The sequence below is a fragment of the Aquicoccus sp. genome (assembly GCF_041686535.1).
Taxonomy (GTDB): Bacteria; Pseudomonadota; Alphaproteobacteria; order Rhodobacterales; family Rhodobacteraceae; genus Aquicoccus.
This window is the reverse complement of record NZ_JAWLDS010000017.1, coordinates 1-53,083: the sequence shown is the minus strand read 5'-3', so window position 1 is coordinate 53,083 and position 53,083 is coordinate 1. Positions and strand designations below refer to the sequence as shown.

Annotated in this window: 44 protein-coding genes and 1 pseudogene; 18 read left to right on the top strand and 27 right to left on the bottom strand. The window is 65.2% G+C overall.

Annotated elements, in window-relative coordinates:
• From ACESL9_RS06310 to ACESL9_RS06300, 3 genes are all read right to left on the bottom strand, one after another.
• A partial coding sequence (locus ACESL9_RS06310) for a phytanoyl-CoA dioxygenase family protein (RefSeq protein WP_372674617.1) occupies nucleotides 1-565 on the bottom strand: 565 nt, incomplete at its 3' end.
• A 25-nt stretch (nucleotides 566-590) separates the two neighbouring features.
• Nucleotides 591-1,289 carry a GntR family transcriptional regulator gene (locus tag ACESL9_RS06305; protein ID WP_372674616.1) on the bottom strand — a complete coding sequence of 233 codons (699 nt, stop codon included), beginning with the start codon at nucleotides 1,287-1,289 and terminating at the stop codon, nucleotides 591-593.
• Nucleotides 1,286-2,632, bottom strand: a complete 1,347-nt coding sequence (locus tag ACESL9_RS06300) for a formimidoylglutamate deiminase (RefSeq protein WP_372674615.1) — start codon at nucleotides 2,630-2,632, stop codon at nucleotides 1,286-1,288. Before ACESL9_RS06300 ends, ACESL9_RS06305 begins: the two co-directional genes overlap by 4 nt.
• 75 nt (nucleotides 2,633-2,707) lie before the next feature.
• Here ACESL9_RS06300 and hutI point away from each other — a divergent pair, with 75 nt between their 5' ends.
• From hutI to hutG, 3 genes are read left to right on the top strand one after another with little or no spacing between them, the layout of a single operon-like run.
• Nucleotides 2,708-3,895 carry an imidazolonepropionase gene (gene hutI / locus ACESL9_RS06295; RefSeq protein ID WP_372613174.1) on the top strand — a complete coding sequence of 396 codons (1,188 nt, stop codon included), beginning with the start codon at nucleotides 2,708-2,710 and terminating at the stop codon, nucleotides 3,893-3,895.
• Nucleotides 3,892-5,406 (top strand): histidine ammonia-lyase, encoded by a 1,515-nt coding sequence (gene hutH, locus ACESL9_RS06290; RefSeq protein WP_372674614.1) that lies wholly within the window; start codon nucleotides 3,892-3,894, stop codon nucleotides 5,404-5,406. The genes hutI and hutH overlap by 4 nt, the downstream gene beginning before the upstream one ends.
• Complete coding sequence (hutG, locus tag ACESL9_RS06285) at nucleotides 5,403-6,197, top strand: N-formylglutamate deformylase (RefSeq protein WP_372613170.1); 795 nt, start codon at nucleotides 5,403-5,405, stop codon at nucleotides 6,195-6,197. Before hutH ends, hutG begins: the two co-directional genes overlap by 4 nt.
• A gap of 211 nt (nucleotides 6,198-6,408) precedes the next feature.
• On the opposite strand, the gene uvrB is transcribed toward hutG, so the two are convergent.
• From uvrB to ACESL9_RS06265, 4 genes are all read right to left on the bottom strand, one after another.
• Entirely contained in the window at nucleotides 6,409-8,607 is a 2,199-nt protein-coding gene (gene uvrB, locus ACESL9_RS06280; RefSeq protein WP_372674613.1) for an excinuclease ABC subunit UvrB, read from the bottom strand.
• 155 nt (nucleotides 8,608-8,762) lie between these two features.
• Complete coding sequence (gene murJ, locus ACESL9_RS06275) at nucleotides 8,763-10,307, bottom strand: murein biosynthesis integral membrane protein MurJ (protein WP_372613166.1); 1,545 nt, start codon at nucleotides 10,305-10,307, stop codon at nucleotides 8,763-8,765.
• A 203-nt stretch (nucleotides 10,308-10,510) separates the two neighbouring features.
• On the bottom strand, nucleotides 10,511-13,345 hold the full coding sequence (locus tag ACESL9_RS06270) for a [protein-PII] uridylyltransferase (RefSeq protein WP_372674612.1): 2,835 nt from the start codon (nucleotides 13,343-13,345) through the stop codon (nucleotides 10,511-10,513).
• Nucleotides 13,305-14,489 (bottom strand): penicillin-binding protein activator, encoded by a 1,185-nt coding sequence (locus tag ACESL9_RS06265; protein WP_372613162.1) that lies wholly within the window; start codon nucleotides 14,487-14,489, stop codon nucleotides 13,305-13,307. The genes ACESL9_RS06270 and ACESL9_RS06265 overlap by 41 nt, the downstream gene beginning before the upstream one ends.
• 85 nt (nucleotides 14,490-14,574) lie before the next feature.
• Between ACESL9_RS06265 and rsmI the strand changes: the two genes are divergently transcribed.
• The 4 genes from rsmI (at nucleotide 14,575) to ACESL9_RS06245 (ending at nucleotide 17,861) form a co-directional block, all read left to right on the top strand.
• Nucleotides 14,575-15,528 carry a 16S rRNA (cytidine(1402)-2'-O)-methyltransferase gene (gene rsmI / locus ACESL9_RS06260; RefSeq protein WP_372613160.1) on the top strand — a complete coding sequence of 318 codons (954 nt, stop codon included), beginning with the start codon at nucleotides 14,575-14,577 and terminating at the stop codon, nucleotides 15,526-15,528.
• A complete protein-coding gene (locus tag ACESL9_RS06255; RefSeq protein WP_372613158.1) occupies nucleotides 15,525-15,941 on the top strand; it encodes a YraN family protein in 417 nt (138 codons plus the stop codon). Before rsmI ends, ACESL9_RS06255 begins: the two co-directional genes overlap by 4 nt.
• 88 nt (nucleotides 15,942-16,029) lie before the next feature.
• Nucleotides 16,030-16,965 carry a glutathione synthase gene (gshB, locus tag ACESL9_RS06250; protein WP_372613156.1) on the top strand — a complete coding sequence of 312 codons (936 nt, stop codon included), beginning with the start codon at nucleotides 16,030-16,032 and terminating at the stop codon, nucleotides 16,963-16,965.
• On the top strand, nucleotides 16,962-17,861 hold the full coding sequence (locus tag ACESL9_RS06245; RefSeq protein ID WP_372613154.1) for an alpha/beta hydrolase: 900 nt from the start codon (nucleotides 16,962-16,964) through the stop codon (nucleotides 17,859-17,861). Before gshB ends, ACESL9_RS06245 begins: the two co-directional genes overlap by 4 nt.
• Here ACESL9_RS06245 and ACESL9_RS06240 read toward each other — a convergent pair.
• The 3 genes from ACESL9_RS06240 to cobU form a co-directional block, all read right to left on the bottom strand.
• Nucleotides 17,839-19,353 (bottom strand): YifB family Mg chelatase-like AAA ATPase, encoded by a 1,515-nt coding sequence (locus ACESL9_RS06240; protein WP_372613152.1) that lies wholly within the window; start codon nucleotides 19,351-19,353, stop codon nucleotides 17,839-17,841. The genes ACESL9_RS06245 and ACESL9_RS06240 overlap by 23 nt on opposite strands.
• Nucleotides 19,354-19,471: 118 nt before the next feature.
• The gene (locus ACESL9_RS06235; protein ID WP_372613150.1) at nucleotides 19,472-20,044 is read right to left on the bottom strand and encodes a histidine phosphatase family protein; all 573 of its coding nucleotides are present in this window, start codon (nucleotides 20,042-20,044) and stop codon (nucleotides 19,472-19,474) included.
• Nucleotides 20,041-20,562, bottom strand: a complete 522-nt coding sequence (cobU, locus tag ACESL9_RS06230; RefSeq protein WP_372613148.1) for a bifunctional adenosylcobinamide kinase/adenosylcobinamide-phosphate guanylyltransferase — start codon at nucleotides 20,560-20,562, stop codon at nucleotides 20,041-20,043. The genes ACESL9_RS06235 and cobU overlap by 4 nt, the downstream gene beginning before the upstream one ends.
• A gap of 53 nt (nucleotides 20,563-20,615) precedes the next feature.
• Here cobU and ACESL9_RS06225 point away from each other — a divergent pair, with 53 nt between their 5' ends.
• The 5 genes from ACESL9_RS06225 (at nucleotide 20,616) to ACESL9_RS06205 (ending at nucleotide 26,421) form a co-directional block, all read left to right on the top strand.
• On the top strand, nucleotides 20,616-21,410 hold the full coding sequence (locus ACESL9_RS06225; RefSeq protein WP_372613146.1) for a ChaN family lipoprotein: 795 nt from the start codon (nucleotides 20,616-20,618) through the stop codon (nucleotides 21,408-21,410).
• Nucleotides 21,411-21,471: 61 nt separating this feature from the next.
• A complete protein-coding gene (gene coaBC / locus ACESL9_RS06220; RefSeq protein WP_372613214.1) occupies nucleotides 21,472-22,674 on the top strand; it encodes a bifunctional phosphopantothenoylcysteine decarboxylase/phosphopantothenate--cysteine ligase CoaBC in 1,203 nt (400 codons plus the stop codon).
• Between the two features lie 42 nt (nucleotides 22,675-22,716).
• Nucleotides 22,717-23,172, top strand: a complete 456-nt coding sequence (gene dut, locus ACESL9_RS06215; protein WP_372613144.1) for a dUTP diphosphatase — start codon at nucleotides 22,717-22,719, stop codon at nucleotides 23,170-23,172.
• The gene (locus ACESL9_RS06210) at nucleotides 23,172-24,224 is read left to right on the top strand and encodes a HesA/MoeB/ThiF family protein (RefSeq protein ID WP_372674611.1); all 1,053 of its coding nucleotides are present in this window, start codon (nucleotides 23,172-23,174) and stop codon (nucleotides 24,222-24,224) included. The genes dut and ACESL9_RS06210 overlap by 1 nt, the downstream gene beginning before the upstream one ends.
• Nucleotides 24,225-24,402: 178 nt before the next feature.
• Complete coding sequence (locus tag ACESL9_RS06205; protein ID WP_372613140.1) at nucleotides 24,403-26,421, top strand: M3 family metallopeptidase; 2,019 nt, start codon at nucleotides 24,403-24,405, stop codon at nucleotides 26,419-26,421.
• Between the two features lie 157 nt (nucleotides 26,422-26,578).
• On the opposite strand, the gene ACESL9_RS06200 is transcribed toward ACESL9_RS06205, so the two are convergent.
• The 6 genes from ACESL9_RS06200 to ACESL9_RS06175 form a co-directional block, all read right to left on the bottom strand.
• A complete protein-coding gene (locus ACESL9_RS06200; RefSeq protein ID WP_372613138.1) occupies nucleotides 26,579-28,075 on the bottom strand; it encodes a phosphomannomutase/phosphoglucomutase in 1,497 nt (498 codons plus the stop codon).
• Nucleotides 28,076-28,095: 20 nt separating this feature from the next.
• On the bottom strand, nucleotides 28,096-28,929 hold the full coding sequence (kdsA, locus tag ACESL9_RS06195) for a 3-deoxy-8-phosphooctulonate synthase (RefSeq protein WP_372674610.1): 834 nt from the start codon (nucleotides 28,927-28,929) through the stop codon (nucleotides 28,096-28,098).
• Between the two features lies 1 nt (nucleotide 28,930).
• Nucleotides 28,931-30,673, bottom strand: coding sequence for a capsule biosynthesis protein (locus ACESL9_RS06190; RefSeq protein WP_372613134.1), 1,743 nt, complete (start codon nucleotides 30,671-30,673; stop codon nucleotides 28,931-28,933).
• Nucleotides 30,651-31,310, bottom strand: a complete 660-nt coding sequence (locus ACESL9_RS06185) for an ABC transporter ATP-binding protein (protein WP_372613132.1) — start codon at nucleotides 31,308-31,310, stop codon at nucleotides 30,651-30,653. The genes ACESL9_RS06190 and ACESL9_RS06185 overlap by 23 nt, the downstream gene beginning before the upstream one ends.
• Nucleotides 31,311-31,526: 216 nt before the next feature.
• Nucleotides 31,527-32,555, bottom strand: coding sequence for a permease (locus ACESL9_RS06180; protein WP_372613130.1), 1,029 nt, complete (start codon nucleotides 32,553-32,555; stop codon nucleotides 31,527-31,529).
• A gap of 3 nt (nucleotides 32,556-32,558) precedes the next feature.
• Nucleotides 32,559-32,921 carry an ArsR/SmtB family transcription factor gene (locus ACESL9_RS06175; protein ID WP_372613128.1) on the bottom strand — a complete coding sequence of 121 codons (363 nt, stop codon included), beginning with the start codon at nucleotides 32,919-32,921 and terminating at the stop codon, nucleotides 32,559-32,561.
• A 96-nt stretch (nucleotides 32,922-33,017) separates the two neighbouring features.
• On the opposite strand from ACESL9_RS06175, the gene ACESL9_RS06170 reads away from it, so the two are divergent.
• Both ACESL9_RS06170 and ACESL9_RS06165 read left to right on the top strand, forming a co-directional pair.
• Nucleotides 33,018-33,605, top strand: a complete 588-nt coding sequence (locus ACESL9_RS06170; RefSeq protein WP_372613126.1) for a uracil-DNA glycosylase family protein — start codon at nucleotides 33,018-33,020, stop codon at nucleotides 33,603-33,605.
• On the top strand, nucleotides 33,602-34,384 hold the full coding sequence (locus ACESL9_RS06165) for an SseB family protein (protein WP_372613124.1): 783 nt from the start codon (nucleotides 33,602-33,604) through the stop codon (nucleotides 34,382-34,384). The genes ACESL9_RS06170 and ACESL9_RS06165 overlap by 4 nt, the downstream gene beginning before the upstream one ends.
• A 140-nt stretch (nucleotides 34,385-34,524) precedes the next feature.
• Here the strand turns inward: ACESL9_RS06165 and ACESL9_RS06160 are convergent, their stop codons facing one another.
• The 3 genes from ACESL9_RS06160 to pepN all read right to left on the bottom strand — a co-directional run bounded on the left by ACESL9_RS06160 (nucleotide 34,525) and on the right by pepN (nucleotide 38,735).
• Entirely contained in the window at nucleotides 34,525-35,457 is a 933-nt protein-coding gene (locus tag ACESL9_RS06160; RefSeq protein ID WP_372613122.1) for a 2-hydroxyacid dehydrogenase, read from the bottom strand.
• A gap of 256 nt (nucleotides 35,458-35,713) precedes the next feature.
• A complete protein-coding gene (locus tag ACESL9_RS06155; RefSeq protein WP_372613120.1) occupies nucleotides 35,714-36,178 on the bottom strand; it encodes a hypothetical protein in 465 nt (154 codons plus the stop codon).
• Nucleotides 36,179-36,185: 7 nt separating this feature from the next.
• Nucleotides 36,186-38,735 carry an aminopeptidase N gene (gene pepN, locus ACESL9_RS06150; RefSeq protein WP_372674609.1) on the bottom strand — a complete coding sequence of 850 codons (2,550 nt, stop codon included), beginning with the start codon at nucleotides 38,733-38,735 and terminating at the stop codon, nucleotides 36,186-36,188.
• Between the two features lie 115 nt (nucleotides 38,736-38,850).
• Here pepN and ACESL9_RS06145 point away from each other — a divergent pair, with 115 nt between their 5' ends.
• The 4 genes from ACESL9_RS06145 to ACESL9_RS06130 all read left to right on the top strand — a co-directional run bounded on the left by ACESL9_RS06145 (nucleotide 38,851) and on the right by ACESL9_RS06130 (nucleotide 43,595).
• The gene (locus tag ACESL9_RS06145; protein ID WP_372674608.1) at nucleotides 38,851-40,323 is read left to right on the top strand and encodes an FAD-binding domain-containing protein; all 1,473 of its coding nucleotides are present in this window, start codon (nucleotides 38,851-38,853) and stop codon (nucleotides 40,321-40,323) included.
• A 5-nt stretch (nucleotides 40,324-40,328) separates the two neighbouring features.
• Complete coding sequence (locus tag ACESL9_RS06140; protein WP_372613114.1) at nucleotides 40,329-40,469, top strand: DUF2256 domain-containing protein; 141 nt, start codon at nucleotides 40,329-40,331, stop codon at nucleotides 40,467-40,469.
• A 124-nt stretch (nucleotides 40,470-40,593) separates the two neighbouring features.
• Nucleotides 40,594-41,286, top strand: coding sequence for a YrbL family protein (locus ACESL9_RS06135; RefSeq protein ID WP_372613112.1), 693 nt, complete (start codon nucleotides 40,594-40,596; stop codon nucleotides 41,284-41,286).
• 185 nt (nucleotides 41,287-41,471) lie between these two features.
• On the top strand, nucleotides 41,472-43,595 hold the full coding sequence (locus tag ACESL9_RS06130; protein ID WP_372674607.1) for a malate synthase G: 2,124 nt from the start codon (nucleotides 41,472-41,474) through the stop codon (nucleotides 43,593-43,595).
• A gap of 17 nt (nucleotides 43,596-43,612) precedes the next feature.
• Here ACESL9_RS06130 and ACESL9_RS06125 read toward each other — a convergent pair whose 3' ends face one another.
• The 8 genes and pseudogenes from ACESL9_RS06125 to ACESL9_RS06090 form a co-directional block, all read right to left on the bottom strand.
• A complete protein-coding gene (locus ACESL9_RS06125) occupies nucleotides 43,613-44,143 on the bottom strand; it encodes a glutathione peroxidase (RefSeq protein WP_372674606.1) in 531 nt (176 codons plus the stop codon).
• Between the two features lie 208 nt (nucleotides 44,144-44,351).
• The gene (locus ACESL9_RS06120) at nucleotides 44,352-46,526 is read right to left on the bottom strand and encodes an RNA degradosome polyphosphate kinase (RefSeq protein ID WP_372613106.1); all 2,175 of its coding nucleotides are present in this window, start codon (nucleotides 46,524-46,526) and stop codon (nucleotides 44,352-44,354) included.
• A gap of 100 nt (nucleotides 46,527-46,626) precedes the next feature.
• Complete coding sequence (locus ACESL9_RS06115) at nucleotides 46,627-47,184, bottom strand: CIA30 family protein (RefSeq protein WP_372613104.1); 558 nt, start codon at nucleotides 47,182-47,184, stop codon at nucleotides 46,627-46,629.
• A gap of 91 nt (nucleotides 47,185-47,275) precedes the next feature.
• A pseudogene (locus tag ACESL9_RS06110) lies at nucleotides 47,276-47,975 on the bottom strand (DnaA ATPase domain-containing protein).
• A complete protein-coding gene (locus tag ACESL9_RS06105; RefSeq protein ID WP_372613100.1) occupies nucleotides 47,975-49,042 on the bottom strand; it encodes an AI-2E family transporter in 1,068 nt (355 codons plus the stop codon). Before ACESL9_RS06105 ends, ACESL9_RS06110 begins: the two are co-directional and overlap by 1 nt.
• Nucleotides 49,043-49,205: 163 nt before the next feature.
• A complete protein-coding gene (cysG, locus tag ACESL9_RS06100; RefSeq protein WP_372674605.1) occupies nucleotides 49,206-50,642 on the bottom strand; it encodes a siroheme synthase CysG in 1,437 nt (478 codons plus the stop codon).
• A gap of 195 nt (nucleotides 50,643-50,837) precedes the next feature.
• The gene (locus tag ACESL9_RS06095) at nucleotides 50,838-51,374 is read right to left on the bottom strand and encodes a fasciclin domain-containing protein (RefSeq protein ID WP_372674604.1); all 537 of its coding nucleotides are present in this window, start codon (nucleotides 51,372-51,374) and stop codon (nucleotides 50,838-50,840) included.
• 113 nt (nucleotides 51,375-51,487) lie between these two features.
• On the bottom strand, nucleotides 51,488-52,981 hold the full coding sequence (locus tag ACESL9_RS06090) for a pentapeptide repeat-containing protein (RefSeq protein WP_372615318.1): 1,494 nt from the start codon (nucleotides 52,979-52,981) through the stop codon (nucleotides 51,488-51,490).
• Nucleotides 52,982-53,083 lie beyond the last annotated feature (102 nt).

The window sequence follows — 53,083 nt, the reverse complement described above, 5'->3', positions numbered from 1 at the left end:
CGGCGATCTCCATGCCTTCGGCCTCGGGGTCGGGGACGGGCATGTAATCCTCGATATTGGGAAAGTACGCCTCTTCCTTGACCCAGCGCATCGGCAGGACCGGCTTTTCCCATTTATGCGAGCCGGGCACCATCCGGAGCGTGGCCTCTGTCACCGGATCGAGCGGCGCCCAGAAGCTGACATTCTGCTGGCCTTCGACGAAATAATAGGGCCCGTCCGTGTGCCACGGGGTGGCGAGCGACGTGCCCGGTTCCTTGACCAGCACGTGATCGTGGAAAAGCTGCACCGTTTGCGAGCGCATCAGTTCCGCCGCGACCTCGGCGGCGGGGCTTTCGCGGATCACCGCCTCGAATTCGGGGATGCGCTGCCAGTTGCAGTAATCGTCGAAGAAGCGGCCGCTCTCGCCCTCTTTCTCGTTTTCCGAGGCATAGGGGCCGGGGGCGGCCATGTTCGCCTCGACACCGGCGCGGAGTTTCGCGACGTGATCGGCGAAAAGCCCGCGGATGACGGTCACGCCACGTGTCTGATAATCGTCGATCTGTTGCTGGGTCAAAAGCGGGTGCATGGGGGGCTCCTCTGTCGGGGTTGGGTCAGATCTTCATATGCAGGTGAAAGCCCGGCGCATAGGTGAGCCGGACCCATGTGATGGGATGGTCGGGGCCGAAGGTGGCACGGTCGAGCACCATCACCGGGGTTTGGGTGTCACAGCCCAGATGGGCCGCGGCGTCGCCCGCGGTGGCGGCGGAATAATCGAGCGTGCCATGCGAGAAGGGTGCGTGGCGCAAGAGCCATTCATTGGCGCTCATCACGGTGAAATCGGCGTTGGCGGCGCCGGGCATGGCGACAAGGCTGATCCAGCGGTCCTCATGCACGTAAGGCGCCCCGTCGGCGAGGTGGAGCGCCTCGACATGGCGGGTGGGCGTGTCGGGGCCGAGCCCGAGCGCGTGGCGGCGGGCGGGGGGCATCGGTGCGTCATCGGCGGCGATGAGCGCGTAACCGGGGCGCGCGCCGCGGGTTTCGATCTCCTCGGCGATGCGCGAAATGGACATCTGCGCGCGGCGGTTGGGGGTCTCGGCGACCCGCGTTCCGGCCTTCCGGCGGCGTTCGAGCAGCCCGGCCTCGGCCAGCTCGCGCAGGGCGCGGTTCACCGTGGCGCGCGCGCACCCGAGTTCGGCCGCCAGATCCTCCTCTCCGGGGATGCGCGCGCCGGGGGGCCATTCGCGGGTCTGGATGCGGCGCAGGGCCTCGTCATGGACGGCCTGCCAGCCGGTGGGGGTGGCACGGGTCATGGCGTATTCTCCAACTGGCGCAGGGTGTCGGCGTAGCGGGCGGCCATGGTCTCGCGGGCGATGTGGTGCCCATCGCGCACGACATGGCGGCCGGCCGACCAGAGATCGCGCACCCCGCCCACACCCGCGAAGATCCACGCATCGAGCATGGTATCGCCCGGGCGGTGGGCCATGTCGGGGCTGCGGTCGTCGAGCATGACGAGATCAGCCAGCATGCCCGGCGCGATCCCGCCCGCGTCGCGGCCAAGGGCACGGGCCGCGCCCTTGGTCGCGTCCTCGAAGAGCACGCGGCCGGTGGAGCGGTCATCCTCGGCCAGAACGGCGCGGGCGCGGTCGCGCAGGCGTTGGGAGTATTCGAGCTGGCGCAGTTCCTGCGCGAGCGAAATCAGAACGTTGGAATCGCTGCCGATGCCGAAGGTGCCGCCATGGGCCTGCCAGCCGGTGGCGTTGAAGATGCCGTCGCCCAGGTTGGCCTCGGTGATCGGGCAGAGCCCGGCCACGGCGCCGGTGGGGGCGAGGCGGGCGGTTTCATCGTCGGTCATCCGGGTGAGGTGGATGAGGCACCAGCGGCCGTCAAGTGGCAGGTTGTCGAGCGCCCATTCCACGGGCCGCGCGCCATAGGCGGTTCGAACCTCCTCGACCTCGGCCTGTTGTTCGGCGAGATGCATGTGCAGCGGGCCGTCGGTCATCTGTGGCACGAGCGTCAGTACGTCGCGCGGGATGGCGCGCAGCGAATGCGGCGCCATGCCAAGCCGCGCGTCGGGCAGGGGGGCGAGGGCGGTCGCGGCGTGACCCATCAGCGTGGCGAAATCATCCGTTCCGGTGCCGAAGCGGCGCTGGCCGTCGCCAAGGGCGCGCCCGTCGCAGCCGCCCTGTTGATAGAGCACGGGCAGGAGGGTGAGGCCGATGCCGGTCTCATACGCGGCTGCGGCGATGCGGGCGGACATCTCGGCGGGGTTGTCATAGGCGGTGCCATCGGGGCGGTGGTGGAGATAGTGGAACTCGGCCACCGCGGCATAGCCCGCTTCGAGCATTTCCATCTGGACCTGCGCGGCGATCGCCTCGACATGATCGGGGGTGAGCCGGTCGAGGAAGTGGAACATCAGCCTGCGCCATGTCCAGAAACTGTCGCGCCCGCCGGGGCCGCGCGCCTCGGTCAGGCCGGCCATGGCGCGTTGAAAGGCGTGGCTGTGCAGGTTGCCGGGCGCGGGCAGCAAAAGGCCCGCGCCGCCCGCAACGCCTGTTTCCACCTTGGCGATGCGGCCATCCGCGCCCAGCGTCACGGCCACGTTCTCGGCCCATCCTTGGGGCAAAAGCGCGCGGCGTGCGGTGATCGTGGTCATGGTCGGGCCTCTTGACGGGGGTATTATGTCTATACATAAAGCCATCAAGCGAGGCAAGAACGGGAATCAACAGATATGTCAGGCTGGGTGCTGAGCGATGCGCGGATTGCCACGATGGAGGGCGGATATGGCCTGATCGAGGGTGGTTCGGTGGTGATCGAGGACGGGCGGATCGCCTGGGCCGGTGCGGGGACGGTGCCGCGCGACTATGACCGCTGGGAACGGGTGAGCGCCGAGGGGCGGCTGGTCACGCCGGGGCTGATCGACTGTCACACCCATATCGTGTTCGGCGGCCACCGGGCGCGGGAGTTCGAGCTGCGCCTTGAAGGCGCGAGTTACGAGCAGATCGCGCGCGAGGGGGGCGGGATCGTCTCGACCGTGACGGCGACGCGGGCGGCGAGCGACGCCGCGCTGATCGACGGCGCGCTCGGGCGGCTCGATGCACTGATCGGAGAGGGTGTGACCACGATCGAGGTGAAGTCGGGCTATGGGCTGGATCACGAGACCGAGTTGAGGATGCTGCGCGCGGCGCGGGAATTGGGGCGGCGGCGCGCGGTCGAGGTGTGCACCTCGTTCCTCGGCGCCCATGCGGTGCCTGCGGGAGCGAAGGCGGATGCATATATCGACGGGGTCTGCATCCCGGCGCTGCGCGCGGTGCAGGCCGAGGGGCTGGTCGATGCGGTGGATGGATTCTGTGAAGGAATAGCCTTTGATACCAGTCAGATCGCGCGCGTTTTCGATGCAGCGCGTGAACTTGGCTTACCGGTGAAACTCCATGCCGAACAGCTTTCCAACATGGGCGGAACGCAGCTTGCCGCGCGTTACGGGGCGCTCTCGGCGGATCACGTCGAATATGCCACGGACGAGGACGCCGCGGCGCTGGCGAAATCCGGCACGGTGGCGGTTCTGCTGCCCGGGGCGTTCTATACCATCCGCGAGACGCAGGTGCCGCCGGTCGCGGCGTTCCGCGCCCGTCGGGTGCCGATGGCGCTGGCCACGGATTGCAATCCGGGCTCGTCGCCGCTCAGCTCGCTTCTCTTGACGCTCAACATGGGCTGCACGCTGTTTCGTCTCACCCCGGAAGAGGCGCTCCTGGGGGTGACGGCCCATGCGGCGCGGGCGCTGGGCCTGGACGACCGGGGCCGAATTGCACCCGGATTGCGCGCCGACCTGGCGATCTGGGACGTGGAGACGCCGGCGGAGCTGGCCTATCGGATCGGGTTCAACCCGCTTCATGCGCGCATCTTCGGAGGTGAGAGATGATCCTGACACCCGGTTCCGTGACGCTTGCGCAGATCGAAAAGGTCTGGCGCGAGGAGAGGCCGGTGACGCTCGATGCAAGCGCGCGGCCCGCGGTCGAGGCGGCGGCGGCGATGGTGGCCGAGGCGGCAGAGGCCGAGGCGCCGGTCTACGGCGTGAACACCGGGTTCGGCAAACTGGCCAGTCGCAAGATCGCGCCCGAGGATACCGAGACGCTGCAACGCAACCTGATCCTTTCGCATTGCTGTGGCGTGGGGGCGCCGCTCGATCCGGCGCGGGTGCGGTTGATGATGGTGCTCAAACTCATGTCGCTGGGGCGCGGGGCGTCAGGCGTGCGCTGGGACGTGATCGCATTGATCGAGGCGATGCTGGCGCGGGGCGTGATCCCGGTAGTGCCGCATCAGGGATCGGTTGGGGCCTCGGGCGACCTGGCGCCGCTCGCGCATATGGCGGCGGTGATGATCGGCGCGGGCGAGGCGATTTACGAAGGCGCGCGGATGTCGGGTGTTGCGGCGCTGGCGAGTGCGGGGCTGACGCCCATCGTGCTTGGCCCCAAGGAGGGGCTGGCGCTGATCAACGGGACGCAGTTTTCCACCGCCTGCGCGCTGACCGGCCTCTTCGGGGCGCGGCGGATGGCGGAAAATTCCATCGTGATCGCGTCGTTGTCGACGGATGCGATCATGGGGTCGACCGCGCCGTTGCTGGCGGAAATTCATGCCCTGCGCGGCCAGCCCGGACAGATCGAGGTCGCCGCGCGGATGCGCGCGCTGCTGGCGGGCAGCGAGATCCGCGAGAGCCACCGAGAGGGCGACAGCCGCGTGCAGGACCCCTATTGCATCCGTTGTCAGCCGCAGGTGGTGGGAGCGGCGTGGGACGTGCTCGATATGGCGGCGCGGATTCTCGAGATCGAGGCCAACGCGGTGACCGACAACCCGCTGGTTCTGGCGGGGGAGGGGAGGATCGTCTCGGGCGGGAACTTCCACGCCGAACCTGTGGGCATGGCCGCCGACATGATCGCGCTGGCCCTGTCGGAGATGGGCGCGATCGCGCAGCGGCGGGTGGCGCTGATGGTCGATCCGACGCTGAGCCATGATCTGCCGCCGTTCCTCACGCCTGATCCGGGGCTGAACTCGGGCTTCATGATCGCGGAGGTGACGACGGCGGCATTGATGAGCGAGAACAAGCACCTGGCCAACCCCTGCGTCACGGATTCGACGCCCACATCGGCGAACCAGGAGGATCACGTGAGCATGGCGGCCCACGGAGCCTATCGGCTGTGCCGGATGGTCGAGAACCTCGGTGTGATTCACGCTGTCGAGGCGCTCTGCGCCGCGCAGGGGATCGAGGCGCGCGCGCCTTTGGTGACATCAGAGCCATTGCAACGGATGATCGCGGTCTTGCGCAAGGAGGTGCCGCCACTGGGCGCTGATCGCTTCATGGCCGGCGAGATCGAGACGGTGGCCGAAATGGTGCGCGCGGGCGATTTCCTGCGCGCGGCGGAGGATGCACGATGATCGAGGTGACGCGTGGTGGGGGGCCGATTGTCCTGGGCCTGCCGCATACCGGCACGGAATTGCCCGGGGACATTCGCGAAGGCTTGAACGAGACTGGCCGGGCGATGGCCGACACGGATTGGCATATTGATCGACTTTACAGTGGCTTGCGTGACGATATTACGATGGTGCGTCAAGTCGAGCATCGCTATGTCATCGACGTGAACCGCCCGCCCGACGGGCAAAGCCTCTATCCGGGGCAGAACACGACCGATCTGTGCCCCTTGACCGATTTCGACGGCCGAGCGATCCATCGTGAGGGCTGCGCGCCCGACGCGGCCGAGATCGCGCGGCGTATCGAGGTGTATCACGCGCCCTATCACGCGGCTTTATCCACAGAACTGGCGCGGGTGAAGGCAAAACATGGCGTGGCGGTGCTTTACGATTGCCATTCGATCCGGTCAGTTATCCCCAGACTCTTCGATGGTTCCTTGCCGGATTTCAACATTGGCACAAATCTATCCACAACCTGCGCAGCTATTGTGGAGAAAACCGTGGAAAAGATTTGTGCCGCGGCCGGTGGCTATTCCAGCATCACCAACGGACGGTTCCGCGGTGGGTGGACAACACGCCATTATGGCGACGTGGAGGCGGGAATTCACGCGATCCAGATGGAATTGGCGCAATCCACCTATATGGAAGAGGCCGCGCCCTGGGACTGGGATGCGGCGAAAGCGACGCGCCTCAGGGAGCAATTGGCACGGATTCTCAATGGATTGAGCGAGCTTGTTGAGAAAGGTGCGCTGCGTTGACGGCTCAGAGCGTCGGGTGGCAATTGCGCCCGGCGATTGGGCGTGGTTGTGGATCAGATCGACGAGAGCGATGCGGTTTCACCTTGAAATCCGGTTGCAACACTTTGATGAAACGCCAGAATCCTTCTGTGGATGCAAAAGCGTTTGATGCGGCGGATGCCTGGGTGAGACGTTGAGATGATGGTGGTCGTGATCACGGATATCCGGCGGTTCACCGCCCCTTGCGCTTGACATTTCCCCCGCGCTGGCCGGCGCGCCCTGCCGTCGAACGCCCCCGCGTGCCCACGGCCGCGTCCGACGCCTTTTCCACGGCGAATTGCCGCGCGAGCGGGTCGTCGGCGATGGCCAGATCCACCGCCTCCAGCCGCTTGATCTCGTCGCGCAGGCGGGCGGCTTCCTCGAATTCCAGGTTTTCGGCGGCCTTGCGCATGTCGTCGCGCATGCCCTCCAACACCTTTTCGAGATTGGCGCCATGCAGCGGTTTGTCGACCTTTGCCGTGACCCGGCTCATGTCCACGTCGGCCGGGTAAAGCCCCGCCAGCACGTCGTCGACATTCTTGCGGATGGTTTCGGGAGTGATGCCGTGTTCCTCGTTATAGGCGATCTGCTTGGCGCGGCGGCGCTCGGTCTCGTCGATGGCGCGCTGCATGCTGCCGGTGATGCGGTCGGCATACATGATGACGCGGCCCTCAGCGTTGCGCGCCGCGCGCCCGACCGTCTGGATGAGCGAGGTTTCCGAGCGCAGGAAGCCTTCCTTGTCCGCGTCTAGAATGGCCACGAGGCCACATTCGGGGATGTCGAGCCCCTCTCGCAGCAGGTTGATGCCCACCAACACGTCAAAGGCCCCGAGCCTCAGGTCGCGCAGGATCTCGATCCTTTCGATCGTGTCGATGTCGGAATGCATGTAGCGGACGCGGATGCCCTGTTCGTGCAGGTATTCGGTCAGGTCCTCGGCCATGCGCTTGGTCAGCGTGGTGCAAAGGACGCGATAGCCGCTTTGAGCCACGCGCCGCACCTCGTCGAGCAGGTCATCGACCTGGGTTTCGACGGGGCGGATCTCGATCTGCGGATCGAGCAGGCCGGTGGGGCGGATGACCTGCTCGGTAAAGACCCCGCCGGCCTGTTCGAGTTCCCACTTTGCGGGGGTGGCGGATACGAAGACGGATTGCGGGCGCATCGCGTCCCATTCCTCGAACTTCAGAGGGCGGTTGTCCATGCAGGACGGCAGGCGGAAGCCGTGCTCGGCGAGGGTGAACTTGCGCCGGTAGTCGCCTTTGTACATGCCGCCGATTTGCGGCACGCTGACATGGGATTCATCGGCAAAGACGATGGCATGGTCGGGGATGAATTCGAAAAGCGTGGGCGGCGGCTCGCCCGGGGCACGGCCCGTGAGGTAGCGCGAATAGTTCTCGATCCCGTTGCAGACACCGGTGGCCTCGAGCATCTCGAGGTCGAAGTTGGTGCGCTGTTCGAGGCGCTGGGCCTCGAGGAGCTTGCCCTCGCCGACGAGTTGATCGAGGCGCTGGCGCAGCTCTCTCTTGATGCCCTGGATGGCCTGCTGCATCGTGGGTTTGGGCGTCACGTAATGCGAATTGGCATAGATCCGGATGTGATCGAAGCGATCGGTCTTCTCGCCGGTCAGGGGATCGAACTCAGTGATGGATTCAAGCTCCTCGCCAAAGAACGAGAGCCGCCAGGCGCGATCTTCGAGGTGCGCCGGGAAGATCTCGAGCGAATCGCCGCGGACCCGGAAGCTGCCGCGCTGGAACGCCTGGTCGTTGCGGCGGTATTGCTGGGCGACCAGATCTGCGATGACCGCGCGCTGGTCATAGGTGCTGCCCACCTTGAGATCCTGGGTCATCGCGCCATAGGTTTCGACGCTGCCGATGCCATAGATGCAGGAAACCGAGGCCACGATGATAACATCGTCCCGTTCGAGAAGGGCGCGGGTGGCCGAGTGGCGCATCCGGTCGATCTGTTCGTTGATCTGGGATTCCTTCTCGATATAGGTGTCGCTGCGCGGGACATAGGCTTCGGGCTGGTAATAGTCGTAATAGGAGACGAAATACTCGACCGCGTTATCGGGAAAGAAGCCCTTGAACTCGCCGTAAAGCTGGGCCGCCAATGTCTTGTTCGGGGCCAGGATGATCGCCGGGCGCTGGGTCGCCTCGATGACCTTGGCCATGGTGAAGGTCTTGCCGGTGCCGGTTGCGCCCAGCAGAACCTGGTTCTGTTCGCTGTCGAGAATGCCCTGTGACAGTTCCGCAATCGCCGTGGGCTGATCGCCTGCAGGCTCGAACGTCGACTGCATGACAAAGGGCTTGCCGCCTTCGAGTTTCTCGCGGACCTCCCGGTCGGGGGCCGGGGCGTGCATCATCGGTTGGGACGAGTCGGAATGGGCATAAGGCATGGTCGGCTCCGGACGGGCTCAATCAACAGAGTTGATCACTTTTTGTTCCTGTTCAAGGGGCAAAACCGGGAAAGCCATGTGATCTTTCTCCTGAAACTTTCTTGGGGAAAATACTCATTGGCGCCACCTCGATGCAATCCATGGGGGCGCGGGAATCAGCCCCTGCGGCGCAGGGCCTCACGATAGTCGCGCAGCGAGAATGCGCCGATCAACTGGCCGAGGCCGAAATAGCTGATGATGCCTGCGCCGATCAGGATGAGGAGCGCAAGATAGCGCCAGCCCGGCGCAACGATCATCGGGCCCAGTAGCAGGTTCATGCCCCATAGAACCGCGCCCATGAGCCCCGCGGCGAGACACATGCGCCAGATCCGGCGGCGGAACCTGTCATCGAAGCGCGCCACATCGCCCATCGGGCGTGCGCCACGTGCCAGGAGCCAGACCATTGCCCAACCGGCGAGCGTGGTGGCAAGCGCGGCGGCGATCCAGCCGATATAGGGGTGCAGCCCGATCGCCACCGCCGCGTTGATCACCATCGCCCAGACCGCGAAGCGAAAGGGGGTGCGGGTGTCCTCGCGCGCAAAATAGAGCGGTTGCAGGACCTTCTGCAGAACGAAGGCCGGCAGGCCGAGGCCATAGACGGCCACCGCAAGGGCAATGGCGGCACTGTCATCGCTGGTTTGTGCACCACGCTCGAACAGCACCGACACAAGCGGCATGGGGATCACGACCAGCGCCACCGCAGAGGGAATGGTGAGCGCCAGCGAGATCTCGCCGGCGCGGGAAAAGGCGTGGCGTGCGCCGTCACTGTCCTCGTTGCGCAGACGCCGGGAGAGGTCCGGCAACAAGACGATACCCACGGCAATTCCCACGACGCCGAGCGGAAGCTGATAGAGACGGTCGGCGGCGAAGAGCCAACTGACGGCGGCGTCATAGCGCGAGGCGACCTGCTGTCCGACGAGCAGGTTGATCTGCATGACGCCCGAACTGAGCGCCGCGGGGATGGCCACGGCGACGAGATGTTTCATGTCGGGGGTCCAGCGGGGCCGACCGGGGCGGATGCGCACGCCCGCGCGTGACGCGGCGGTCCAGACCAGTGCAAGCTGGGCGATCCCGGCAAAGGGAATGGTCCAGACCAGCCAGAGGATCACGGTCTGTCCGAGCAGGGCGGCCGCCCCCATGGCGCAGATCACGAAGATATTGAGCAGGACCGGCGCCGCGGCTGCGATGGCAAAGCGCCCGGTGGCATTGAGCACGCCCGAAAAGAGCGCCGAGAGTGACATGAAGAGGATGTAAGGAAAGACGATCCGCCCGAATCCCACGGTCATGTCAAAGCGCTCATCCCCGGCGAAACCTTCGGCCGTGGCCCAGACGAGCGCGGGCATGAAGATCATCGCAAGCGCCGTCAGGGAAAGCACGATGAAGGCCAGGCCGCTGAGGGCCTCGCTGGCAAATGCGCTTGGGGCTTCGTCCGCTTCGTAGCGTTTGGCAAACATCGGGACGAAGGCGGCGTTGAAGGCGCCTTCCGCGAAAAAGCGCCGGAACATGTTGGGCAGCCGAAAGGCGGCAACGAAGGCATCCATCACCGGTCCGGGCCCGACCAGGGCCAGCAGCATGACCTCGCGCAGGAAGCCGAGAATCCGCGAGGCAAGAGTCCAGAACCCCACGGTGAGAAAGCCGGAGACAAGGCGGATGGGTTTCATGATCTGCTCTGGCCCTTCTTTGGGGCGTTCTAACCTGCCCGGCGCTGGTTGGGAATGTAGCATGGGGAAAACGGGTGAAAAAAGACCCGTCCGGCGCGGTCAGGGCGCGGCCATCCCGGCGATGAGGGATTAAGAAGCGACCGCGCAAGCGCCGTCCTTGATGACGCAAACGCGGTGGTTCGACGGTAGCGAAGTCCAGCCTTTCAGGGCTGGCGCGCACGTTCCACGCCGGTCTGGATGGCGGCGCGCAGCCTTTTCTCGAGCGCCTTCTGCTTGGTTTCGGAGTGCAGTTTCAGCCCGAACATGTCCTTGACATAGAAGCTGTCCACGACCTGTTCGCCATAGGTCGCGATCACCGCGGAGGCGATATAGATGTTGGCATTGGCCATGGTCCGGGTCAGGTCGAACAGCAGGCCGGGGCGGTCGCGGGTGTCGACCTCGATGATGGTGTAGATCTCGGAGCCATCATTGTCGAAGGTGATCGAGGTTGGCACGCGGAACGCCTTTTCGCGGGTCTTGAACTTGTCGCGATCGGCCATCGCATCGGCAGCGATGATCTCGCCCTTGAGGGTCTTGTGGATCATCCCTTCAAGCCGCTTGAGCTTGCTGGCCTCGAAGGGGTGGCCGGCGGAATCCTGGATCCAGAAGGCGGCCGTGGCATAGCCATCCTTGGTGGTGAATGTCCGGGCATCGACGATATTCGCGCCGACGAGCGCCAGCGCGCCGCACATCCGGCTGAAAATTCCGGGATGGTCGGCCATGGCGAAACAGGCGCGGGTGGCGTCGCGATCTTCGTCCGGGTGAAGGTCGATCCGGATCTCGTCATCCTGGATGTCCTTGAGCAACCGGGCAAAGACGACATGGGCGGTGACATGTAGGCCCTGCCAGTAGGGGTCGTAGTGGCGGTTGGTCTCGCGCTTGAGGTCGTTGGCGTCCCAGTCCGGGAGCGCCGCGCGCAGGTTCTTTTTCGCTTCGGTTCCGCGCACTTCGCGCGAGAGCGCCTCGATCCCCTCTTCGAGGGCAAGCCGGGTCTGACGGTAGAGCGCGCGCAGGAGCACCGCCTTCCAGTTGTTCCAGGTCTTTGGCCCGACGCCGCGGATGTCGCAGACGGTCAGCAACAGCAGGAGATCAAGCCGGGCCACGCTGCCGACGGCCTTGGCGAAATCGCGCACGGTGCGCGGATCGGCGATGTCGCGTTTCTGGGCCATGTCCGACATCAGCAGGTGATAGCGGACCAGCCATTCAACCGTGTCGACCTCCTTGGGTTTCAGTCCCAGCCGTGCGGCCACGCGGCGCGCGATCTGGGCACCGAGGATCGAGTGATCGACATCGCGCCCCTTGCCGATGTCGTGGCACAGCATTGCCACCATGAGGACCTTGCGGTTGAGCCTCTTGCGCTTGAGAATGTCCGCGGAGACAGGGAGTTCCTCGTCAAGCTCTCCCTGTTCGATGGCGTTGAAATTCGAGATGACCTGGATCGTGTGCTCGTCGACCGTGTAGGCGTGATACATGTTGAATTGCATCATCGCCACGATCGGTTCGAATTCGGGAATGAAGGCGGCGAGAACGCCGAGTTCGTTCATCCGGCGCAGGGCACGTTCGGGGTTGCCATGCTTGAGCAGAAGATCGAGGAAAATGCGGTTCGCCTCGCGATCCGCGCGCATCGCATCGTCGATCATGTCGAGATTGGCTGTGACAAGACGCATCGCGTCAGGGTGGATGAGCATCCCGGTGCGCAGCGCCTCCTCGAACAGTCGCAGGAGGTTCAGCGGATCGGACAGGAAGGCTTTCTCATCCTCGATGGCCAGCCGCCCATGCACTTGCAGATACCCGGGCTTGAGCTTGCGGCGACGCTTGAACAGCCGTTCCAGCAGGGGTTCGGCCTTGGCATGGGCGGCTTCGAGCTTCGTCAGGAAGATGCGCGTGAGATCGCCCACGCGGGTGGCCTGTCGGTAGTAATCCTGCATGAAATGTTCGACGGCCCGGCGCCCGCCCTTGTCGACATAGCCCATCCGGTCCGCCACCTGGACCTGGAGATCGAAGGTCAGTTGATCGTTCGGGCGCCCGGTGATCAGGTGCATGTGGCAGCGCACCGCCCAGAGGAAGGTCTCGGCGGTGTCGAAGGTGCGAAACTCGTCCTCGGAAAAGACCTTGAGGCGCACAAGGTCGCGCGCATTGCGTACATCGTGGATGTATTTGGCGATCCAGAACAGCGATTGCAGGTCGCGCAGGCCGCCCTTGCCTTCTTTCACATTGGGTTCGACGACATAGCGCTGGCCTTGCTTGGCATGACGGGTTTCGCGCTCGGCCAGTTTCGCCTCGATGAAATCACGCTCGGTGCCGTTGAAAAGCTCCTTGCGGAGGCGTTGGCTGAGCCGTGCGGCGAGCGCGGCATCGCCGGTGATGTAGCGGTGCTCGAGCAGGGCGGTGCGGATGGTGTAATCGTCGCGCCCGAGGTTCAGGCAGTCCTTTACCGTGCGGCTGGCGTGGCCAACCTTGAGTCGCATGTCCCAGAGAATGTAGAGCATGGACTCGATGACGCTCTCGGCCCATGGGGTGATCTTGCGAGGTGTCAGAAACAGCAGGTCGATATCCGATTGCGGCGCCATTTCGCCACGACCGTATCCGCCGACGGCCAGAAGCGACAGGCGTTCGCTCCCGGTCGGATCGGGCGGTGGATGGATGTGGCTCAGGACGAGGTCGAAAACACTGGTGACGACGCAATCCGTCAGCCAGCTATAGGCGCGTATGGCGGGACGGGCGGCGAAGGGCTCGGCGCGCAGACCCGCCTCGATGGCCGCGAATCCACCCTTGCGCGCGTCGGAGAGAATGCTGACCGCGGCGCTTCGCAATTCGGTCTCGTCGCGGGCCTCTTTCGCGGCAATGTCGAGCATGCGCGATATGTCCGCCCGGTCGAAGATCGCGGTCGCCGGGCAGATCAGGTCATCGGGGATGTCGGCGTGCGCCGGTTCGACGGTGCCGAGCGGAGCGGACGGGTCAGAGCCCGGCGCCGCCGAAGGCTCTTGGGGCAGGGTCAATCACATCCACCTGTTTGTCACGGATCCGGGCCACGGCGAGGCCCCTTTCATTGGTGCCATCGGAGCGAAGCCGGAAGATCCCCGTCGCCCCCTGGAATCCCGCGCCCTGGGTCAGGGCACTGGCAGAGAGCGCATCGGAGCGCCCCGATTCCACCAGCGCACCGATCGCGGCGATGCCATCATAGGCCAGCCCCGCAATGGGATGCGGTGTACTGTCATTGGCGTCGGAATAGCGCTCCGCGAAACGCTTGGTCCGGTCGGGATCGGGCAGCGCGAACCAGCCACCCTGAACACCGGGCATTTCTAGGGTTTGCGGTGGGATGTCCCAGCGGGTCAGGCCGGCGAACTGGATTTCATCGGGCCCGAGGCCGGCCTCGGGCAGCATCTGGGCGAAGAGGGGCAGCGCACCGGCCGTGTCGGAGGTGAAGAAGATCGAGTCGGCCTCACCGGAGCGCGCGGTGTCCTTGATGCGCGGAATGGCGTCGATAACGCCGTCCTGGCTGAAGGTATACTCGACGGAACCGGCAAGTGTGGCACCATGCTCAGAGATCGCGTTCTGGATGGCGCGACTGCCCAGTTCGCCGGACAGGTTATCGGAATGGACCAGGAGGATCCGGGATTTGTCTTGACGCCCGGCGAACTCCACCAGGCGGTCGGCAGTGTTGTCGAAGGTGGGGCCAAGCACGAACACATTGCCACCGGCAATCGTGGTGTTGTTCGAGAAGGCAAGAACATTCACGCCCTTGTCGGCAACGGCATTGCCGACCGCGTTGGCGGATTCTGCATAGACCGGGCCGAGGATGATCTTGGCGCCTTCGTCCACGGCCCGCTCGGCCGCCTCTTGTGCCTGTTCTGCATTTCCGGCCGTTGCGTAGACCCTGAGATCAACCTCCACCCCGTCGAGGTCGGCCGCGGCGAGCCGTGCTGCATTCTCGAGGCTTTGGGCAAGCTTCTCGTCGCCTGACTGGTCCGATCCACTTGGAACGAGCAAGGCGACAGGGACCGGCTTCGAGGTGTTGATCGACGAGTCGCCGATTGCTGGTCCGGAAAGGTTGGCCGGGTCGCAGCCTGCAAGCCAGACCATCGACAGAAGGGCAATGAGCGGCGCTACGCTCTTGCGGATCGGATTCAAAACAGCAACCATGGGCAGAGAAACACTCCCTGTTTGGCCGCCCGCTAGGGCGACGGTAAATGTGGGAATATAATAAGCGTCATATCCATGGGGTCCAGTGGTGAATCCGAAATCCGCCGATCTCGACGGAGGTCTCTACCTCGTCTCGGTGCCGATCGGCACAGCGCGGGACATCACGCTCAGGGCGCTCGACATACTGGCCGACGTGGATGTGATCGCGGCCGAGGACACGCGTTCAATGCGGCGGCTGCTGGACATCCACGGGGTGGTTCTGGGAGATCGTCCGCTGATCGCATACCACGACCACAATGGGCCGAAGGTGCGTCCGAAGCTGCTGCAATGGCTGCGGGAAGGCAGATCGGTGGCCTATGCATCGGAGGCGGGAACGCCGATGGTCGCCGACCCGGGGTTCGATCTGGTGCGGGCCGCGCGGGAGGATGGCACGCCGGTCACGGCGGCACCCGGCCCGGTGGCGGCCATCGTTGCGCTGACGCTTTCGGGGCTGCCGACCGACCGGTTTCTGTTCGCGGGGTTCCTGCCGAGCCACAAGGGACGGCGAAAATCCGCCCTGCAAGGCCTAACCAGGATAGAGGCGACACTGATTCTCTACGAATCGCCCAAACGCTGCGCGGCGTCGCTGGCCGACATGGCGTCGGTTCTTGGCGGGGACCGTCCTGCGGCGCTCTGCCGTGAGTTGACGAAGAAGTTCGAAGAAGTGCGCCGTGGTACGCTGACCGAGCTGGCCGCCGAGATGGCAGAACGCCCGGTGAAGGGCGAGGTTGTCCTCGTGGTGGCGGGTGCCGATGGGGATTCATCGAATCTTAGCTCGGATGATGTCGACTCGAGATTGAAAGAGGTGATTCCGCGGATGTCGTTGCGCGATGGCGTGGACCTCGTGGCGGCGGAAAGCGGAATGAAACGGCGGCAGGTGTATCAACGGGCGCTCGATCTGATCGGTCGTGATGTGCAGGAGGATCAGGGCGGTGACGGCGATTCCGGCGCGGTGAATGGGGCTGACGCCGAGGGTGAACAGGGTGGCGATGCGCAATGACGGTTCAAGACAAGGACACGACGCTTGATGACGCGATCGCGGAGCCCGCACGCCGAAGCCGCGGGCGGCGCGCACATATCGCGGGGGCCCTGGCGGAGGAACAGGTGATGCGGCATTACGAGGCGCGCGGGTTGCGGGTGGCCCATCGGCGTTGGCGCGGTTCCCGGGGCGAGATCGACCTCGTTTTGCGCGATGGCGATGTGGTGGTCTTTGTCGAGGTCAAATCCGCACCGACCCATGCGCGCGCCATCGAAAGCCTTCGCCCGGCACAGGCCGGTCGGATCAGAAGCGCGGCGCAAGAGTTCCTTGGCGGTGAGCCGCGCGGCGAGTTGACCGAGATGCGTCTCGACGTGGCGTTGGTTGACGGGCGCGGGGTGGTCGAAGTCCTGGAGAACGCGCTTGCCGATTTCTGAGGGTTGAAGGGTTTGGTGAGGATTGCGCTGGTCGCGGGCTTGGGTCATGTATGGGCCGACCTCGAGCATCTGACCAAGGGAGCGGCGCATGAAGATCGCAATCCAGATGGACCCGATCGGGCCGATCGATATCGACGCGGACAGCACGTTCCGGATCGCCGAGGAGGCGCAGGCGCGGGGGCACGAACTCTTCTATTACACACCTGATCACCTGTCCTACCAGGAGGGCCGGGTCACGGCGAAGGGTTGGCCCCTCGAGGTTCAGAGGGTCAAGGGCGATCATTTCAAGCTTGGAGAGCGGGTGGTGGTCGATCTGGGCGATTTCGATGTGATCTGGCTGCGCCAGGATCCGCCGTTCGACATGTTCTACATCACGACCACGCATCTGCTCCAGCGCCTTGCGCCCAAGACACTGGTGGTGAATGATCCGTTCTGGGTGCGCAACTACCCTGAGAAACTGCTGGTTCTCGACTTTCCCGATCTCACGCCGCCGACCACCATCGCCCGCGATCTCGACACGATCCGCGCGTTCAAGGACAGGCACGGCGATATCATTCTCAAGCCGCTATACGGCAATGGTGGGGCGGGTGTCTTTCGCCTCACCGAGAGCGACCGGAACCTGTCGAGCCTGCACGAGATGTTCACCGGGTTCTCGCGCGAGCCTTTGATTGCGCAGAAATTTCTGCCCGACGTATCGAACGGGGACAAGCGGGTGATCCTGGTCGATGGTGAGCCGATCGGCGCGATCAACCGGGTGCCAGCCGAAGGCGAGACGCGGTCCAACATGCATGTGGGTGGGCGGCCCGAGAAGATCGAACTGAGCGCGCGCGACCGCGAGATCTGTGACCGGATTGGCCCGCTCTTGCGCGAGAAGGGACAGGTTTTCGTGGGGATCGACGTGATCGGCGATTATCTGACCGAGATCAATCTCACGTCGCCCACAGGGCTTCAGGAGCTCGAGCGGTTCGACGGGATCAACGTGGCGGAACGGATCTGGCAGGCGATCGAGGCGCGCCGGATGTGAGTGTTGTGCGGCATGTTCTGAACCGGGGGCTGCGGCTTTTCGAGAAGCGGCAGCTTGCCAAAGTGCAGTCGCATGAGAGGCTGCGGCGATCATTCGAGCGCAAGGCGCGGCTGTTCTTTCTCGCGCCCTGGGGCAGCCGGGTACAGGCCGATCACCTGAACGGGGTGCCTGTCGAATGGGTGTCGGGTCCGGGCGTCGCGCGGGACACGGGGCCTGTCTTGCTCTATTTTCATGGGGGCGGCTATGTTTTCGGCTCGCCGCGCACGCATCGGGCGATGCTGGCGCGGTTGTCGGGGCTGAGCGGTCTGCCAGCCTGTCTGCCGCAATACCGGCTTGCGCCCGAGCACCCCTTTCCGGCGGCGGTGGAAGATGCGCTGAGCGCCTACCGAGCCGTTGCAGAGCATCCGGGCGGCGTGATCCTGGGGGGCGACAGTGCCGGGGGCGGTTTGGCGCTGGCGCTACTTGGAGAGATATTGCGCACGGGCGAGCACGTGCCGAAGGGACTGTTCGCGTTTTCGCCGTTCACGGACCTGACCTACTCGGGTGAGAGCATCGAGGAGAACGCGCAGGCCGATGTCATGTTGCCGACCAACAGGACGGACGAGATGGTGGAGATGTACCTGCCGGACGGTGGAGCGGAAGACCCGCGCGCCTCGCCGCTGTTCGCGGATTTCGCGGGTGCGCCACCGGTCTGGCTGACTGTTGGTGATACCGAGATCCTGCGCGATGATACGTTGCGCCTGGCCGATCGGATGCGGGGTCAGGGCGCGGCGGTCGAGGTCAACCTGGAGCATGATCTGCCGCATGTCTGGCCGATCTTTCAGCCCTATCTGCCCGAGGCCATGGCGACCCTGCGGGGCTTGTCGGGCTGGCTCAGGTCTCTTTCAGGGCGGTGATGCGATAGCTGACCGCTTCCGCGACATGCGGGCGACGGACCGCGTCCGAGCCGTCGAGATCGGCAATCGTGCGCGCGACGCGCAGCACCCGGTGATAGCCGCGCGCCGAGAGGCCGAAGCGTTCGGCCACCCGGGTCAGGAGTGCGCGCCCCTCGGCGTCGGGCGTGGCGATCTCCTCGAGCAGGCCGCCCTCGATATCCGAATTGAGCCGTGGGCCGGGGTGATCGGCAAAGCGTTCGCCCTGGCGGTTGCGGGCTGTGGCGACACGGCTGGCAACGGTGCGTGAATCGTCGCCCGAGGAAGGCAGGTCGAGATCGGCAAAGGCGACGGGCGGCACCTCGATGCGCAGGTCGAATCGGTCCATGAGGGGGCCGGAGATGCGGCCGAGGTAATCCTCGCCGCATTGCGGCACCCGCGCGCAGGCGCGCGCCGGATCAGGGAGGTAGCCGCATTTACAGGGGTTCGCCGCGGCAATGAGCATGAACTTGCAGGGATATTTCACATGCGCGTTGGCCCGGGCGATCATCACCTCGCCGGTTTCGATCGGCTGGCGCAGGGTTTCGAGGACGGTGCGGGCGAATTCGGGGAATTCGTCCATGAAAAGCACGCCGTTATGGGCGAGGCTGATTTCGCCGGGTTTCGCTTGGCGCCCGCCGCCCACGATGGCGGCCATGGACGCGGTGTGATGGGGTTCACGGAACGGCCGGCTGCGTGAAATGCCGCCCTCGTCGAGCAGCCCGGCGAGCGAATGGATCATCGAGGTGTCCAGCGCCTCGCCGGGATCGAGCGGCGGCAGGATAGTGGGGATGCGGGCGGCCAGCATGGATTTGCCCGAGCCGGGCGTGCCGACCATGATCAGGTGATGGCGCCCCGCGGCGGCGATCTCGAGCGCGCGCTTGGCGCGTTCCTGCCCCTTCACGTCGCGCAGGTCGCGGGCGTGCGGCGCCTGCTGGACCTCACCGGGTTCGGCCGGTGTGAGCGGCGTCTGGCCGTTAAGGTGGCGCACCATGTCGGAAAGCCGCGCGGCGGCGATCACCTGGGTCGCGCCGACCCATGCGGCCTCCGCGCCCGAGGCGGCGGGGCAGAGCAGGATGCGGTCGGCTTCGGCGGCGGCCATGGCGGCGGGCAGCGCGCCGACGACGGGGATGAGCGAACCGTCAAGGGAGAGTTCCCCGAGCGAGGTGGTTGTTTCGACTGCGTCGGGGGGAATGATTTCAAGTGCGGCCAGAAGGGCAAGCGCGATGGGCAGGTCGAAATGGCTGCCCTCCTTGGGGAGGTCGGCGGGCGAGAGATTGATGGTGATGCGCTTGGACGGCAGGGCGATGGCCATGGAATTGAGCGCGGTGCGCACGCGGTCGCGTGCTTCGCTCACCGCCTTGTCGGGCAGGCCGACGATGGAGAAGGCGGGCATGCCCGGGGTGACGGCGCATTGCACCTCGACATTGCGCGCCTCGACCCCTTCGAAGGCAACCGTGTAGGCGCGAGCGACCATTCAGACCCCGAAGCTTGGTTAAACTTGGTTAACCCGTAGCGCGCGGAGGGTTTACGAATGGTTAATGTTCAGGGTGTTACCGGACGTCACGTCGTGTCGCGCGATGCAAAAAGGCGGGTCAGGGGAGGTGGTTGATCCGTTTCGCGTGCCAATCGGTTTCTCCGCGATGCAGTTCGGTCACCGAAAGATTGTCGATCTTGAATGAAAACGTTTCGTAAGTGGTAAGGCCGAGCGCCTTTTGCAGTTGGGTCAGGATCACACCGAAATGGGCGACCGCGATGATGTCACTTTCAGGGTATTGGCTGAAGATGCGGTTAACCGCCCGATCGACGCGGGCGGAGAGAGCGTTCCAGCTCTCGCCACCGGGGGGTGCGAGGTCGCCGGGCGTTTCCCAGAAGGCGCGGGCGTGGGCCTGGTCCTCGATCTCGTGATGGCGCTTGAGTTCCCATGCGCCGAAATGCATCTCGCGCAGGTCGGGATCATGGGGCAGGCGCAGGCGGTCGCGGGCGATGGCGTCGGCGGTGCCCGTGGCGCGGACAAGGTCCGACGAGATGACGGGTGCGTCGCGCGGCAGGAAATCGGCGAGCCGGTCTAGGCGGTTGCGATCCGTTAGATCGGCGGGCAGGTCGGACCAGCCGACCATGGCTTTCGCATGGGTCGGCCCGTGTCGCACCCAGAAGATGCGGCTCATGCCACCGGCCCCTTGAGCGTGAGAGGCAACCCGGCGGTGACAAGGATCACCCGCGATGCGCGTGCGGCGATGGATTGATTGAGGCGACCCTGTGCATTGGCGAATTGTCGCGCCAGCGCATTTTCCGGCACCCCGGCAAGGCCGACCTCGTTCGACACCACAACCAGATCGGAGGAACAGTCGGCGAAAGCGGCGAGAAGCGCATGGGTTTCGGCCTCGATATCACTTTCGGCGAGCAGGTGATTGGAGAGCCACAGGGTCGCGCAATCGAGCAGAACGCATTGGCCTGGCGCGATCTCGCGCAGGTTTTGTGCCAAGGCAAGCGGTTCCTCGATGGTGTGCCAGCCCGGGCCGCGGGCCTTGCGATGGCGCTCGATCTTTTGCGTCATCTCGTCATCGAAGGGCTGGGCGGTGGCGAGATAGATCATCGGTTTGCCCGATTGCCGCACCAGCCCCTCGGCGAATGCCGATTTGCCGCTGGCAATGCCGCCGAGAACCAAGGTGAGTTGCGCAGCCATGGACGTCTCCTTAGAGAGGTTGGAGTTAGCAGAGCACGAAGGCGGAGGGAAGCATGAGAGGATTGATCGTCGCGGCGTTGCTGTCGGTCGCGAGCATGGTGTGGGCCGATGTGCCACAGGAGATGCGCGCGGCGGATGTGGTGATCCTCGGCGAGGTGCATGACAATGCCAATGCCCATGCGCGCCAGGCCGAGCTGGTGGCGGCGTTGCATCCCGGGGCGCTCGTCTTCGAGATGCTGTCGCCGGACCAGGCCGGGCGGGTCACGCCGGAATTGCGCGATGACGCGGAGGCGCTTGCCGAGGCACTGGATTGGCAGGCCGGTGGCTGGCCGGATTTCGAGATGTATCATCCGATTTTCACGGCTGCGCCCGAGGCGCGCGTCTTTGGTGCCGCGGTGCCCCGCGGTGCGGCGCGCGACGCGATGGAAGCGGGTGTGGTGGCATTCTTCGGTGGGGATGCGGCCCTTTACGGCCTTGATGAGCCGCTGGATGCCGATCAGCAGACCGCGCGCGAACGGTTCCAGTTCAAGGCCCATTGTGAGGCGCTGCCCGAGGAGATGTTGCCGGCAATGGTCGATCTGCAACGGTTGCGCGATGCGGAATTGGCCCGGCAGACACGTGCCGCAATGAACGAGACCGGCGGGCCGGTGGTGGTGATCACCGGCAATGGCCATGCGCGCAAGGATTGGGGCATGCCCGTCTATCTGGAGCGCGTTATGCCCGAAGCGAAGGTGTTTTCGCTGGCCATTGCCGAAGAGGGCGAGGCCGAGGGCGCGTTCGACGCGGTCGAAGAGGTGCCGGTGGCCGAGCGGGAAGACCCCTGCGCGGCGTTCCGCAAGGATGGCTGACGCCATTGTTTTCGTGCCTCTTCCACCTTAACAGTGGTGCATGAGCACCGGGGAGGTCGCGATGCTGGGCGGCAAACGCATTCTTCTGATAATCGGCGGCGGGATCGCGGCCTATAAATGCCTCGACCTGATCCGCAAGCTGCGCGAGCGCGGCGCGGCGGTGACGCCGGTGATGACCCGCGCAGCGGGCGAATTTGTAACCCCGCTTTCGGTGGCGGCGCTGGCGGGCGAGACGGTGCATTCCGATCTTTTCGACCTGACCGCCGAGGCCGAGATGGGCCATATCCAGCTTTCCCGTGTGGCCGACCTCGTGGTCGTGGCCCCTGCGACGGCGGATTTGCTCGCCCGGATGGCGGGGGGGCACGCGGATGACCTGGCCTCGACGCTGTTGATGGCGACGGACACGCCGGTCCTGGTGGCCCCGGCGATGAATGTGAGAATGTACGAGCACCCCGCCAGCCAGCGCAATATCGCGCTCTTGCAGGGCGATGGCGTGCGGTTTGTCGGCCCCAACGCGGGTGACATGGCTTGTGGCGAGTTCGGGCCGGGGCGGATGTCGGAACCGATGGAGATTGTCACGGCGATCGAGCAGGCGGTGGGGGACGGGCCGTTGCGGAGCCGGCGAATCCTCGTGACCTCGGGGCCCACGCATGAGCCGATCGATCCGGTCCGCTATCTTGCCAACCGTTCCTCGGGGGCGCAGGGAACGGCGATTGCCGAGGCGTTGGTGGCGTTGGGTGCCGAGGTGGTGTTCGTCACCGGCCCGGCCGATGCGGCGCGCCCGCTGGGATGCGAGGTTGTCGAGGTGGAAAGCGCGCAGGAGATGCTGGGCGCGGTGCAGGATGCGCTTCCGGTCGATGCGGGGGTGTTCGCGGCGGCCGTGGCCGATTGGCGGGTCAAGACGGCGAGCGGCTCGAAGCTCAAGAAGGACAACGGGAAACCACCCGTGCTGGAGTTTGCGGAGAACCCGGATATCCTCGCCACGGTGAGCCGGATGGAAAAGGGGCGTCCGGGGCTGGTGGTGGGGTTCGCCGCCGAGACCGACGACGTGATCGCCAACGCACGGGCCAAGCGGCTGCGCAAGGGCTGCGACTGGATCGTGGCCAACGATGTGCGCCCGGAAACCGGGATCATGGGCGGGGCCGAGAATGCCGTTCACCTGGTCACGGAGGACGGCGTCGAGGACTGGCCGCGAATGGGCAAGGACGAGGTCGCGAGGCGGCTGGCGGTGCGGATCGCCGAGGCGCTGGAAGGCGAGGATTGATGCCTCCGGCGGGAGTATTTTGGGCAAGATGAAAGGTGGGGCGTGGTTCAGGTCAGGCTGAGTTGGGTCGAAGGGGCGGATCGCGACGTGCCGTTGCCGCGCTATGAGAGCGCCGGGGCAGCGGGGGCGGATTTGCGCGCGAACCTGCCGGAGCGGGGTGCCGTGATCCTGGAACCGGGGCAGAGGGCGTTGATTCCGACCGGATTTCGGATCGAGATTCCAAATGGTTACGAGGTGCAGGTGCGGCCGCGTTCGGGGCTTGCGCTCAAGCACGGAATAACCTTGCCCAACAGCCCGGGCACGATCGACAGCGATTACCGCGGGCAACTGTGCGTGATCGTGATGAATGCGGGCGACGCGGCGTTCGATGTGGTGCATGGCGAGCGGATCGCGCAGATGGTTGTGGCCCCGGTGGTGCAGGCGGGCTTCGTACTGGCGGAGTCGTTGAGCGAGACGGCGCGCGGCGGTGGCGGTTTCGGCTCGACGGGGCGCGGCTGATGCTGGCGGTGCTGGGCATCATGGCGGTGGTCTGGGGCCTGGGGCGTGCGCTGCGCCTCCCGGGCGGGGTAATCTGGTCGCTGATCGGCGTGATCTATATCGCGGTCCTGGTCGTGCAACTGATTTTTCCCGCGACGCATCCGCTGCGGATGGCGACCGGGGGCGGGTCGGAGGGGTGGCTTATCCTTGGTGGCGCCGTGGGTCTGGTCGGGCTCTACATGCAGGGGCTGGGATGGTTGAAACGGCGGGCCATGCCGGTTGACGAGACCCGGACAGAGGCACAGGGACCGTTCGCGCCGGGTGAATTGAACCGCTATGCGCGCCATGTCGTGCTGCGTGAACTGGGCGGGCCGGGGCAGAAAAAGCTCAAGAAATCCAAGGTTTTGGTGATTGGGGCCGGGGGGCTTGGATCGCCGGTTCTGCTCTATCTCGCGGCCGCCGGGGTGGGACGGATCGGGGTGATCGACGATGACGTTGTGGAGGCGTCGAACCTGCAGCGGCAGGTGGTTCATACGGATGGGCGGACGGGGATGCCCAAGGTGCAATCGGCGATGCAGGCGATGGAGGCGCTCAACCCCTATGTCGAGGTGCGACCCTATCAGAGGCGGCTGACCGGGGAGATCGCCGGGGCATTGATCGCGGAATATGACCTTGTGATCGACGGGACAGACAATTTCGAGACCCGCTATCTTGCCAACCGGGTCTGTGTGGAGCAGGAAAAGCCGCTCATCTCGGGGGCGATCGCGCAATGGGAAGGACAGGTCTCGATCTTCGATCCGGCGCGCGGAGGCCCTTGTTATCAATGCATTTTCCCCGAGGCCCCGGCGCCCGAACTGGCGCCGTCCTGTGCCGAGGCGGGAGTGGTTTCGCCCCTGCCGGGGGTGGTCGGGTCGATGATGGCGCTGGAGGCGGTGAAGCTGGTCACAGGGGCGGGCGAAACCTTGCGCGGCCAGATGATGATCTTTGACGGGCTTCATGGCGAGAGCCGCAAGATGCGCCTGAAACCGCGCGCGGATTGCCCGGTTTGCGCCGGTCGCGGCGCGAAAGGTTAACGCCACCTGGCAGGGCCGATATCGGGGGGTGACATCCGGCTGCCGCGCGGCTGCCACCCGGCTGCCGCCCAAACCGGTTTCATATGTAACGATCGGGGGTTAACGGGGCGCGCGGCATGGCATTGTGAGCGCCCGCGGGAGGGTCTATGTCTGAGCCCGGACATGACAGGAGGCCGCGATGACCAACCCGCTTTTGACCGATTGGGACACGCCGTTCGGGATCGCCCCGTTCGACGCCATTTCGGACGAGGATTTTGCCCCGGCCCTGGAGGCGGCACTGGCCGAGCACGAGGCCGAGATCGCGGCGATCGCCGCGCAGACCGGTCCGGCGGATTTCGACAGCGTGATCGGGGCGCTCGAGGCGGCGGGCGAACGCCTCGACAAGGTGTTGTCGGTGTTCTTCACCGTGGCAGGGGCGGACAGCAACGACAAGCGACAGCAATTGCAGCGTGATTTCTCGCCTCGGCTGGCGCGGCATTTCGCGGCCGTGACGGCCAACAAGGCGCTTTATGCCCGGATCGAGGCGGTCTGGGAGACGCGCGAGGGGTTGAACCTCGACGAGGAACAGGCGCGGGTTTTGATGCTGACCCGACGGAATTTCCTGCGCGCGGGTGCGGCGCTTGAGGGTGAGGCCGACGTGCGGATGACCGAGATCAAGGCGCGGCTGGCCGAACTTGGCACGGCATTCACCCAGAACCTCCTGGCGGATGAGCGCGATTGGGTGATGGAGCTCTGCGAAAGCGACCTTGATGGGCTTCCCGGTTTCGTGGTGGAGGCCGCGCGGGCGGCCGGGCGCGAAAAGGGAAAGGACGGGCCTGTGATCACGCTGTCGCGGTCGCTGATCGTGCCGTTCCTGCAATTCTCGCCGCGCCGCGATCTGCGCGAGCGGGCGTTCCGGGCCTGGGCCGCGCGGGGTGCGAACGGAGGCGAGACGGACAACTGCGCGATTGCCGCCGAGATATTGGCGCTGCGCGAAGAGCGGGCGAAGCTTTTGGGTTATGGCAATTTCGCGCAATATAAGCTCGAGACCGAGATGGCCAAGACGCCGGAGGCGGTGCGCGGCCTGTTAATGGCGGTCTGGGAACCGGCGAAGGCGCGCGCCGAGGCGGATGCGGCGGTGCTTGAAGATATGATGCATGCCGATGGCGTCAACGGGCGGCTTGAGCCGTGGGACTGGCGCTATTACGCGGAAAGGCGACGCCGGGCGGAACACGATTTCGACGAGGCGGAGGTGAAGCCCTATCTCTCGCTCGACGCGATGATCGCGGCGGCCTTTGCCTGTGCGAACCGGCTTTTCGGGCTGGAGTTCAAGCCGCTTGACGTGCCGCTTTACCATCCCGATTGCCGGGCCTGGGAGGTGACGCGCGAGGGGCGCCATGTGGCGGTGTTCATCGGCGATTATTTCGCGCGTGGCTCGAAACGTTCGGGGGCGTGGTGCTCGGCGATGCGCGGGCAGGCGAAATTCCCGCGCGAGCAGGCGCCGGTTGTGATCAACGTGTGCAATTTTTCCAAGGGCGAACCGGCGCTTTTGTCCTATGACGATGCGCGTACGCTGTTTCACGAGTTCGGCCACGCGCTGCACCAGATGCTGTCGGACGTGACCTATGAGAGCGTGTCGGGCACGTCAGTGGCGCGCGATTTCGTTGAATTGCCCTCGCAGCTTTATGAACACTGGCTTGAGGTGCCGCAAGTGCTGCGCGAATTCGCGCGGCATGTGGAGACCGGCGAGGCGATGCCACAGGCCCTTCTGGACAAGGTGCTGGCGGCGGCGAATTTCGACCAGGGGTTCCAGACGGTGGAATATGTCGCCTCGGCCATGGTCGACCTGGAGTTTCACGACGGCGCGGCGCCGGGCGACGTGATGGCGCGGCAGGCCGAGGTGCTCGACCGGCTGGGGATGCCGGATGCGATCGTGATGCGCCATGCCAGCCCGCAATTTGCGCATGTGTTTTCGGGCGACGGCTATTCGAGCGGTTATTATTCCTACATGTGGTCCGAGGTGATGGATGCTGATGCCTTTGCCGCCTTCGAAGAGGCGGGCGATGCGTTCGATCCCGCCCTCGCGCGGGCACTTGAGGCGCATATCCTGTCGAAGGGCGGATCGGTCGATGCGGGTGAGCTGTATCAGCGTTTCCGCGGGCGCTTGCCCGGGGTGGAGGCATTGCTCAAGGGGCGGGGGCTGATCGCGGCCGAGTAACTGGGACGCGCACGCGAGGCGGCCCGCAAGATGGCAGCTTGTGATTGAGTATTTGGGCCAAGAAAGAGCAGGAGGGGGCGGATTCAGCCAGCCTCCTGGTCTCTTTCTTGGAAAAAATACTCATTGTGCCGGTTCGTCAGGCGCGATGATTGATGTCTCAGATCGTCTGATCGTAGGCGCCGACGCCCGGTTCGGTGCGGATCACCGTGTCGATGTCGTGAAAGATGGCGCGCATTTCCTCTTCGCTTTCGGAGCTTTCGCAGACCACGACGAGATTGGGGGTGTTCGAGGAGGCCCGCACGAGGCCCCATGAGCCGTTGTCGAGGATGACGCGGGCGCCGTTGACGGTCACGACCTGCGCGATGGGGCGGCCCGCGAGTTTTTCGCCTGCTTCGTGCCTGGCGACCAGTTTTTCCACGATGCGCGCGAGGATGTCGTATTTCTCGCTATCCGCTGCATATGGCGACATGGTGGGGGTGGCCCATGTGCGCGGCAGGGCGCGGCGCAGGTCGGACATGGATTTGTCGGGATTGCGGTCCATCAGCTTGCAGATCTCGACCGCGACGCGCAGGCCGCAATCGTAGCCGCGCCCGATCGGCGCGGCGAGGAAGTAGTGGCCGGATTTCTCAAAACCCGCCAGCGCGCCGATTTCCTTGACCCGGCGCTTCATGTGGGAATGGCCGGTTTTCCAGTAATCGGCCTTGGCACCGTTCTTCTGCAATTCGGGATCGGAGGCGAAGAGCCCGGTGGATTTCACATCGGCCACGAAGGTCGCGCCTCGATGGAGCCTGGAGAGGTCGCGCGCCATGATGACGCCCACCTTGTCGGCGAATATCTCTTCGCCCTCGTCATCGACCACGCCGCAGCGGTCGCCGTCGCCGTCGAAGCCCAGGGCGAAATCGGCGCCGGTTTCGCGCACCGACGCGGCCATGTCGTGGAGCATTTCCATGGCTTCCGGGTTGGGGTTGTAATGGGGGAATGTGTAATCGAGCCGGTTGTGCGAGGGGATCACCTCGACGCCGAGGCGTTCGAAGAGTTCGGGCGCGAAGGCGCTGGCGGTGCCGTTGCCGGTGGCGCAGACGACGCGCAGGTTGCGCGTCATGCGGAAATCGCCGACGAGATCGTCGAGATAGGCCTCTTTCACGCCATCGACGAATTCATATGCGCCGCCGGGGGCGGGCTGACCTTCGCCATTCAGGACGATGTCGCGCAGCTCGGCCATCTCGTCGGGGCCGTGGGTGAGGGGGCGTTCGAACCCCATCTTGACGCCGGTCCAGCCGTTGGGGTTGTGGCTTGCGGTGACCATGGCGACGGCAGGGGCGTCGAGGTGAAACTGCGCGAAATAGGCCATTGGGCTGAGCGCCGGGCCGATGTCCTTGACCCGGATGCCGGCCTGCATGAGGCCGAGGATGAGCGCCTGCTTGATGGACAGGGAATAGTCGCGGTAATCGTTGCCGACGGCGATCACGGGGTCGATCCCGCGGCGGCGCATCTGGGTGCCGAGGCCGAGGCCGAGCGCGGTCATGCCGGGCAGATTGATCTCGTCGGGGTATTTCCAGCGCGCGTCATATTCGCGAAAGCCGGTGGGCGCGATCATCGGGTCGCGCAGGAATTCCCACGTGTTGGGGGTTACCTTGCTCAAGGGTTTGGTCATGGTCAAAAAATCTCGTCGGTTCAGATCGTGATCGGGTCGGCCTTGGCCAGCCTGTCGAATGCCATTAGGGAGTGCACGAGCCCTCCCATGGCGTCAAGCGGGATCATGTTGGGCCCGTCAGAGGGGGCATTGTCAGGATCCTGATGGGTTTCGATGAAGACCGCGGCAATGCCGAGGCTGACGGCGGCGCGGGCCATGACGGGGGCGAATTCGCGCTGTCCGCTCGAGGCACCGCCCAGCCCGCCGGGCTGTTGCACGGAATGGGTGGCGTCCATCACCACCGGATAGCCCGTGCGCGCCATCTGGGGCAGGGCGCGCATGTCTGCGACGAGGGTGTTGTAACCAAAGGAGGTGCCGCGCTCGGTCAGCATGAGCCGCGTGTTGCCGGTGGATTCGATTTTGGAAATCACGTTTGGCATGTCCCAGGGGGCGAGAAACTGGCCCTTTTTCACGTTGATCACCGCGCCGGTGCGCCCGGCGGCGAGCAGAAGGTCGGTCTGGCGGCAGAGAAATGCGGGGATTTGCAGCACGTCGGCGATCTCGGCAACGGGGGCGCATTGATCGGGCAGGTGCACATCGGTGAGCACGGGAACGTCGAGCGCCTGTTTCACCTCCGCAATCAGCGCGAGCCCTGCGTCGAGGCCCAGCCCGCGCTGGCCCGAAAGCGCGGTGCGGTTGGCCTTGTCGAAACTGCCCTTGAAGATGAAACCCGCACCCGCATCGGCACAGATTTCCTTCATGCGCCCGGCGATCATCACGGCGTGAGCGGTGCTTTCGAACTGGCAGGGGCCGGCGATCACGGTGAGCGGCTGATCGTTGCCCAGCGTGAGCGGGCCGAGGGAGACGTGTTTCATGTCAGGAGGAGACCTGTTCGCGCAGGATGGATGACGTGAGCGACACCATGAGATAGATTCCGCCGAAGATCAGGAAGGCCAGCAGCGTGTTCTCGAAGGCACGCGGATAGGCGGGCGCATCGGCGGCGATGGGGCGCACCGGGACGGTGAGATAGCGCACCTGACGGTTGGCTTCGAGCGCGCTATCCTTCTCGTTCTGGAGGGCCGATTGCAGGAACACGTCGGCGGTGGCCAGATCGGCCTTGGCCATTTCGATCTGTGCAGCGCGGGCGGCGAGCGATTCGGAGCCGGCCTGCGCCTCGGACATGTCGGAATTGAGCCGCGCGAGCAGGTTTTCCAGCCGCCGGATGTCGCCCTGCGTACCATCGACCTTGGCCTGGTTGGGGCGCGGGTTGTCGAGCAGCGCCTGAAGCTGGAGCTGCTTTTCCTGCAACTGCATCTCGTATTGTCCGATCTGCTGGCGCAGCACGGCAAGCTGCTCGCTGGGATCGACGCCTTGCGTTTCCTGAAGCTGCACCAGCCTCTCTTGTGCCTCGCGGCGCTCGATCTTGGCCTCTTCGAGGCTTTCGCTGGCCGAGCGCATCGCGTCCTCGCGCTTTTGACGCGACAACTCGTCCACCCGTTCTTCGGCATAGGTGATGAGATGCGAAGCAAAATCGTTCGCGGTCTGCGGATCGGCGGCGATCACCTCCATCCGGACAACGCCCTCGGTCGGGTCATAGCCGATCTTGATGTTCTTCTCGTAAAGCTTGTAAGCCTGTTCGTTGTTGGCATCGGGTGAAAGCCGCTGGATCGGATCGATCCAGTCCTGCGAGAAATGCTCCTTGTAGCCCATCTCTTCATCGAGGCGTTGCATCGCGTCCTTGGATTGCAGGTAGGATTGCACTGCGATGCTGTCCTGGCTGGTGGCGTATTGCGTCGGCAGGAAGCCGCCGACACCGCTGCCGCCGCCCGCGCCGTCGGCCTGAAGAATGAGGAATTCGGCCTTGGTGGAATACATCGGCGTGGCCATCGCGAAATAGTACCAGCCGGCGAGGATGGTCGGCAGGAACACGAAGGCCGTGAGTCGCGTGAGCAACAGCACCAGCCGCCTGCGGCGGCGCCGCGTGATGTCCCGCTGTATGTCCATGATCTCGGCCGCGCGACGCTCGGCCGGTGTCGTGGTGTCGGTCGAGGGCAGGTTGCTATTGCCGGGCCGGACCGTCTGGGGCAGGTTTGACTTGACCCCGGCGGGCAGGTTCCCCGCGTTCGCGGCATCGGTTTCGCCGCTGCCTCCGTCACGCGGCACCACCAGTTCGAGCATGGTCGAGCGCTGGAACGGGTCGATACCGCGCAGGCGCAGCTGTCGCACCGCGTCGAAATCGGAAATCGGGGCCAGCCCGTGCTTCTGGGCCACACGGCGGGCCATGCGCAATTGCCGCCCGGTCAGACCCTCCTTGCGGATCGCCTCGATATCGGTTTCGGCACGCGTTTCGCGGGCAGACGCGACTTCGCCGCCCTTGGCGTCCTGTTGCGTTGGAGCGTCCTGTTGCGGTGGACCGTCCTGCTGCTCGGGCGCGGGCTGGCGCACCAGTGATTGCGGCGTCACCGGAGCTTGCGCGGTGTCGTCCGCCTTCGCGGCGGTCGCATCATCGCCGTCACGCCGAGGCGCAGCCGACCTGTAGGCCGTCTGCTGCGCCGACGTGGCCGTGCCCGTGGGGGTGCGACGGATGCGGAATTTTCTAGCTCTGGGTTTCGTAGTCATAGAGCTGCTTCGCTTCTTCCAAGGTATCGAACATATGAAGTTTGCCATTCATGAGAACGGCCGCATTGCGCACGAATTTTTCAAGGGTCTCGGGCTGGTGCGAGACGATCACTGTGGTGGTATTCTGCAACCTTTCGCGCAGGATGTCGCCCGCTTTCTTGTTGAACTCGACATCCGTGGATCCGGGCATGCCCTCGTCTATGAGATAGATGTCGAAATCAAGCGCGAGCATCAGCGCGAACGAAAACCGCGCCCGCATCCCCGAGGAGTAGGTGCCCAGTGGCTGATCGAAATATTCGCCAAGGTTGCACAGCCAGCGGCAGAACGCCTCGACATAGTCGGGGTCGAGCCCGTAGAGGCGGGCGATATAGCGGCTGTTCTCGACTGCCGAGACCTTGGACACGACCCCGCCCATGAAGCCCAGCGGGAACGAGATGCGCGACGTGCGGCGTATCGTGCCCTCGTCGGGTTTCTCTAGCCCCGCCATCATGTTGATCAAAGTCGTCTTGCCGGTGCCGTTGGGGGCGAGAATGCCGAGCGACCTGCCGAGTTCGACCCGGAAGGATACCTGATGGAGGATCACCTTCCTTTGCGAGCCGGTCCAGAAGGACTTGCTGACGTTTTCGAACTCGATCATATCCTGCTCCGGCTGTGCGCGGGCCTGCCCCTGTTAACCGGGTTCCGTGAAGACACTGTTTAAGTTGCCTTTCACCGGCCGCGTCGATTGGGAGCATTTATACTAAACTTTTGGGCAGAATTAAGCCAAATGCTTGCCGCCCAGACGATTTTACACGGGCACGGACCGGCCCTGTCGCGGGCCGGTCCGGTCGGAGCATCGGGTTGTGGGCCGGTCTCAGGCCAGCGCGGCCCAGCCCAGCCCGGCCAGCATCGCGCCGGTCACCGCAAAGCCCATGTAGGCGGCGAAGACGCGCGGCTTGACCAGGGCCCAGACCGCGATGGCGGCGGGCAGGCTGCTGACGCCGCCGGCGATCACGAAACTCATCGCCGCGCCGGGGGCCATGCCCTGCTGCAGGAGCGCATCGACCAGCGGCACCGCGGCATAGCCATTGAGATAGGCCGGTGCACCGACGAAGGCCCCGAGCAGGATCGGCTGGATCCCGTCGCCGCCCAGAACACCTGCGATCATCTCGGCGGGCACGTGACGGATCATCAATGCTTCCAGAACATAGGCGAGCGACAGCCACTTGAGCAGGAAGACGGCATTTTGCAGCGCGTTGTCGCGGAAGGTCACGCGGCGATCGGCCTCTTTCCAGAACTGCCAGACGGGTTTGCCGGAAAAGGGCTTCTTCGTGCCGCAGCAGCTTCCGACCGCGGGCTTCTCGCGCAGCGGGTTGGCGAAGATGGCCGAGGTTTTGAACAGCATCGTGCCGAACCCGCCCAGAAGGCCGAGTGCCACCGCAGAGCCGGTCTTGGCGAGGGCGAAGTCGAATCCCAGCGTGCCGGCGGTGATCGAGAACATCGCCGGGTCCATCAGCGGCGAGGCCAGCCAGAAGGCCATGACCGCCGAGAGCGGCGCGCCGACGGCCAGAAGGGCGGCGATGAAGGGGATGACCTGGCAGGAGCAGAACGGCGAAAGCCCGCCAAAGAGCGCCGCCAGCAAAATCATCCGCACCTCGCGCCCCTCGAAGGCGTTGGCCAGAAGGCTTTCGGCCCCGGTCGCCTTGAGCCAGCCGATGGCAAGCACGGCAAAGAGGATATAGGGTGCGGTGCGGGCAAGCGCACCGGTGGCAAAGTCCAGCGTGGGCAGGAATTGCGCCCGTTCGAACACGGCAACCGCCAGAAGGATCAGGCCGAGCGCAATCCAGGCCCAGTCGGGCCGGAGGCGGGAGAGGCGTTGCGGAATGAGGGAAGTGTCGGCCATGGTTCAGGTATCCTCGGGATCGGTGTAAGAGGGGGGCTGCGCGCCCTCGTCGGGCGCATCGACGCAACATTGTCGGGTCAGGAAATCGGTCAGCGCGCGCAGCTCGTCATAGGCGACGGCGGCGCAGATGATCTGTCGCCCCTGTCGCGTTTGCGTGACAAGCCCCGCCTGCGCCAGCGTCTTCATGTGGTGGGTCAGGGTCGAGCCGGTCACGCCGGAGCGTTCGCCCAGCGTGCCGATGGTCAGCCCCTCCGGCCCGGCGCGCACGAGGGTGCGCAGCACGCCGAGCCGCTGTTCACTGCCCAGCGCCGCGAAGGTCGTGGCGGCCTGGACAAGGTCAAGATCTGTGGTGTCCGAATGTTTCATGATTCTAGAAATATAGAATGGTCCGCGCCGTGTCCACGATTATTTCACGAAATTCGAAATGTTTGACCTGACCGATCTTTGGGATAGGTTCTGCCAATGGAAAATCTGGCTTCTGAAATAAGGGCTTGCCGGGTGTGCGCCGAGGCGTTCGCCGCGACCGAAACGGCCCATACGCCACGCCCGGTGGCGTGGTTCGCGCCCGGGGCGCACCTGCTCATCGCCGGGCAGGCGCCGGGGATGCGGGTGCACGAAACGGGCCGGCCCTTCGATGACCCGTCGGGCGAACGGCTGCGCGAGTGGATGGGGATCGGGCGGGACATCTTCTATGACAGGAACCGCATCGCGATCGTGCCGATGGCGTTCTGCTTTCCGGGGTATGATGCGCGCGGCAGCGATCTGCCGCCGCCCGCGATCTGCGCGCGGACATGGCATGCGCGGGTCATGGAGGCGCTGCCCGGGATACGCCTTACGCTGCTGGTGGGCGGCCATGCGCAACGCTGGCACCTTGGCACGCGGAAAGGGGTGACGGAGGTGGTGCGGGGCTGGCGCGAACATGTGCCGCGGGTTTTCCCCTTGCCGCACCCGTCCTGGCGCAATACCGGGTGGTTGAAGAAAAACCCGTGGTTCGAAGAGGAGCTTTTGCCGGTGCTGCGCAAGGAGATAGCAAAGGTCCTGGAGCTGTGACGCAAACGAGGCTCGAACAGGCGCTGGACGCGATGCAGGCCACGCCCGGCGACGAGGCGGCGCGATTGGCGTTCTTTGCCGCGCTGGCCGACAGCGAGGTGATGTTGCTCTTGGCGGGCGAGGCCGAGGGCGACCGGATCGAACCGGAATTGATCGAGGCCGATGGCGCGCAATTCGTCCTGGCTTTTGACAGCGAAGAGCGGCTCGCCGGTTTCACTGGTGCCGCGGCGCCCTTCGCCGCGCTTTCGGGGCGGGCCCTGGCCGGGATGCTGGCCGGCGCGGGCCTGGGCCTTGCGCTGAACCCCGAAGCCGGGTCCGGTGCGGTTCTGCTCGGGGCCGAGGAACTGGACTGGCTGGCCGACACGCTGTCGCCCGCACCTGTCGAAAGTCGCGCGGTGCCGCACAGCCTGCATCCGCCGGAGCTGTCGCCGGAGTTGGTGGCGGCGATGGATGCGCGGCTGGCGAGGGCGGCGGGACTGGCACAGGCGGCGTGGCTGGCGGCGGTGACATGGGGCGATGACAGCACGGGGCACCTGCTGGCGATCACCGGCGCGCCCGAGGCGGCGCAGCCTGCCCTCGCGCGCACGATTTCCGAGGCGGTGCTTTTCTCGGGGCGGGATCTGCGCGTGGATGTGGGGTTCTTCGCGCCGGACGATCCGGTGATTGCGCGGCTGGAGCGGGTGGCGCTACGGTTCGATCTGCCCGAGCTCGAGACGCCCGACACAACGGCGCGCCCGGCGCCGGGGTCGGACCCCGACAAGCCGCCGATCCTGCGCTGAGCCGGGCGGAAGGGCTGTCAGGGAGCCCGTGCTTGTGAGTATTTGGTGCCAAGAAAGAGCAGGGGTTACATGAGGATCATCGTGTAGCCTGTTCTTTCCTGGTAAAAATACTCATTCCCGGCCTTGCAGTTTCTCCTTGGTCAATAGCCTGCGCTGCGATCGACGAGATGCAGAAACGGCGCGCCCGTTTCGCCCCGGCGCACGTTCTCGGCGATCACCTCGGAGGCTGGGCCGGGGCGCGTGTCGGACGCGATATGTGGTGTCACAGTCACCTTGGGATGCGACCAGTAGGGGTGATCGGCGGGAAGGGGTTCCTGGCGAAAGACGTCGAGCGTGGCATGGGCGACCCGGCCCGAGTCGAGCGCGGCCAGCAGCGCGTCGTCGTCGATGAGCGTGCCGCGGCCGGGGTTGATGACGAAGGCGCCAGGGGCGGTGAGGGCCAAGGTTTCGGCGTTGAGCGTGTTCTCGGTGGCGGGCGTGTTTGGCAGAAGAAGAATAATGATTTCAGAATCTTGCAGTGCATCGCGCAGGCCGGACTCGCCGTGGTGGCAGGTCACGTTCTCGATGCTCTTGGGGCTGCGCGACCAGCCCGAGACGCGAAAGCCGAGACCGGCCAGCGTGGTGGCGCAGGCGCGGCCCAATTCGCCCAGCCCGAGGACCGTGACCGCCCGTTCATGGGCGAGCGGCGGGGGCGAAGGTTTCCAATGATGTGAAGGGTTTACGATGTGAGCGTCCATGCCGAGATGGTGCCGGAGCGTGTGGCCGGTGACCCATTCGACCATGCCTTCGGTCAAACCGCCGCCGACCATCCGTGCCAGGGGAATGTCGAGGGTCGGATTGGGCGCCACGTGTTCGACGCCGGCCCAGAGATTGAGCACCGCCTTGGCGCGTGTGAAGGGGGTGAAATCCTGCACCTCGGAATTCGGCGCGTAGATGATGTAATCCACCTCTTCGGGGGGAAATTCCGTGGAAAGAGAATAGCTTACCCCTGTCTTGTCAAGGGCGTCGCGCAGCGGTTTTTCGTATTCTGCCCAACGATCGGGGCGGGCGGCGAAAAGGATGTTCGCGGTCATGGTCTGCCTTCCTGGAATGGTGCCTTCGCGGCGCAGGGTGGACCGGGGCGCAGGCCGATGCAAGGGGGGCGCGGGCCCGCCGCGCGGTGGGGTTAACGCGAATTTTCGCAGAAAAATCGGGGGGGGTGACTCCCGGCTGCCCGGCGGCTGCCGGGCGTGCACCGCCGCGTCGGGGGCGGCCTTTACGGGAGATTGGGTAAATGCTGCGTGCGCTGCCCTTGGGTCGCGGCCCACGCAATGACGCGGCGTGGCGGACCTAGCCGATCAGGGAGAAGTGGTGGCGCTCGGTGCGGACGCCATGCGCCTTGAGCACGTGCTCGAAGGTGCGATGCGGCGGGGTGGCGGCGTGGGGCAGGCGGATCTTGCGCCCGTCGCGCAGGTTGAGGGTGACCCGAACCGAGAGATCGAGCCGCGTGTCGAAGCGCACCTTGTCGATCAGCGCCAGCGGCAGGGTGTCGCCGGTGGTGCGGGTCTGCCAGCCGAGTCCGCGGTCATCGAGGCTGAGGGTGGAACGCGGGTCGGTGATGAATTCCCACAGCGCCGGCAGGGTGAAGAGTGCGACGCCGAGCGCGATCCACCATGCCATGTCGATGAGCAGCACGAGGGCGACGAGCACGCCATAGGTGACCGCCAGCGCGATCAGGGCCGCCCGGCTGCGCCCCCGTCTTTCATGGGTGAAGGCCGAGGGCGGCGGGGCCGGATCTGGAGGGGCGCCACTCATGCCGGGGTCATCCGAGGATGCGGGTGATCATCTCGGTGGTGTCGCCCGAAAGGCCGGGCGTGGCGAGGATGCGGTGCAACTCGGCCTCGATCAGCGCCTGACGGTCGGAATCGTAGCGCCGCCATGTCTCGAACGCGGTGCACATGCGGGCCGTGGTCTGCGGATTGAGCGGGTCGAGCGCGATGAGGTGATCGGCCAGCAGCGCATATCCCTTGCCCGAGGCGTGGTGAAACCCGGCCGGGTTCATGGTGAGCGCCCCCAGCGTCGCGCGGAAGCGGTTGGGGTTGCGGATCGTGAAATCGGGGTGCCGGGTGAGGGCCTTGGCGGTGTCTGCGGCCGTGTCCGGGGTGGCATTCGCGATCTGGACCGAGAACCATTTGTCGATCACGAGGCGGTCGTGCTTCCATTGGTCATAGAAGCGCCGGGTGGCCTCATCGCCGCGCCCCGCCGATATCAGCGCCGAGAGCGCGGCGAGTTGCCGGGTCATGTTGTCGGCGCTGTCGAACTGTTTCTGCGCCAGCGCGCCGCCATCGAGCTGGGTGAGCATCGCCATGGCGGCGTTCGCAAGGCTGCGGGCGGCGGATTGCGCGGCGTCGGGCGCATAGGGCGCCTCCACCTGGTACTGGGCGTGGAGCCGCGTGGCGGTGTCGTGGAACGCCTCGGCGCGGGCCTGTTTGAGGGTTTCCAGCGCCTCCCAGATCGCCTGTGGGTCGGGGGTATGGCCGTGATCGTGGAGCAGCTGGGCCAGTTCGTCCTGCGAGGGCAGGCCGAGGGCGAGGGCGCGGAAGGCGGGGTCTTGCGTGTCGTCGCGGATGAGCGTGTGCAGCGCGTCGAGATAGGCCGTGTCGGGGGCGGCGCCGTCGCGGATCATGGCGAGGAGGCAATCGAGGGCGAGGTCGCGCCCTGCCTGCCAGCGGTTGAACGGGTCGGTGTCATGCGCGAGCAGGAAGGCGCGGGTTGCGGTGTCGGTTCGGGTTTCGAGGATCACCGGGGCCGAGAAGTCGCGCAGGATCGATGGAACGGGTTTCGCGGAGAGCCCGTCGAAGGTGAAACTCTGTTCGGGTTCGGTCATTTCGAGCACGGTGGTGGGCTGCACCTCGTCGCCATTGGGGTTGAGCAGGCCCACGGCGATGGGGATGACGCGCGGGGCCTTGTCGGGCTGGCCGGGGGTAGGGGGCGTGTGCTGGCGGAAGGTGAGCGTATAGGTGCCATCCTCGAAAGCCTCGGACCATGAAAGGCGCGGGGTTCCGGCCTCGTCATACCAGCGCTTGAATTGCGTCAGGTCGCGACCGGTGGCATCCTCGAACACCTTGAGCCAATCCTCGATCGTGGCGGCATCGCCGTCATGGCGGGTGAAATAGAGGTCGAGCGCGCGGGCGTAGGCGTCATCGCCCACGAGCGTTTTGAGCATCCCGATCAGCTCGGCGCCCTTTTCATAGACCGTGGCGGTGTAGAAATTGTTGATCTCGACAAAGCTCTGGGGCCGCACCGGGTGGGCGAGCGGGCCGTTATCCTCGCGGAACTGGCGGGCGCGGAGCGCGATCACGTCCTCGATGCGCTTGACCGGCGCGCTGCGCATGTCGGCGGTGAATTCCGCGTCGCGAAAGACGGTCAGCCCCTCCTTGAGGCAAAGCTGGAACCAGTCGCGGCAGGTGATGCGGTTGCCGGTCCAGTTGTGGAAATACTCGTGCGCGATGATCGCCTCGATCCGTTCGAAATTGGCGTCGGTGCTGGTTTCCGGGCTGGCCAGCACGCAGGAGGAGTTGAAGATGTTGAGGCCCTTGTTCTCCATCGCGCCCATGTTGAAATCGTCCACGGCCACGATGTTGAAAACGTCGAGATCGTATTCGCGGCCGTAAACCTTTTCGTCCCATGCCATGGATTTCTTGAGCGCCTCCATTCCGAAGGCGCATTTGCCCTCGTCGCCGGGGCGGACCCAGATGTTGAGATCGACCGTCTTGCCCGACATCGTGGTGAAGCTGTCGGGGTGGTTGCGCAGGTCGCCCGCGACGAGGGCGAAGAGATAGGCGGGCTTGGGCCAGGGGTCGTGCCATTCGGCAAAGCCGGGGCCGGATGCACCGGGATTGCCGTTCGAGAGCATCACCGGCATGTCGCCCTCGATGCGCACGCTGAAGGGCGCCATCACGTCGGGGCGGTCGGGATACCAGGTGATCTTGCGGAAACCCTCGGCCTCGCACTGGGTGCAGTACATCCCCCCTGACATGTAGAGCCCTTCGAGCGCGGTGTTGGCGGCGGGGTCGATCTCGACCTCGGCTTCGAAGGTGAAGGGGGTGTCGGGGGCGTTCAGTTCGATGCCGCCTTCGACGTGGCGCGGGGTGATCTCGGTGCCGTCGATCCGGGTCGAGATGGGCTTGAGGTCTTCGCCATGCAGGAAGAACCGGCGGCCGGGCGCGTCGGGCTTGGGGGCGAAGCGGATTTTCGAGCGCACGCGGGTGGCCGATGGAGCAAGGCGGAAGGTCAGATCGACCTTTTCAACCGTGAAGCCGAAGGGGGTGTAATCCTCGAGATAGACGGTTTGGGGGGCGGCGTCTTTCATGCTCTGTCTCCTTCGGCTGCGCGGTGAGGCGACGTTACGGGGCCGCGCGCGTGGCTTCAATGGGTGATCCGCGGCGCAGGCCGGGGCGTAACCCGGTGAAACGATCGGAAAGACCATGCCGCAAGCGCCTGTCATATGCTGGTTCAAGCGCGATCTGCGCATCGAGGATCACCCGGCGCTGGCGCGGGCGGTGGCGCTGGGGCCGGTCATTCCGCTTTATATCATCGAGCCCGCGCTCTGGGCGCAGGCGGATGCGTCGGGGCGGCAATATGGCTTCGTGCTGGATTGCCTGGAAAGCCTGCGCGCGGGGTTGGCGCGGCTGGGCCTCGGGCTTGTCATACGGGTGGGCGATGCAGTCGAGGTGTTGGAATGCCTGCGCACCGAGACCGGCGCGGCGCGGATGGTGAGCCACGAGGAGACCGGCAACGCCTGGAGCTTTGCGCGTGACCGGCGGGTTGCGGCCTGGGCGCGGGGGCAGGGCGTTGCCTGGGAGGAACTGGCGCAATGCGGGGTGGTGCGGCGGCTGGGTGGGCGCGATGCCTGGCAGGGGCTGCGCGATATGTTCATGCGCGCGCCGGTGGTCGGCGTGCCGGGCGAGGTGCGGGGCCGGCCGGTGGAGGGCGTGGCGCCGCCCGCGCCGCATGTGCTGGGCCTTGACGATCACTGCCCGGGGCAACAGCGAGGCGGGCGCGACCGGGCGCTGGGCGCGTTGGAGAGCTTTCTCGCCACGCGGGGCGAGACTTATCAATGGGCCATGTCGCGGCCGGGCGAGGGCGCGCGCGCCTGTTCGCGGCTCAGCCCGCACCTGGCTTTCGGCACGCTCTCGGTGCGAGAGGCGGTGCAGGCGGGGCGTGCCGCGCCCGGGGGGCGGGGCAAGGCATGGGCCGGGTCGATGCGCGCGTTCCAGGCGCGGCTCGCGTGGCGTGACCACTTCATGCAGAAGCTGGAGGACGAGCCCGCGATCGAGCATCACGCGATGCACCGCGCCTGTGACGACCTGCGCCCGCACGTGCCCGATGCCGCACGGCTGGCGGCGTGGGACAAGGGCGAGACCGGCCTGCCCTTTGTCGATGCCTGCATGCGGTCGCTGCGCGCGACCGGGTGGCTCAACTTCCGGATGCGCAGCATGGTGATGGCGGTGGCCTCCTATCACCTGTGGCTCGACTGGCGTGCGACGGGGCGGGTGCTGGCGCGGCTGTTCACCGATTACGAGCCGGGGATTCACTGGCCGCAGGTGCAGATGCAGTCGGGCGTGACGGGTATCAACACGATCCGCATCTACAACCCGGTGAAACAGGGGCATGACCAGGACCCGACGGGAGAGTTCACCCGCAGATGGCTGCCCGAGTTGCGTGAGGTGCCCGATGCGTTGCTTCAGGAGCCGTGGCGCTGGGAGGGGGCGCGGCGCCTCGCCTATCCTGCGCCGGTGGTTGACGTGGCCGCGGCCGCGCGTGCGGCGCGCGCGGCGGTCCGGGCAGTGCGGCGCGAAACGGGATTTGCCGAGGAAAAGCGCCGCGTGATCGCCCGCCATGCCAGCCGCAAGCGCCCCCGCCCGGCGGCGGACCGGCAAATGAAACTGGACCTGTGAGCAGGATGCGCCGCAAGGGCGACCTGCCGGTCAAGACCTGTGCGACCTGCGGGCGCCCCTTCGCGTGGCGCCGGAAATGGGCGCGGGTCTGGGACGAGCTGCGCCACTGTTCCGAGCGGTGCCGACGGTCGCGCCGGCGCAACTGACACGTGAAGGACGCTGAAATGTGAACGCCTTGATTGATCGGGCGTTTGGCTTTGCGGGACTTTTGTGACATCTTTATGAAATCGTGCCGAAGCGTGTCGGTTTGCCAGGTCCAAGGAATTCTCTGTGCTAAAGGTCAGTGGCACCACTTGTGATTATCGTATCCCCCTGCACAAGATCGCGCTCTCCGAGGGGGAGCGCGTGGCGCGTGGCAATGATCGGGCCGTCTATTTTCACCCCGATTATCCGGATGTCCTGTTCAAGGTGCTGCTCGACCTGTCGGAAATGAAGCTCAAGGGGTTTCGCGGGCACAGCCTTCGGATGTTTCCATCGACCCGGATGCGGGCGATTTTCAAGGAATTCGAATGTTACATCATGGTGCAGACGCAGGTCGGCAAGGTGCAGGGCGATCTGCCGATTCCGCGCAAGTTCGGCTTTGTCGAGACCGACATCGGTTCGGCCTCGATCGTGGAGCGCATCCATGACGGGACGGGTGTGATCGGGCCCAACCTCCTGACCATGCGCGACAACGGGAGGTTCGGGCCCGAGCATGTTCCGCTGCTCAATGATTTTGCCCAAAGGCTGCTGGAGTGGAAGGTGCGCACCACGGACATGAACATGCTCAACGTGAGTTACGGTATCCGGATGGGCCGGCCGCAATTCGTGCTGGTTGACGGGATCGGCGACAATTTCGCCATTCCGATCCGCACCTGGTCGGAACGCGCGATGAAACGGGGGCACAGCAGCAGTTTTGCCAAGATCGCGCGGCAGTTCGGCCTCGTCTGGGATCCGGCGGCGCACCGGTTTCTGGAGTCGTGATGCGCGATGAAGGGTGATGACGGGCTGGCGCGGTGAATTCTTCGTGAAAATGCGATGGGGTATCGGATTATTTGGGATCGTTTGATAATCTTTCGTCCTGATTGGTAAAAAAACATAACCAATTTTGTTGCCGTGCGAAGGTGCCTTCGCTAAACATGGGGCAAATTGCCGCGAAGGAGGGCGTGATGGCCGAACGGATCGAGAAGCACGGGTTGCAGGTGGATGAGCGGCTCGCCACGTTCGTGGAGGCACGCGCCTTGCCCGGCACCGGGGTTGACGCGGATGCGTTCTGGTCGGGCTTCTCGGCGCTGGTGCACGAGCTTGGACCCGAGAACCGGCGGCTTCTGGAGCGGCGCGACGAGATCCAGTCACAGATCGATGCCTGGCACCAGGAACGGCGCGGACAGGCGCATGATCCGGTGGGGTACCGGGCGTTCCTGGAAGAGATTGGCTATATCGTGCCGGAGGGGCCGGATTTCGGCATCGAGACGGCGGGTGTCGATCCCGAGATCGCCGAGGTGCCAGGGCCGCAACTGGTGGTCCCGATCACCAATGCGCGCTTTGCGCTCAATGCCGCCAATGCGCGCTGGGGGTCGCTTTACGATGCGCTTTACGGCACCGACGCGCTGGGCGATCTGCCGCAGGGCGGCGGCTATGACGCCGCGCGCGGGGCGCGGGTGATCGCCTGGGCCAAGGCGCATCTCGACAAGGCGGTGCCGTTGGCGCGCGGGTCGTGGGCGGATGCGCGCGCGCTCGGGGTTGCACAGGGCGCGCTCGTTCCGGCGTTGCGCGATCCCGGGCAGTTCGCGGGGCATATGGGCGAGGCGACGGCGCCGAGTGCCATCGTGTTGAAAGCCAACGGGTTGCACATCGTCGTGGATGTGAATCCCGAAGGCGAAATCGGCAAGACCGATCCGGCCGGGATCAATGACATCAGGCTGGAATCGGCGATGTCCACGATCATGGATTGCGAGGATTCGGTGGCCTGTGTCGATGCCGAGGACAAGGTTCTGGCCTATGCCAACTGGCTGGGGCTGATGGATGGCAGCCTGACCGAGGAGGTTGCCAAGGGCGGGCGGACCTTTACCCGCGCGCTCAACCCCGACCTGGAGTTCACCGGGGCGGATGGGGCTGTGCGAGTGCTCAAGGGGCGGTCGCTCATGCTGGTGCGCAATGTGGGGCACCTGATGACCAACCCTGCGATCCATGACCGTGATGGCAACGAGGTGCCCGAGGGGTTGATGGATGCGGCGATCACGGTGCTGATCGCGATGCATGACAAGGGGCGCAATTCGGCGCACGGGTCGGTCTACGTGGTCAAGCCCAAGATGCACGGGCCGGAAGAGGTGGCGTTCGCCGACGAGATGTTCACCCGGGTCGAGGAGTTTCTCGGCCTGCCGCGATACACCGTGAAGCTGGGTATCATGGACGAGGAACGGCGCACCAGCGTCAACCTCAAGGAATGTATCCGGGCGGCGAAGCACCGGGTGGCCTTCATCAACACCGGGTTCCTCGACCGGACGGGTGACGAGATTCATACCAGCATGGAAGCCGGGCCGATGCTGCCCAAGGGCGAGATGAAATCGACGCCGTGGATTACCTCCTACGAGGATCGCAATGTCGATATCGGCCTGGCTTGCGGGCTGCGCGGGCGGGCGCAGATCGGCAAGGGGATGTGGGCGATGCCCGATCTCATGGGCGACATGCTTGACCAGAAGATCGGCCATCCCAAGGCGGGCGCCAATTGCGCCTGGGTTCCCAGCCCCACGGCGGCGACGCTGCACGCGACGCATTACCACGAGATCGACGTGCTCGCCCGGCAGGACGAGATCGCGGCGGGCGGGCCGCGCGGGACGTTGGATGACCTGTTGACCATCCCGGTGATGGCGGGCCGCAACCTGAGCGGCGAGGACCTGACCCGCGAGGTCGAGAACAACGCGCAGGGCATCCTGGGCTATGTTGTGCGCTGGATCGACCAGGGGGTGGGCTGTTCCAAGGTGCCCGACATCAACGATGTGGGGCTGATGGAGGACCGCGCGACCTGTCGAATTTCAAGCCAGGCGCTGGCCAACTGGCTGCATCACGGGGTGGTGGACCAGCATGCGGTGATGGCGGCGATGAAGCGCATGGCCAAGGTGGTGGACGGGCAGAACGCGGGCGATCCAGACTACCGGCCAATGGCGCCGGGCTTTGACGGGCTCGCGTTCCAGGCGGCTTGCGACCTCGTGTTTCGCGGCCGCGTGCAGCCCTCGGGCTATACCGAGCCGGTGCTGCATCGGCGGCGGCTGGAACTCAAGGCGCAGGGCTGATCCGGTGCTGATCCGGTTCAGCTGTCCGCGGGCAGCAGCGCCTCGATCTGCGTGGTGATGCTGCGCGAGAGCGGGTCGGTGCGCGAACCGTAGGTTTCGACGACCTCGCCCTCGGGGCCGATCAGCACCTTGTTGAAGTTCCAGCGCGGGGTGAACCCGGCCTCGGCCCGCAGGGAGGCGTAGAACGGGTGCGTGTCCGGCCCGCGCACGTGGGTTATGGTGGTCATGGGGATGTCGAGGCCGAATTGCACCTCGCAGAATTCCTTGACCTCGTCCTCGCTGGCCAGTTCCTGGCGGAAATCGTTCGAGGGCACGGCCAGCACCACGAGGCCACGATCACGGTAGCGGTCATAGAGCTTTTGCAGGCCGCTGTATTGCGGGGTGTAGCCGCAGCGCGAGGCGGTGTTGACCACGAGGACAGGCTGCCCCGCCCATTGGTCGATGGAAAGCGTGCCGCCGTCTATGGACTCGAAAGGCGTTGCAAGGTCCACGGCATGGGCCTGGGTGCCAAGAAGCAGGGCGAGGGTGAGGGCAAGACGGCGCAGCATGGGTTGGTCTCCTTTAAGAAGGATACGGCGCGGGGAGGCGAGACGGATCATTTTCGGGTGCGCCCTGGCGGAACTCTGATGGTGGAAGAGCTCGGCTGGCATGAATTGCATTGCTGAAATACCGGTTCGCCACCCCGCGGGTCGGCGACCGCGCGTCTTGGGAGGCATGGAGCGCTTGCGTGGTGACCTTTCTGGGCGGGCCGCCCTTTCAATCCTCGCTGTGCGTCAGTTGCGGCACGTCCGACGCGCCGGCGGTGCCGCGGCCGGAAAGCGACGGGTGTTCCATGAAGAAGCGGTGGCAGGAGAAGGCCAGCCCCTCTTCGGGCGGGGCGGCGCGGGTGAAGTGCCCGTCGGGGGTCATCACCCAGCTTTGCGCCACGTCGGCCATGTTTGCGGCCATGATCTGTTCGGTGATCTGGGCCTTGACGGTGGGGTTCTCGATCTCGACGAGGGTTTCGACGCGGCGGTTGAGATTGCGGCCCATCCAGTCGGCGGACGACATGAAGACCCGTGCCTTCTTGTGCGGCAGGCCCTTGCCGTTGCCGAAACACACGATGCGCGAATGTTCCAGAAAGCGCCCGACGATGGATTTCACGCGGATATTCTCGGACAGGCCCTTGACCCCGGGGCGCAACCCGCAGATGCCGCGCACCACGAGGCTGATCTTTACCCCCGCGCGCGAGGCCGCATAGAGCGCATCGATCACCTCGGAATCGATGAGCGCGTTCATCTTGGCCCAGATCTCGGCCGGGCGGCCGGCCTCGGCATGCGCAATCTCGGCCTCGATCATGTCGAGCAGTTTCGGCTTGAGCGAGATTGGCGAGATGGAGAGGTTTTCGAGGCTTTCGGGCTGGGCATAGCCCGAGAGGAAGTTGAACACCTTGGTGGCGTCGCGGCCCAGTGCCGGATCGCAGGTAAAGAACGACAGGTCGGTGTAGATGCGCGCGGTGATCGGGTGGTAATTGCCGGTGCCGTAATGGGTATAGGTCACCAGCCGGTCACCTTCGCGGCGCACCACGGTCGAGATCTTGGCATGGGTCTTGAGGTCGAGAAAGCCATAGACCACATGCGCGCCCGCACGTTCGAGCCGGCGCGACTGGCGGATATTGGCGGCCTCGTCGAAACGGGCCTTGAGCTCGACCAGCGCGGTGACGGATTTGCCGTCCTCGGCGGCCTCGCAGAGCGCATCGACGATCGGGCTGTCGCGCGAGGTGCGGTAAAGCGTCTGCTTGATCGCCACCACGTCGGGATCGCGCGCGGCCTGGGCCAGAAAGCGCACCACCATGTCGAAGGTTTCATAGGGGTGATGCAGCAGCATGTCCTTTTGCCGGATCGCGGCGAACATGTCGCCGTCGAAATCCTGCACCCGTTCGGGCACGCGCGGCGTGAACGAGGGCCAGAGAAGGTCGGGGCGGGTATCGAGCACCAGTTCGTCAAGGTCGGCCATGCCGATCAGCCCGTCGATCGCGACCACCTCGTCGTCGGTGACATGCAGTTCGCGCTTGATCAGGTCGAGAAGCGCGGGGGGCGCGTCGGCCGAAACCTTCATGCGCACCACTTCGCCGCGCCGGCGGCGTTTGAGGGCGGTCTCGAACTCGCGCACCAGGTCTTCGGCCTCTTCTTCCAATTCGAGATCGCTGTCGCGCAGCACGCGAAAGGCGCAGTGACCCTTGAGCGCGTAGCCCGGGAAGAGCGAGCCGATATTGTCGAGCAACAGTTCCTCGAGCGGCAGGAAGCGGTGGGTTCCGTCATCGGCGGGCAGCGGCACGAAGCGGTCGATCTGGTGCGGGATCGGCAGCAGGGCCTTCAACTCGCGCTTGTCACGCTTGCGTTCGAGTTCCAGCGCGAGGGCAAAGCCGGTGTTGGGAATGAAGGGAAAGGGATGCGCGGGGTCGATGGCCAGCGGTGACAGGACCGGGAAGACGCGGGCGAGAAACACCTCGGAGAGGTGGGCGCGGTCGTCCTTGGACAGTGTTTCGCGCTTGCAGATCGAGATACCCTTGCTCTGCATTTCGCTGGCAAGCTTGTCATAGGTGGCCTGTTGATGGGCCATGAGGTTGCGCGCCTCGGCGTTGATCAGCTTGAGCTGTTCGGCCGGACTCAGCCCATCGGCGGCGGGGGTGGTGACGCCGCCATGGGCAAGTTCGCGCAGGCCCGCCACGCGGACGGTGTAGAATTCGTCGAGATTGTTGGCCGAGATCGACAGGAAGCGCAGCCGTTCGAGCAGCGGCACGCGCGGGTTCTCGGCCTCCTCCAGGACGCGCCAGTTAAATCCGAGCCAACTCAGTTCACGATTGAAGAAGCGCCCGGGCCCGGCGATGTCGAGATCGGGCATGTCGGACGGGTCGATGAACGGGTTGGCGAGAAAATCTGCGTTTGGCATATCCGGCTTATGCGGCTTTCTTGTAAATGTTGGGTGACGATATGAAGGGCGAGTTTGCGCCCTGTGCGGGGGCTTGTCCAGTGACCGGCCGGCGGTCGGATCAGTAAAAACCTACCTCGCGCAGGTCGATCTCGGCCTCGTGATCGCGCCCGAAGGCCACGATGCCCACCGATTTGATGCCCGCGATTCGCGGGGTGCCGCGCAGCAGCCGGCCCGATGGCTCGAACGCGGTGAAGGGCAGGCGGATCTCGGTCCATTCCGGCGGGGCGTGGAAACCGGCCTGATAATACTGCCACGGCAACACCGTGCCGCCGGTGCGCAGATGCACGAAATAGCGTTGATCGTTGCCGCGCAGAACGAGGCGCAAGCCGGTGGCGTCGTCGGGCGGCGGCGCCGAGAGGTCGGTGCGCATCTGGATGAAGCCGCCGTTATTTTCGGTGCTGACCGTGCCGGTGAGCCGGGCATGGGTTTGGCCGCCTTCGCGCAGGAAGTCGAGTTCGCCCTGCGAGACGCCGCCCATTACGGTGTCGGTGAAAAAGCGCCAGCGGGTTTCGGGGGCTGTTTCGAAGGTTTCGAGCATTTTGGATTGGGCCATGGCTGTGAGGGGGGTGCCCAGGCAGAGCAGGGCGATGAGAGCGGATTTGACGGTCGGGCGCATGGCGGGGAAACATCCTGTCGGGTCATAGGGCCTTTGTGGGATATGGGGTCGGGAGCAGACCGCGGCAAGGCCGGCGGAGGGGTGATGCGGCTCAGCCCGCGAACCGGCCCACGAGGTCCGCGGCGAGGCGGCGATTGATCTCGCGGCGCTGGTCGAGTGCGGCCTCGTCCAGCGCGGTCACGATCTGCCGGGCGCTGTCGAAGCTGCGGTCGATATGGCGCAGAAGGTAGGGGATGGTGTCGGGGGTGGGCGAAAGCTGACGGTCGGTAAAGAGTTTCATCAGCACCGCCGCAAGCAGGTTGTCATCGGGCGGCTCGATGATGACGGCCGTGGTGCCTTGCATCCGGCTTTGCAGATCGGGCAGGGCAAGGCCCCAGCGGGCGGGCGCAGTGTGCGCGGTGAACAGCAGCGTGCGCCCCTCGGCCAGCGCAAGGTTGTGCAGATGAAAGAGCGCCTCTTCGGCGCGCGTGTCACCGGCGATCTCCGGCACATTCTCGATCACGAGGTTCGTGCGGGAGAGGCCGGGGATGTCGTGGCGCACAAGGTCGGGGGCCGGCAAGAGAGAGGCGCCCCCCAGGGGGGTGGCGGGCCCCCCCCGACAGGGTGGTCCAGACATGCGCGAGATGGGTCTTGCCCGCCCCCGCGGGCCCGATCAGCGCGAGCTTGCGCCCGGGCCAGTCGGCCCAGGTCTCGATCATGGCGACCGCGTGGGCGTTGGCGGGCGAAACGAAGAAATCCTCGCGCCCGTGGGCGGTCCGCGCCGGCAGGTCGAAACGAAGCTGACGGGCCATCACGTTTCGTCCCGCGACTCCAGCCCGCGGTAGAGGCGGCTGCCCACGTATTGGTCGATGGCAAACCGGGCGATGACCCCGAAGGCGGCGGCGACGGGCACGGCGACCAGCATGCCCACGAAGCCGAAAAGCGTGCCGAAGACCGACAGCGCGAAAATGAGCCAGACCGGGTGCAGCCCGACCGAGCTTCCGACGAGCTTGGGGGTGAGGACATTGCCTTCGGCCACCTGGCCGCTGACGAAGACCGCGGCCACCAGTCCAAGGGTGATCCACTCGCCCCAGAACTGGAAGAGCCCCAGTCCGATGGCCAGCGAACCGCCGAGAATGGCGCCGACGTAGGGAATGAAGGTGAGGGCACCCGCGACGAACCCCACGACCAGCCCGAATTGCAGCCCAAGCGCCATCAGGGCGACCGCGTAATAGGTGCCCAGGATCAGGCTGACCGTGCCCATGCCACGGATGAACGAGGCCAGCACCATGTCGATCTCGCCCGCCAGCTGGCGGATGACCGGCGCGTGATCGCGCGGCAGGAGCGTGTCGATGCGGGAGATCATGCGGTCCCAATCGTAGAGCAGATAGACCGCCACCACCGGCACGATCACGAAGAGAAGCACGATATTGATGATCGAGGCGGCAGAGTTCAGCACCGCTTCGAGAAGCTCGCCACCGCGCTCCTGCACCTTTTCGCCCACTGCGAGGAGCGATTTGCGAAGGGTGCTGTCCGCGTCGACCAGCGACGGGAAGCGGTCGGTGAGAAACGCCTGGAGATCCTCGGCCAGTTGCGGCGCGGTGTTGAAAAGCGCGATCGCTTGCTGCACCAGCGTCGGGATGACCAAGAGGGCCATGAGGATGAAAACGAGCGTGGCGAAGACGGTGATGATCGCGGTTGCGACGCCGCGCGATGTGCCCAGCCGTTCGAGCCGGTCAGCCACGGGATCGAGGAAATAGGCGATGGCGCCGCCCAGCACGAAGGGCAGGATCACGTCGCCCAGCACCCAGAGGACCACCACGAAGACAAGCGCGGCAATGCCCCAGTATTTGAGTTGATCCCTGACCGGAAGCGCCATATGTTTCCCGCTTGGTTCCTTGTGCGTTCTGCGCCTTGTGTCGCCGCTGGGGCCGGGCAAATCAAGCCTGTTTTGCCTTGTGGAGCCACCGCGGCGCCTTTCGGCGCGGATCGGCGGTGATGTCGCGCCCGACGGGCGCGTTCCCCGGGGCGCTTCGGTGCGATCAGATTTCCAGCCGCCTCGACGGGGCGAGGCTGAGTTCATGGACGGAGTTGTCGGCTGCCCAGTTGAGCCGGTCGCGCAGGCGCACCACCGAACCGATGAGGATCATGGACGGCCCGCTGATCGCTGCGGCCGTGACGCGGCCGTGAATGTCGGCCAGCGTGCCGGTCACGACCTGTTGTTCGGGGCGGGTGCCGTTCTCGATCACGGCGACCGGGGTCGTCATGTCCACGCCGAGGGTGTCGAATCGCTCGATCAGGTCGCCGAGCGCGGAGAGCCCCATGTAGATCGCCGTGGTCTGGCCGGGGCGGACCAGTGCCTGCCAATCGAGCTTGGCAAGGCTGTGATGCCCGTGGGCGGTGACCATGACGCAGGACTGGGCGTGGTCGCGATGGGTGAGCGGGATGCCCGCATAGGCGCCACAGCCGGCCGCTGCGGTGATGCCGGGCACCACCTGGAAGCCGATGCCCTCGCGGGCCAGGATCTCGATCTCTTCGCCGCCGCGCCCGAAGATGAAGGGATCGCCCCCCTTGAGGCGCAGCACGCGGTTGCCGTCGCGGGCGAGGCGCACCATGAGCGCGGAGATCTCTTCCTGTGACATGGTGTGGTTCGAGGGCGCCTTGCCCACATAGATGCGGGTCGCGTCGCGGCGCACGAGGGCGAGGATGTCATCCCCGATCAGCCGGTCATAAAGCACCACGTCGGCGCGCTGCATCAGGCGCAGGGCACGGAAGGTCAGAAGATCGGGATCGCCCGGCCCGGCCCCGACCAGCCAGACCTCGCCCGTCGGCTGGCTCTTGCCCGTGGCGGCGTCGGCCAGGTCCCGTTCGATCCGCGCGGTGGCGCGGGCGGCGTCACCGGCGAGGAAAAGATCGCCGGCCGGGCCTTCGATCATGTTTTCCCAGAAGTGGCGCCTTTCGCGCCCGCCCGGGAAGGTGGCGGCGATCCGGTCGCGGAACCCGCCGACGAACTGCGCCAGCCGCCCGAAGGTGGCGGGCAGGGTGGATTCGATGCGCGCGCGCAGGATGCGGCCGATCACGGGGGCCACGCCGCCGGTCGAGATCGCCACGAGGATGGGCGAACGGTCGACGATCGAGGGGGTAATGAAATCGCACATCTCGGGGCGGTCGGCGATATTGGCAAGGCAACCCTCGTCGCGGGTCCATTGATAGAGCCGCGCGTCACGCGCGTCATCCTCCGAGGCGCCCCAGACCACGAAAGCGCCGCGAATGTCCTCGCGCGTGGGCAGACGGGCGTGGTGGGTGAGCTGCGGCGCGTCGAGCAGCATGGCCAGTTCCGCCGAGGGCCGTGGTGCGAAGAGCGCGACCCGGGCCCCGGCCGAGAGCGCGCGCTCGACCCGGCGGGCGGCCACCGTGTCGTCGCCATCGACCACGACCTTCTTGTCGTTGATGCGCAGGAAGAGCGGAAGCGTGTCCATGATGCTGGTGCCTTTGATCGGCCGCGGGCAGGGCGGCCGCCCGCCCCGTCGCGTGAGCGTGCGGGCTGCCTGTCCGTTTCTTAGCATCCCCGACCCGGTCAATGCCAGCCGGTCCTCGGCAAAGGAAAACCCCGCCCCTTGGGTAGGGCGGGGTCTCTCGCCGCGTGAGCGAGATCCGGGTTGATCAGCGCGTGATCAACACTCGGGGTTGTTGCCCGGCATGAGAACCTTGTCCACGACGTGGATCACGCCGTTGCTGGCCTCGATGTCGGCGATGATGACATTGGCCATCGCGCCCGTGCCGTCGTCGAGCATCACGCCCTCGCCGCTGGTCACGCAGAGGTCGGCGCCTTCGAGCGCGGTACCCGCACCCATGGTGCCCTCGGGGATGTCGCCCGACATGACTTCGCCCGGCACGACGTGATAGAGCAGCACGTTGGTCAGGTCGCCCTTGGCCTCGGGTTCGAGCAGCCCCTCGACGGTGCCTTCGGGCAGCGCGTCAAAGGCGTCATTGACCGGGGCGAAGACGGTGAACGGACCTTCGCCCGAAAGCGTCTCGACCAGGTCGGCGGCGGTGACGGCGGCAACGAGCGTCGAGAAACGCTCGTCATCGGCTGCCGTCTCGACGATGTTCTTTTTCATCCCGTGATTGTCGGCCAGAGCCGGCACGGCAGCGCCAAGCGCCGCAACGGCTGTTGCGGAAGCGGCGATAAGGGTAGTGAAACGGGTCATGAAGACCTCCTCGTGTCAGAGTGAATTGCTTTGTCGTCTCTCGTGCGGCCACACTGAACAGGTTACGCGGGCCGGGGGAAACGGATCACGGGATCACGGGAGTGTGATGGGGGTCAGTCGGTGGGTTTGGGGGGTGGGGTGTAGTTGGAGGGGTTGGCTTGCCATTTGCGCCATTCGGTGTGGAAGGCGTGTTCGCCGGTGTGAGGGAGCTCCCAGTCGGGCCAATGCGCGGGGCGGTCGATGCCCTGGGGTAGGGTGACGCTGGCATCGCCGAAAGCCTTGTGAAGCCAATCGTTTGGAATGGCGGTCTCATTGAGGAGGCGATCGAGAAACTGGCGCGTTGCTCCCACACGGGCGCTTCTAAATGCGGCGGCGATTATACCACGAGGTATTGTCTCATCAGGCAAGGGTTCAAGCTTGATGACAACGCCAAGCAGATCGCCTTGAATCAGTGCGCATCTTAGGTCGCAATCAACAAAGAACGCCCTATTGACCTCTCGATTGTCTACATTATTACAAAATCGTATCCTGGACCCTTGTAAATTTGCTCGCACGAAGTGCGTGTGTGATATCTTGCAATCTAATAAATCCGCTTCTCTTAGAGTAGCGTGCGATAGGTCAGCAGATTCAATCCTTGCGTTTGAGAAATTGGCGTTCGCAGCGTTTGCTCCGGTTAGCTCACAGTATACAAAGTTGGCACCTGAAAAATTGGCACTTTTGCAAAATATTGCTTGCATTTGACTGCGGAAAAAATTTGTTCTTTCAAAATCTAGGTATTGGAAATCAGCATACCGCAAATTTGTCCTAGAAAGATCAAGTCGATACCCTGTGCCATCTTGCGTTGGATGATTTCTTTCAACTTTCACTTGCTGTCGCGTTCGGCGGCCAATTACTGAAAGTGCGAGTTGGACGTCAGTCCGCAGAGTGAACTCGTTTGTGATCCAGCTTGGCGTAGATTTTCTTTTTTCATCAATAGTATCTTGTTTGCATTCTTGAGGAAATGGAAGATCCGGTGCTTTGCTCGCGGGGGCATTTTCCCGCACATAGGCGCAGAGGATTTCCATCACCCGCACATGGTCGCGGCCGTTGTCATGGGTGGTCGAATCCTGTGCGATGCGTTCCAGCGACAGGATCGCGCCGATGCGGACCTCGATATTGGGTTTGGTGGTTTCGTCGCCGTCCTTCTTGACGGTCTTCTCCGCTCCCAACTGTTCCACCGCCGATGTGATCCGGTCGGTGATGTGCCCCTCTTTCTGGTAGCGCACGGTCTGGTGTTTCAGCACCGTGCCCCAGATCACGAAAGGGGCGCCGAGAAGGGCGGCGATGAGGGCGCCTGTGCCGAGGCTGGTTGAATCGGAGAGGGTGCCTGTCCCGCCGATCACGACGAGCCAGACCTGCCAGAGCGTCGCGACGAAGATCACGAGCCAGACCGGCAGCAGCACCCAGCCGAAGGCGGTGAGCAATGACAGGGGGTCGCGTTCGGTCTTGCGGTCCTGCTCGTTCAAGGTGAGCCAGAGGAGGCCGGTCAGCGCCGCAAGCCCGATGGCCGACAGGATGACCCAAAGGGCCTGTTCGCTGATCGGCAATGTGACCGTGGTCTGGTCCATGACGCGCACCCTTTCACCTGCACCATCGCAACCCTTGCGGGATATGGGCGCGGGATCAAGGGGGGAGGGCCGGGCGCTCGGCTTGTGCCCCTTGTCTGGTCC

Excerpts from the sequence above, each read along its gene's own strand:
- ACESL9_RS06130 (WP_372674607.1), top strand. The coding sequence starts at position 41,472 with ATGGCCGAACGGATCGAGAAGCACGGGTTGCAGGTGGATGAGCGGCTC.
- coaBC (WP_372613214.1), top strand. The coding sequence starts at position 21,472 with ATGCTGGGCGGCAAACGCATTCTTCTGATAATCGGCGGCGGGATCGCG.
- ACESL9_RS06160 (WP_372613122.1), bottom strand. The coding sequence starts at position 35,457 with ATGACCGCGAACATCCTTTTCGCCGCCCGCCCCGATCGTTGGGCAGAA.
- murJ (WP_372613166.1), bottom strand. The coding sequence starts at position 10,307 with ATGAAACCCATCCGCCTTGTCTCCGGCTTTCTCACCGTGGGGTTCTGG.
- ACESL9_RS06120 (WP_372613106.1), bottom strand. The coding sequence starts at position 46,526 with ATGCCAAACGCAGATTTTCTCGCCAACCCGTTCATCGACCCGTCCGAC.
- ACESL9_RS06205 (WP_372613140.1), top strand. The coding sequence starts at position 24,403 with ATGACCAACCCGCTTTTGACCGATTGGGACACGCCGTTCGGGATCGCC.
- cysG (WP_372674605.1), bottom strand. The coding sequence starts at position 50,642 with ATGGACACGCTTCCGCTCTTCCTGCGCATCAACGACAAGAAGGTCGTG.
- ACESL9_RS06265 (WP_372613162.1), bottom strand. The coding sequence starts at position 14,489 with ATGGTTGCTGTTTTGAATCCGATCCGCAAGAGCGTAGCGCCGCTCATT.
- ACESL9_RS06175 (WP_372613128.1), bottom strand. The coding sequence starts at position 32,921 with ATGAAACATTCGGACACCACAGATCTTGACCTTGTCCAGGCCGCCACG.
- ACESL9_RS06105 (WP_372613100.1), bottom strand. The coding sequence starts at position 49,042 with ATGGCGCTTCCGGTCAGGGATCAACTCAAATACTGGGGCATTGCCGCG.
- ACESL9_RS06255 (WP_372613158.1), top strand. The coding sequence starts at position 15,525 with ATGACGGTTCAAGACAAGGACACGACGCTTGATGACGCGATCGCGGAG.
- gshB (WP_372613156.1), top strand. The coding sequence starts at position 16,030 with ATGAAGATCGCAATCCAGATGGACCCGATCGGGCCGATCGATATCGAC.
- ACESL9_RS06095 (WP_372674604.1), bottom strand. The coding sequence starts at position 51,374 with ATGACCCGTTTCACTACCCTTATCGCCGCTTCCGCAACAGCCGTTGCG.
- ACESL9_RS06145 (WP_372674608.1), top strand. The coding sequence starts at position 38,851 with ATGCCGCAAGCGCCTGTCATATGCTGGTTCAAGCGCGATCTGCGCATC.
- ACESL9_RS06125 (WP_372674606.1), bottom strand. The coding sequence starts at position 44,143 with ATGCTGCGCCGTCTTGCCCTCACCCTCGCCCTGCTTCTTGGCACCCAG.
- ACESL9_RS06170 (WP_372613126.1), top strand. The coding sequence starts at position 33,018 with ATGGAAAATCTGGCTTCTGAAATAAGGGCTTGCCGGGTGTGCGCCGAG.
- ACESL9_RS06185 (WP_372613132.1), bottom strand. The coding sequence starts at position 31,310 with ATGATCGAGTTCGAAAACGTCAGCAAGTCCTTCTGGACCGGCTCGCAA.
- cobU (WP_372613148.1), bottom strand. The coding sequence starts at position 20,562 with ATGGCTGCGCAACTCACCTTGGTTCTCGGCGGCATTGCCAGCGGCAAA.
- uvrB (WP_372674613.1), bottom strand. The coding sequence starts at position 8,607 with ATGCCTTATGCCCATTCCGACTCGTCCCAACCGATGATGCACGCCCCG.
- ACESL9_RS06140 (WP_372613114.1), top strand. The coding sequence starts at position 40,329 with ATGCGCCGCAAGGGCGACCTGCCGGTCAAGACCTGTGCGACCTGCGGG.
- ACESL9_RS06235 (WP_372613150.1), bottom strand. The coding sequence starts at position 20,044 with ATGAGCCGCATCTTCTGGGTGCGACACGGGCCGACCCATGCGAAAGCC.
- ACESL9_RS06180 (WP_372613130.1), bottom strand. The coding sequence starts at position 32,555 with ATGGCCGACACTTCCCTCATTCCGCAACGCCTCTCCCGCCTCCGGCCC.
- hutI (WP_372613174.1), top strand. The coding sequence starts at position 2,708 with ATGTCAGGCTGGGTGCTGAGCGATGCGCGGATTGCCACGATGGAGGGC.
- ACESL9_RS06155 (WP_372613120.1), bottom strand. The coding sequence starts at position 36,178 with ATGAGTGGCGCCCCTCCAGATCCGGCCCCGCCGCCCTCGGCCTTCACC.
- ACESL9_RS06240 (WP_372613152.1), bottom strand. The coding sequence starts at position 19,353 with ATGGTCGCTCGCGCCTACACGGTTGCCTTCGAAGGGGTCGAGGCGCGC.
- ACESL9_RS06305 (WP_372674616.1), bottom strand. The coding sequence starts at position 1,289 with ATGACCCGTGCCACCCCCACCGGCTGGCAGGCCGTCCATGACGAGGCC.
- hutH (WP_372674614.1), top strand. The coding sequence starts at position 3,892 with ATGATCCTGACACCCGGTTCCGTGACGCTTGCGCAGATCGAAAAGGTC.
- ACESL9_RS06225 (WP_372613146.1), top strand. The coding sequence starts at position 20,616 with ATGAGAGGATTGATCGTCGCGGCGTTGCTGTCGGTCGCGAGCATGGTG.
- ACESL9_RS06210 (WP_372674611.1), top strand. The coding sequence starts at position 23,172 with ATGCTGGCGGTGCTGGGCATCATGGCGGTGGTCTGGGGCCTGGGGCGT.
- kdsA (WP_372674610.1), bottom strand. The coding sequence starts at position 28,929 with ATGAAACACGTCTCCCTCGGCCCGCTCACGCTGGGCAACGATCAGCCG.
- ACESL9_RS06300 (WP_372674615.1), bottom strand. The coding sequence starts at position 2,632 with ATGACCACGATCACCGCACGCCGCGCGCTTTTGCCCCAAGGATGGGCC.
- pepN (WP_372674609.1), bottom strand. The coding sequence starts at position 38,735 with ATGAAAGACGCCGCCCCCCAAACCGTCTATCTCGAGGATTACACCCCC.
- ACESL9_RS06115 (WP_372613104.1), bottom strand. The coding sequence starts at position 47,184 with ATGCGCCCGACCGTCAAATCCGCTCTCATCGCCCTGCTCTGCCTGGGC.
- ACESL9_RS06090 (WP_372615318.1), bottom strand. The coding sequence starts at position 52,981 with ATGGACCAGACCACGGTCACATTGCCGATCAGCGAACAGGCCCTTTGG.
- ACESL9_RS06190 (WP_372613134.1), bottom strand. The coding sequence starts at position 30,673 with ATGACTACGAAACCCAGAGCTAGAAAATTCCGCATCCGTCGCACCCCC.
- hutG (WP_372613170.1), top strand. The coding sequence starts at position 5,403 with ATGATCGAGGTGACGCGTGGTGGGGGGCCGATTGTCCTGGGCCTGCCG.
- ACESL9_RS06200 (WP_372613138.1), bottom strand. The coding sequence starts at position 28,075 with ATGACCAAACCCTTGAGCAAGGTAACCCCCAACACGTGGGAATTCCTG.